This is a genomic window from Planotetraspora mira (genome assembly GCF_016863275.1).
In the GTDB taxonomy this organism is placed as follows: domain Bacteria; phylum Actinomycetota; class Actinomycetes; order Streptosporangiales; family Streptosporangiaceae; genus Planotetraspora; species Planotetraspora mira.
In genome coordinates, this window is record NZ_BOOO01000013.1 from 392,719 (window position 1) to 433,320 (window position 40,602).

Below are 40,602 nucleotides of genomic sequence, written 5' to 3' on the forward strand. Positions count from 1 at the left end.
GCCGGCGGGGAGCGCGACGAGGCGTTCCAGCGGCACTACGCGGCGTCGGCGGCCGACCCGGAGGCCTGGGCGGCGTTCGCCGACCGGTTCCTGTCCGGTGACGAGGCGGCCTACCAGGAGGCCGTACGGCGATGGCACGAGAGGGACCGCGTGGAAGGGGAGACGCGATGAGCACGGCGTCCGCGGCGACTCGCGCGGAGATCTGCGTGGTGGCCTGCGCCGAGGCGTGGCGCGGGGACGGCGAGGTGCTGGCCGCGGCGATGGGCACCTGCTCCGTCCTGGGGGCCAGGCTCGCCCGGCACACGTTCGAACCGGGACTGCTGACCACCGACGGCGGCGCGCTGCTCACCGCGGAGCCGGTGGCGCTCGGCGCCCCCGCGGACGCGGTCGAGGGATGGCTGCCGTTCCGCGAGCACCTGTGGCTCGTGCAGAACGGGCGGCGGCACGTGATGATGGGCGCCTCGCAGATCGACCGGCACGGCAACACCAACATCTCGGCCATCGGCGAATGGGCGCGGCCGAAGTCGCAGCTTCTCGGCGTGCGCGGCGCGCCGGGCAACACGATCGGCAACCCGACGAGCTACTGGATCCCGCGGCACTCGACGCGGGTCTTCGTCCCCGAGGTCGACATGGTGAGCGGCGTCGGCTTCGACCGGGCGGCCGGGCTCGGGCCCCGCGCCTCCCGGTTCCACGGTCTCCGCCGGGTGGTGACCGACCTCGGGGTCTTCGACTTCGGCACACCGGACGGCTCGATGCGGCTGGTCTCGGTGCATCCCGGGGTCGAGGTCGAGCGGGTCGTCGCCGCGACCGGCTTCGAGTTGGTGATCGAGGGCGAGGTGCCGGAGACGCGGCAGCCGACCGAGGAGGAGTCGCGGCTGATCCGCGAGGTGCTCGACCCGAAGGCCCTGCGTGATCAGGAGGTCAGGGCGTGAACCGGCCGGCGTGCGGCCGGCCGCGGTGGTACGGCGGGGAGGCCGGGCGGTGATCGCCCAGGTGCTGGACACTCCGCTGACCCGCCTCACCGGCGTCCGCCACCCGGTCGTGCAGACCGGGATGGGCTGGGTCGCCGGGCCGCGGCTGGTCTCCGCCGTGGCGAGGGCCGGAGGCCTCGGCATCCTCGGCTCGGCCACGATGACCCTCGACCGGCTCGCCGCCGCGATCGAGGAGGTCCGTGCCCGGACGGACGCGCCGTTCGGCGTGAACCTGCGCGCCGACGCCGCGGACGCGGGCGACCGTGTCGAACTGCTGATCAGGAACCGGGTGAAGGTCGCCTCGTTCGCCCTGGCCCCGAGCCGGGAGCTGATCGCGAAGCTGAAGGACGCCGGGGTCGTGGTGATCCCGTCGGTGGGCGCGCGACGGCACGCCGAGAAGGTCGCCGCCTGGGGAGCCGACGCCGTCATGGTCCAGGGCGGCGAAGGCGGCGGCCACACCGGTGCGGTCGCCACCACCCTGCTGTTGCCCCAGATCGTCGACGCGGTGGACATCCCGGTGATCGCCGCCGGGGGCTTCTTCGACGGGCGCGGCCTGGCGGCGGCCCTGGCGTACGGCGCGGCCGGGGTGGGCATGGGCACCCGCTTCCTGCTGACCGCCGACAGCCCGGTCCCCGACGCGGTCAAGCAGGCCTACCTCGGCACGTCGGAGACCGTCGTCACGCGGCAGGTCGACGGCATGCCGCACCGCGTCCTGCGCACCGCGCTCGTCGACGGGCTGGAACGGTCGGGCAGGGCGTCCGGGCTGGTCCGGGCCGTGCGCAGCGCAGCCCGGTTCAGGCGGATCTCCGGGATGTCGTGGGCCGCGATGATCCGCGACGGGCTGGCGATGAGGCGGGGCAGGGAGCTGACCTGGTCGCAGGTCCTCATGGCCGCCAACACGCCCATGCTGCTCAAGGCGGCCATGGTGGACGGCCGGCCCGACCTGGGCGTGATGGCGTCCGGCCAGGTGGTCGCGCTCATCGACGACCTGCCCACCTGCGAGGAGCTGATCGACCGGATCGTCACCCGGGCCGCCGGCGTCCTGCGCGGCCTCGGACCGCTGACCGTTCCGGGGGCCGGCCCAGGCCAGGAATCCTGACCCGGGCCGATCCCCAGAGGACGCGCGTCAGGACGGGCGGCGGACGGGGAGCATGTCGTCGTCGGGGACCGACGACACCGCGTTCCGCTGGAGCGCCGTCACGTCGGGCACCCCTGCCCACCGCCGTAACGTCGTGGTCGCCGCGAGGCGGTCGGCCTCCTCGAGGCGGGAGACGTTCGCCCCGTGGTTGGCGCCGGGCGCGACGTAGAGATAGGAGTCCTTCCTGGTGGGCGTGAACCGCTCGGCGCTCCACGGGTCGTTCTGGCCGTAGATGAACATCATCCGGCTCGACTGCCCGCGCACCCAGTGGTCCACGTCCAGCATCGGCCGGGGATCGTGCCGCGAGCGCAACTCGGCGGGGATGGAGGAGTTGGCCTGGTAGAGCCCGGGATAGCGGAGCAGTCCGCGCAGGTGCGCGAACTTCAGCTCAGGCCAGCCGAGCTGGGTGGCCGCCTGGTAGTAGTACGGCGTGTAGTACTCCAGGCCCTGATCGGTGTAGAAGGCGAAGGACGCCACCTGGTCGAGCCACTCGTAGATCTCGTCGTCGGACGCCGTGGCCGCCGGGACGGCCGGGCAGTCCGCCGCCGTCGAGTACTGCCAGAACGCCCACGGAGCGTCGAGCACGGTCATCTCGAACGACCGGTCGGCGGTGCCGAGCGTCTTGGTGAAGGTGTATCCGTTGTCCGCCGCGTACGCCTTAAGGCGAGGCACCAGCCTGTCGCGCCGCTTGAGCGCCTGGATCTGCACGTTCTTCAGCGCCGTGCGGCACGCGGCGTCGCCCACGGTGGCGAAGAAGTCGTCGTAGGCGCGGTCGGCGGGGTTGACCCTGTCGTTCGGTGCGACGTAGGCCACCACGCCGTCGACGTCGCCGGGGTAGAAGCGGCGGTGGTAGACCGAGGTCATGCCGCCCTTGCTCGCACCCGTCTGGATCCACTTCCCGGAGTAGACCGGCTTGAGCGCCTGGACGATGCGATGTTCGTCGCTCGCCTCCTGCCAGATGTCGAGGGTGCGCCAGTTCGCGGGGTCGGGCCGGGACGGGGTGAAGAAGCGGTGCTCGACCGAGACCTGGTTGCCGTCGAGGAGCCGGGTCGGCTCCGTCCGGGACGGGCTCGTCGACATCCCGTACCCGCTGGTGTACAACACGACGGGTGCGTCGGTGGTGCGGTGCAGCAGGCTCAGCCGCTGCTGGAACGTCCCCTTCTTCGGGTTGCGATGGTCGATCGGCTGCGTGTAGCTGAGGATGAAGTACCGGTATCCCGTCAGCTGTGACTCTGAGATCACCGTCAGGCCGGGAATGGCCTTGAGCGCGTCCAGCAGGGGATCCTCCGCCGCCGTGACGGTCGACTGGGCGGAGGTCGTCGCCGTCGCCGAGGCGGGCAGGGCGACGGGGCCGGTGGTGAGAAGCGCGAGCATGAGTGCGGGCACGAGGGCGGGGACGATCCGGGTTCGCACGATCGTGTCTCCTGGGGGGCGGAGCGCGTCACCAGAGGTCCGAGCCGTCCGGCCGGAGGACTCTCTCCGCCGTCACCACTCGTCGATCCGGCGACCACTACGGGGCAAAAGCGTGATCATCACCTTAACATCAGATGTTTACTGATTTAAGGATGTCTTGTCGCCTATGTCGCATCCGCAGGGTCGGAGAGCTCACGCGAGGGCGGACATCACCCGTGCCCGGTGGGCGGCGGGGGAGCCCCAGGCCGAGTGCAGCGCGCGGGCCTTGCGGATGAGCAGGCTGGGGTCGTATTCGTCGGTGTAGCCGATCGCACCGTGCACCTGCAGGGCGATCCTGGCCGCCGCGTACGCGGCCTCGGCCGCCGAGACCTTCGCCGCCGACACGTCTCTGGCGAAGTCCGGCGTGCCGTACGAGAGGGCGGCGCCGTGCACCAGCGGGCGGGCGTACTCCAGCCCTACGAGCGCGTTCGCCAGGTGATGCCGGACCGCCTGGAACTCGCCGATCGGCCGCCCGAACTGCCGCCGCGTCCGCACGTGGTCCACCGACACCTCCAGGAGCCTTCGTCCCAGCCCGACGAGCTGGGCGGCGCACACCAGTGCCCCCATGTCGTAACCCTCGGCGGCGGCGGCCGCCGCTTCCTCGGCGATCACCTCGCCCGGCGTGACCGCGAACAGCCGCCGGGCGGGGTCGAGGGAGGTCCGCGCCTCGCCGGGCACGGCCGCACGGAGCTCCTGCCCGTCCACCGTCAGGACCAGGCCGGCGACGTCCGCGTCCAGCGCGTACGGCACCGCGGGAGGGAGGGCGAGCGAGACGACCGCCGTGCCGTCCGCGATCGCGGGCAGCCACGCGGAGGCGGGCGAGCCCCCGGGGAGCCGGCCGAGCAGCACGGCGGTGGCGACGGTCTCGGCGTACGGCCCGGGCACGCCGTGCCTGCCGAGCTCGTGGAACGCGGTCACCAGCTCCACCGGGAGCGGGCCGGCGCCGCCCGCGGACTCGGGCACGGCGAGCGCGAGGACCCCGGCGCCGGCCAGCGAACGCCACAGGGCCAGGCCGGGCTCGTGTCTCCCGGCGGCCCAGTCGCGGGCCACGCCGAAGGGGGCCGCCTCGGTCAGCAGCTTGTCCAGGGTCTCGCCGAACAACCTCTGCTCCGCGTCGAGGACGAATCTCACCCGTCATCGCCCCGCTCTCGGCAGGCCGAGCACGCGCTCGGCGATCACGTCACGCTGGATCTCGTTGGTCCCGGCGTAGATCGGGCCGGCGAGGGAGAACACGTATCCCTCCAGCCATTCGCCCGCCAGCTCGCCGTCCGGGCCGAGCAGGTCGAGGGCCGTCTCGTGCAGCGCGACGTCGAGCTCCGACCAGAAGACCTTGTTGACGCTGGACTCGGCGCCGATGTCGTCGGTGCGTGAGATGGTCTCGAAGCCCTTCAACCGATAGGCCCGGGCCCTGATCCACGCGTCCGCCACCCGGTCGCGCAGCGCCGTGTCGGAGGCGTCGCCGCGCTCGCGCCAGAGCTCCACCAGCCGGTCGGCGGCGGCCAGGAACCGGCCGGGGCTGCGCAGCGTGAGCCCCCGCTCGTTGCCCGTGGTGCTCATCGCGACCCGCCAGCCCTCGCCCGGGTCGCCGATGACGTCCCGGTCGGGTACGAACACGTCGTCGAAGAAGAGCTCGGCGAACGCCGGCTTGCCGTCGATGCGGCCGATCGGGCGGCGGGTGACTCCGGGGGCGTCCAGCGGGAACATCAGGTAGGTCAGGCCGCGGTGCCGTTCCGCCTCCGGGTCGGAGCGGAAGGGGCCGAAGCCCCGATCGGCGAAGGCCGCCCGCGAGCTCCACGTCTTCTGGCCGTTCAGCAGCCAGCCGCCGTCGGCCCGGGTCGCGGTGGCACGCAGGGAGGCGAGATCGCTGCCCGCCCCCGGCTCGGACCAGGCCTGCGCCCAGATCACCTCACCCGAGGCCATCGGCGGAAGGACGCGGGCGAGCTGCTCGGGCGTGCCGTACCGGAACAGGGTCGGCGCGAGCAGGTTGACGCCGTTCTGGCCGACCCGGCCCGGCGCCCCCGCCGCGTAGTACTCCTCCTCGAACACGAGCCACTCCAGCGGCGTCGCGTTCCTGCCGCCGTACTCCTCAGGCCAGGAGACCACCGACAACCGCGCCGCGTGCAGTTCGCGCTCCCAGGCGCGGTGGGCGGCGAAGCCCTCCCCGGTCTCCAGGGAGGGCAGCGGTGTGGCGGGGACGTGGGCGCGCAGCCAGTGCCGGACCTCGGCGCGGAACGATTCCGCGGCCGACAGGTCAAGATCCATCGGCGGCCGCCTTCATGCTCTTGGGATCCATTCCGGCCAGGGAGTCCGCCGAGGTCTCGGCGTTGTGGGCGTGGGCGAGGTGGTGCAGCCCGAAGACCGCGTCCATCCCGGCGTGCATGCCCTGCAGGTCCTCGGCCTGGTTCACGGCCTTCTTCGCCAGGGCCAGGCCCATGCGCGGCATGGCCGCGACCCGCTCGGCCAGCGCGAGGGCCTGTGCCTCCAGTTCGTCGCGTGGTACGACCCGGTTGACCATCCCGACCTCGTACGCGCGGCGAGCCGGCATGCGGTCGCCGGTGAACAGGAACTCCTTGGCGATCCTCGGCGGCATGGCCCAGGGGTGGGCGAAATACTCCACGCCGGGGATGCCCATCCGCACCACGGGGTCGGCGAAGAACGCGTCCTCCGAGGCGACGATCAGATCGCAGACCCAGGCCAGCATGAGGCCGCCGGCGATGCACGCGCCCTGCACCATCGCGATCATGGGTTTGGGGATCTCCCGCCACCGCCGGCACATGCCGAGGTAGACCTCCGACTCGCGGGCGAAACGGCTCTCCGCCCCCTCCTTGCCCACGTGGTCCCACCACAGGCTCGCCCTGCGGTCGAAGGACAGATGCGCGTCCCGTTGCGGAGTGCCGATGTCGTGCCCCGCCGAGAAGTGCCCGCCCTCGCCGGCCAGCACGATCACCTTGACGTCGTCGTCGGCCACCGCCCGGTAGAAGGCCTCGTCCAGGGCGTACGTCATCGCCGAGTTCTGCGCGTTGCGGTACTCCGGGCGGTTCATGGTGACCACCGCCACGGGTCCGCGCCGCTCGTAGCGGACCACGGTCATGGCATCCTCGCATTCTTTCTAACAACTATTTGATAGAGTAAACCACGTAAGGCTCAGCGAGGAGGATCCCGGCCTGCCCGGGGAGTCCGTGAAGGGCGGGGCATGCAGCCGACCTACGTTCCCGGTCACGGCCTGCTGCGCGGCCGGGTCGCGACGGTGACCGCGGCCGCCGGCACCGGCATCGGGGGCGCCTGCGCCCGGCGCATGCTGGAGGAGGGCGCGCGGGTGGTGATCAGCGATGCCCACGAACGGCGACTCGGCGAGACCCTGGCTGAACTGCGCAAGGAGTTCGGCGACGACGTGGCGGCGGTGCCCTGCGACGTCACCTCCGAGGAGCAGGTGCGCAACCTGTTCGCGGTCGCCGAGGAGCGGTTCGGCCCCATGGACGTGGTGGTCAACAACGCCGGCCTCGGCGGCACGGCGAGGCTCGTCGAGATGACCGACGAGCAGTGGAGCCGGGTGCTCGACGTGACGTTGAACGGCACCATGCGCTGCACGCGGGCCGCGCTGTCGCGCATGCAGCCGAGGGGCCGCGGCGTGATCGTGAACAACGCCTCGGTGATCGGCTGGCGGGCCCAGGAGGGCCAGGCCCACTACGCGGCGGCCAAGGCGGGCGTCATGGCGCTGACCAGATGCGCCGCCGTCGAGGCCGCGCCCTACGGCGTGCGCGTCAACGCCGTCGCGCCCTCGCTGGCCATGCACCCGCACCTGGCCAAGGTGACGACGGAGGACGTGCTGGCGGAGCTCACCAGGAACGAGGCCTTCGGCCGCTGCGCGGAGCCCTGGGAAGTGGCCAACGTTATGGTCTTCCTCGCGAGCGACTACTCCTCCTACATGACCGGGGAGATCGTCTCGGTCTCCAGCCGGCACCCCTGAGAGGTCGACCTTCCATGAGCCCACGACGCCGAGACTCCGAGAGCACCGCGGCCGCCCGCGCCGAGCGCCGGGCCGAGTTGCTCGCGACCGCGGCCGAGGTGTTCGCGTCGCGGGGGTACGCGTCCACGACGGTCCGTGAGGTGGCCGACGCGGCGGGCATGCTCGGAGGCAGCCTCTACTACCACTTCGACTCCAAGGAGTCGATGGTCGACGAGATCCTGTCGGTCTTCCTCACCGACATGTGGGCGGCCTACGACGTCGTGATGGGGTCCGGCCTCGACGCGCGGGACACCTTCCGGGCACTGATCGCCGAGTCGTTCCGCACGATCGACAGGCATCGCCCCGCGGTCGTGATCTATCAGAACGAGTTGAAGCATCTGGCGACGAACCCGCGTTTCGCGTACCTCACCGACTCGCAGCGGCGGTTTCGCGCGCTGTGGTTGTCGGTGCTGGACCGGGGGGTCATGGAGGGCGTCTTCCGTGCCGACCTCGACACCGGTCTGATCTACCGCTTCACCCGCGACACCGTCTGGCTGGCCGCGAGTTGGTACCGCAGCGACGGCCGGCTGTCCGCGGACGAGATAGCCCGGCAGTACATGGCGATGGTCCTGGAAGGGATCGTGACGACCTGAGGAGTTCTCGATGGCGGAGGCCTACATCGTCGAAGCCGTGCGCGCCCCTGTGGGCAGGCGCGGCGGCGGACTGTCCGGCGTGCACCCGGCCGACCTGGGCGCGCATGTCCTGACCGAACTCATGTCGCGGTCCGGGGTCGACCCGGCGGCCGTCGACGACGTCGTCTTCGGCTGCCTCGACGCGGTCGGCCCGCAGGCGGGTGACATCGCCAGGACCGCCTGGCTGGCCGCGGGGCTGCCCCAGGAGGTGCCGGGCGTGACCGTCGACCGCCAGTGCGGCTCGTCCCAGCAGGCGGTGCACTTCGCGGCCCAGGCCGTGATGTCCGGCACGAGCGACCTCGTGGTCGCCGGCGGGGTGCAGAACATGTCCCAGATCCCGATCGCCTTCGCCTCGCGCGGAGCGGCGGACTCCCTCGGCCTCACCGAGGGGCCGTTCGCCGGCTCACGCGGCTGGCAGGCCAGGTACGGCGGGCGGGACGTGTCCCAGTTCCGCGGCGCCGAGATGATCGCCAGGGATTGGGACATCTCCCGGGAGGACATGGAGGTCTTCGCCTACGAGTCGCATCTGCGCGCGATCCGGGCGATCGACGAGGGGCGCTTCGATCGGGAGATCGCGCCGCTGGAGGGCGTCTCGGCCGACGAGGGCCCGCGCCGCGACACCTCCCTGGCGAAGATGGCGGGGCTGCGCACCCTGGAGGAGGGCGGACGGCTCACCGCCGCGGTGGCCTCGCAGATCTCGGACGGGGCCGCGGCGCTCCTCATCGCCTCGCAGGAGGCGGTGCGGACGCACGGCCTGCGGCCCAGGGCCCGTGTCCATCACCTGTCGGCGCGGGGCGAGGACCCGATCCGCATGTTGTCCGCGCCGATCCCGGCCACCGCGCACGCGCTGAAGAAGACCGGCATGTCCATCGGCGACATGGACGCCGTGGAGATCAACGAGGCGTTCGCCCCGGTGGTGCTGGCCTGGCTCAAGGAGACGGGGGCCGACCCGGCCCGGGTCAACCCCAACGGCGGCGCCATCGCGCTCGGCCACCCGCTCGGTGCCACAGGCGCCCGGCTGATGACCACCCTGCTGCACGAACTGGAGCGCACCGGCGGCCGGTACGGCCTGCAGACGATGTGCGAAGGCGGCGGCCAGGCCAACGTCACCATCCTCGAACGCCTGTAGTGAGGCGCTCGTCGGGGGCACTATACAGCAAAGCAAGCGCTTGTTAGGATCCGGCCATGATTCCCACGATTGTCTGGGGTACCGGCAACGTCGGCCGTGCGGCCATCCGTGCCGTCGAGGCCCACCCGGCCCTGAAACTGGCGGCCGTAATCGTCCACGACCCCGGCAAGGTCGGCCGCGACGCAGGTGATCTCGCCGGGCTCGGCCACGATCTGGGGGTCGCGGCGACCGACGACGTCGACGCGGTGCTGGCCGCCGGTCCGGGCGCCGTGGTGTACGCGGCATCCGGTGAGATCCGTCCCGACGAGGCCCTCGCCGACATCATCAGGGCGATCCGGGGCGGAGCCGTGGTCGTCACCCCCTCGCTGTACGCGCTCTACGACCAGCGCAACGCTCCGCGGGAACTGCGGGAACCGGTGCTCGCCGCCATCGCGGAGGGCGGCGGCTCGCTGTTCGTCTCCGGCGTCGACCCCGGCTGGGGCAACGACGTGCTGCCCCTGCTGATCAGCGGCCTCGGCACCACCGTCGACGTGATCCGCTGCCAGGAGATCTTCGACTACTCCACCTACGACCAGCCGGACTCGGTCCGCTACCTGGTCGGCATGGGCCAGCCGATGGACTACGAGCCGCCGATGACCGCCCCGACGATCCCGACCATGGTGTGGGGCGGGCAGATACGGCTGATGGCCAGGGCGCTCGGCGTCGAACTCGACGAGATCCGCGAGACCCTGGACCGGCGCCCGCTCGAGTCCACAGTGAGCACCAAGTCGATGGGCGACTTCGAGGCCGGCACCCAGGGCGCGATCAGGTTCGAGGTGCAGGGCATCGTCGCAGGCGAACCCCGCATCGTCATCGAGCACGTCACCCGCATCCACGCGTCCTGCGCGCCGGACTGGCCGACGCCGCCCGACGGCGACGGGGCGCACCGCGTCATCATCGAGGGCAGCCCGCGCATCGAGGTCACGGTGGAGGCCACCGACGAGGGCGGCAACCGGGCCGCGGGCGGGAACGCCACCGCGGTCGGCCGGCTGGTGGGCGCCATCGACTGGCTCGTGGACGCGGACCCCGGGCTCTACGACGCGCTCGACGTCCCCCTGCGTCCCGCGGCCGGCAGACTCGGATGGAGGCGACCGTGAACATCGACATCCCCGAGGACAAGGACGCGATCGAGTACGTGTGGGGCGAGATGGTCCCCGGCATCGGGATCGCCGCCTCGAAGTTCTCGATGTCGGTGTACGCCCACTCGACCCTCGGGCTGCGCGAGTTCGAGGCCGCGCGGCTGCGGATCGCGCAGATCAACGGGTGCGCCTTCTGCCTCGACTGGCGCACCGAGCGGGACGGCGAGAAGGTCGAGGTGGAGTTCCTCGACGCGGTCACCGAGTGGCGGACCACCGGCGCCTTCGACGACCGCACCCGGCTGGCCGCCGAGTACGCCGAGCGGTACGCCCTGGACCACCACGGCATCGACGAGGAGTTCTGGACGCGGATGACCGCGCACTACAGCCAGCTCGAGATCGTCGAGCTGAGCATGAGCATCGGCTCCTGGCTGGCCTTCGGCCGGCTCAACCACGTGCTGGGCCTGGACGCGGTGTGCATGCTGCCCTCGGCCCGTCGCCCCGCGCCGAACCGATAGACGCGCCACGACCTGGCGACCACCAGGCGGGCGATCCACCCACAGGCCACTCACGGAGAGGTAGCGGCGTCACGCACAGTAACGAGAACTTGTCTGAGAGTAGGGAAAGATCGAAATGGTCGACAACACCTCGGGCGGTACTGGTCACAAAGGATTCTCGCGCCGAAAATTCATCACTGGAACCGGTTCTCTTCTCGGAGCCGCGGCCCTCGCGGGCCGTACCGCCCCAGCTCAGGCGGCGGCCCTCCCCGCAGCCGCCCCGATCGCCTCTGGTGAGCATGTCCCGGTCCTGGTGATCGGCACCGGATACGGCGGTTCCGTCGCCGCCCTGCGTCTCGCCCAGGCGGGCGTCGACGTGCACATGATCGAGATGGGCATGGCCTGGGACACCCCCGGCTCGGACGGCAAGATCTTCTGCAGCACGCTCAATCCCGACCAGCGGTCCTACTGGCTGCGCACCAAGACCAAGCAGCCCCTCAACTACTTCCTCGGCTTCCCGATCGACAGGGACATCCCCCGCTACACCGGGATTCTGGACGCCGAGGAGTTCAGCGGCATCACCGTCTACCAGGGCCGCGGCGTCGGCGGCGGTTCGCTGGTCAACGGCGGCATGGCGGTCACGCCCAAGCGGGAGAACTTCAGCTTCGTCCTCCCGTCGGTGAACCCCGATGAGATGTACGACACCTACTACCCGCGCGCCAACGCCGGGCTCGGGGTCGGCCTCATCGACTCGGCCTGGTTCGAGTCCGCCTCCGCCTACCAGTACTCCCGGGTCGGGCGAAAGCACGCCGGACGCTCCGGGTTCCCGTGGGGCTTCGTGCCCAACGTGTACGACTGGAACTACATGAAGCAGGAGCAGGCCGGAACCGCCACCAAGTCGGCGCTGGCCGGGGAGATCCTCTACGGCAACAACTACGGCAAGAAATCACTGCAGAAGACCTACATCGCCCAGGCCAAGGCCACCGGCAGGGTCACCATCTCCCCGCTGCACCGGGTCACCTCCGTCGCTCCGGCGTCGGGCGGCGGCTACACCGTCTCCATCGACCAGCTCAACACCAACGGCGACGTCACGACCGTCAAGACCGTGCTCGCCGACAGGGTGTTCTTCGCCGCCGGCAGCGTCGGCACCAGCAAGTTGCTGGTCAAGCTGAAGGCCACCGGCGTGCTGCCCCTCCTGAACGACGAGATCGGCAAGGGCTGGGGCGACAACGGCAACGTCATGTGCGGCCGGGCCAACTGGCTGTGGGACCCGACCGGCAGTCTCCAGTCGACCATTCCCTGCTCCGGCATCGACAACTGGACCGCCGGTGGCGCGTTCGCCGAGGTCGCCCCGCTGCCGGTGGGGATCGAGACCTTCGCCTCGTTCTACCTGTCGATCACCAAGAACCCGAACCGCGCCCAGTTCTCCTGGAACGCCGCGACGGGCAAGGTCGATCTGAACTGGCAGACCGCCTGGAAGCAGCCGGGCATCGACATGGCCAAGACGATCTTCGACAAGATCAACGCGAAAGAGGGGACGATCTACCGGACCGACCTCTTCGGCGTCTACAAGATCTGGGGCGACCACCTCACCTACCACCCGCTCGGCGGCGCGGTGCTGAACAAGGCCACCGACAACTACGGCCGGCTCGCCGGCTACCCCGGCCTGTACGTCATCGACGGCTCGCTGATCCCCGGCAACACCAGCGTCAACCCGTTCGTCACCATCACGGCGCTCGCCGAACGGAACATCGAGAAGATCATCGCCACGGATCTGTGACGACGGCCCGATCCCGCACGCGCGTGCACGGCCACCTCAGGTGACCGTGCACCCGCATGTCCGGCCATCGGCCGCGGTCACGGCCGGCGGAGATCAGTCGGGGATCAGTCGGCGACCAGGCGTGCCCTCCGCCCTTCGAACTCGCGCTGCCGGCGGACGACGTAGGCGCCGGGCGTGCAGCCCGTGGCCCCGTGCTCGGGATGGAGCAGGTAGGCGACGGCCGAGGTCTCGAAGATGCCGATCGCCAACCAGTGGGAGTCCGACGTGTCGGTCGTCCACCTGCAGGTTCCCGGGTCGGCGACGAGCGTGTGCGGGTTGCCCCCGGCCGCGCCACGAAGCAGTTCGACCCCCTCGGGGGGCACGTCCCTCCACCGCGCGTCGGGCCGGACCCGAACGGATGACGCGATGACGGGAAGCGGGATGACGATGAGGTCGCCCTGGGCCTGAAGCCCGTCGACGACGGGGATGCTCACCGACTGCTCGAGGTGGTCGAGCACGGCGAGTCCGGTCTGCTGGGAGAGCGAGGCGAGAGTCACTGTCATGGAAGGCACCTCAGGTTCGGTGGACGAGGAGGGAGTACTGCTCGGCGGACAGCCCGTAGGTCCAGCCGGCGGCGGCGATCGGATCGTTGAAGGAGCCCGGCACGGTCAGCCCGTATTGGCGGCGGTGCCCGTCACGCTCGACCGACCCGTTGATCGCGAGCAGGACCCGGGTCTGTCTTCGCACGTCGTAGAGCCGCAGTTCGGAGCCGGGGTTGCCCGGGTCCGGCGCGGACGCGACCAGGCGCAGCCCGGCCCGATCGATGTAGGAGCCCCAGCCGATGCGCTCAATCGCGCACCGCCTGACCTCGACGTTGGCCTCCCGCGCGATCCTGTTGACGCTCGGATCCGTGACCACCCAGGACGGCACCCGCGTCCCGTGCCACGCGTACACGTCCCACCCGTCCGCGTAACGGATCGCGGGGCCGTCCGCACTGTGCAGCCGCACTTCGCCGTCATCGCCCCATACCTCCGTGTGTACGGCGACGGGCCGCTCGGAGATCACGCACACGGCTTGGCGAGGCCACCACCAGCCGCATGACCGGGCGGCCGCCGCCCACAGATCGAGTCGCCTGATCTGCTCGGAGGTGAAGACCGCCCCGGCCGCCCGGCGCAGGGCGTCATAGTGGGCGACCCATGAGACGCACTGCGTCTGATACCAGGCGCTCGTCGCGTGGTGCTCCACGTCGTGCGCCGCGCGGAGCGCCATGCGGAGAGAACTGTCGGAGGACCGCGTCAGCGGGTCGCGAACCTCCTGGCGAAACAGCCCGCTCACCGACGGATGAATGCGGGCGTCGAGGTCCAGGCACAGCCGTCTCATCGATGAGGAGAACCGCGGTGGCAGAGACCATTCCGGCATTCGCTCGACGGCTTCCGCCGGCCGTGGCGGCACGCCTGGCGGGACGGTCGTCAGGGCCGCGACCGGCGACGACACCCAGTGGAAGCGCGGGGGATCGAGCCCGATCAGGCGGTACAGGCCCGAGATGGCCGCTTCAGCGGCCGTACGGTCGGCGGGCAGCGTCGACAACGCCCGGCCCAGCCATTCTTCGCGGATTTCGGCAGCTTCCCGCTGCACAAGAGCGCTCACCAGATGAAGGTGACGTCGTCCTTTCCAATGATCATGCTGAAATGGTGGCAGATCATCGCATCTGTTGTCCATGGTCAGCATTCGCAACATGAATCACGTATTGCTCAGGTGGCCACTTGCTCTGCATAGTGAGATCACCGCGGCTGATCACTTGAGGTGCCGCCCCGAGCACATCCTGACGAAGGTGGAGCGGTCACGTGGAAGGCAGAGAAGGGATCAGGCTCCGCGTCCTCATGGAGCCCCGGCACGGAGCCCGTTACGAGGACATCCTGGCGCTGGCGCTGGCCACCGAGCGGGCCGGGTTCGACGGGTTCTTCCGCTCGGACCATCTGCTCGGCGTCGACCCGGACGACCCGGCCTATCGGCCCACCGACTGCTGGACGACGCTCGGCGGGCTGGCCAGGGACACCGAGCGGATACGGCTCGGCGCGCTGATGAGCGCGGCGACGTTCCGGGCCCCCGGCCTGCTGGCGACCGTCGTCGCGTCCGTCGACGAGATGAGCGGCGGCCGTGTCGAATTCGGCGTCGGCACCGGCTGGTTCGCCCGGGAGCACGCCGCGTTCGGGTTCCCGTTCCCGGACACGGGCGAACGGTTCGACCGGCTCGAGGAACAGTTGGAGATCATCACCGGGTTGTGGCGTACACCCTTGGGAGACGAGCAGGGATTCTCCTTCGAGGGAGTCCACTACCGCATCGAGGCCAACCGCACCCCGCCGCGGCCCTTCCAGTCGCCGCACCCGCCGATCCTGATCGGCGGCACCGGGCCGAAGCGGACTCCGGCCATCGCGGCCAGGTACGCGTCCGAGTTCAACGCGGGTCTGGGCGGCGACCTGCGTGAGCAGATGGCGACCTTCACCCGGGCCTGCGAGGAGATCGGCAGAGACCCGGGCGAGCCGCGGCGGTCGGCGTGTGTGCCCGTCGCCTGCGGGTCGACGCCCGCCGAGGTGGAGCGCCGGGCCGAGGGCATCGCGCCGTTCTTCCGCGGCGTCGCGGCGATCGGCTCTCCGGACCAGGTCGCCGAACACCTCGCGGGTCTGGGGGAGATCGGGTTCGACACGGTCTACCTGTTCATCTTCGACATCCACGACCTGGACCACATCGCCCAGATCGGCGCCGAGGTCCTGCCGCACCTCACGGCGACGAAGGTCGCGGGCCCGTGAGCCGCACCTGAGCCGAGGAACGCAGGCGGACGGGGCCGAACAGACCTGTCACCCGCTGGCCGGGGAAGACGAAGTGGGTGGGGCTCACGGCTGAGAGGTACGGCGCCAGCGTGCCGAGCACCAGGATCTCCACCTCGTTCTCCCCTTCGGCGAGATCGAGGTCGAAGACGTACGGCGAGCACACCCGGATCCCCGCCAGCCTCCCGTTGAGGATCACCTCCGCCGTGCCGCGCACCCGGCCGAGGTCGAGCACGGCGGGGCCGCCGGGCGTCCCCTCGACGGCGACACCGGTCCGGTAGCGGACGCCGCCGCTGTACTCCGCCAGCCCCTGCCCCTGCCAGTCGCCGAGCCGGATCGTCGCCGGACGGCAGGTGAAGCGGATCGGTCCCGTCAGCGCCGCGCCGCCCTGGAATCCGGGTTCGCCCACGACCCGGAGTTCCACGCGGGCCGCCGGGCCGTCCAGCGCGACGACCGGGCCCTCGCCCAGGATGACGTCGCCACTGTGCACGGTGACACGGCCGTGCGCGGGGACCTCCATCGCGACGGCGCCGGGAGGTACGTCCACCCAGAGCCGCTCGACCCGCTCCTCGTCGGCGCCGGGAACGGCGAGGACCGCGGGCAGCGCCGTCGCGCCGGATTCGATCCAGCCCGCTCCGGGAAGCGGATGCGGGCGCCTGTGCAGGTGCAGCGAGGCGGGATCGCCGTGTTGCCGCCGTCGCACCCGGGCCTTCCAGCCCGGCCCCGAGACCGCGAGGCCGTCGACCAGCACGGCTCCCTCCGATTCGACGGACACCGAGTTGGGGCCGGGGCGCAGCAGTTGGGCGACGTCGTAGCGGCGCACGCGGGGGATCTCCGCCTCGGCGTAGGGGTCGAAGCCGCCCTGCCGGCCGGCCTCCGCACCGTTGACCCGGACCACGCACGGAGCCATCGAGGCGACCTGGAGCGGCTCGTACGGAGGTTCCGCGACGTGGACGACGGTCTCCATCACCGAGCCGGTGATCCACTCGGGGCGTCGTGCCGCGGCGGCGTCCCGCACCAGGGAGACGTGCGCACGCAGCGTCAGGTCCTCCTCCGGGGCGAGCCTCAGCAGCAGCAGGTGGCGGCCGGGTTCCACCGGCGTCCGTCCGACGGCGAGATAGCCGGCGTCGTCGAGCGGCGTCTCCTCATCGTCGATCCAGGCCGTCTTCGCGGCGGCGGCGCCCACGACCAGCGTCCCCTCCTCCGGCACGTCCAGGAGGGTGCGAACCCACGTGACCTCGCCCGCGGCCACGGCGCCGAAGTCCAGGAACTCCTCCGGCACGTGACCCTTCGGCCCGAGGGTGTCCCGGTGGACGGGGTCGTGGTCGATGCCGCGCGCGGTGGAGTAGACGGCGGGCCGCCAGCCCTCGTGCACGGGCGGCGGCACGGACGCGGGGACCGTGCACCACAGGGCGTGCGGCCCGAATGTGGCCCGGACCGCCGCGCCGTCCGCGTCCTGCAGCGTCCAGCGTTCGAGCTCGGCGTCCTGACCGGCGCGGCCGAAGTCCCCCCAGGTGTCGTCGAGGGTGGGGACGAGCTCCATCTCCCAGACGTCGCCCAGATCGAGTTCACGCGGGTGCACCGGCGCCGGAGGGTCCGCGGGGACGTCGTCGCCGGTGAACAGCAGCAGCGCCGCAGGCCCGTCGTCGAACGGCACGACCACCTCGACGGCGTCGCCGGTCCTCGTGTACGGCAGAGCCCGCATCCGCCCGCTGAAGGGGCCCACCAGCATGGGCGTGCCGCGGACGCCCCTGACCGTGATCCGCATCTCGGGGACGTACCGGCCGGGGTCGAAGTCGTAGCCGACGTCCAGCCAGCCCAGCTCCACACCGCGTTCGCCGGGGCTGCCGACACTCACGTCGCTCGCCCTCGGGAAGGCCGCGGTGAGGAAGACCACCGTGGTGCCCTCCACCTCACGGACGAGGGGAGGCACAGGCGCCTCGACGCGCGGGACGTACCCGTCGAGAGCCTCGCCCAGGAGGTCGGGGGTGGGGACGAACCTCGCCTGACCGGCGGCGAACCGGTCGCGCAGGCGGGCGACCGGACCGTCCGGCGAGGTGGGCTCGGGAAGGGCGCCGACGGCGACGAGCCGGCCGCCGGCCTCCGCGAACGCGTCGAGACGTTCGGCGGTCCGCTCGTCCAGCACGGTGCAGGCGGGAAGGACGATCACCTGGTAGGCCTCGGTGGAGACCGTCAGCCTGCCGTCCACGACCGACGCGCGCCACACCGACTCGTCGTCGATCGCGTCGGCGTCGAGGCACAGCCGGTCGAGCGCTCCGGGCACGGTCTGGAACCATGCCATGTCGCCGACCAGCTCGCGGTACACCCGCTGGGCCCGCGCGGCGTCCTCCGACGCCGACAGCGAGCCCGGCGCGACCCCCGCCTGGGAGGTGCCGGTGGGGAACAACACCGCGATGTCGCAGAGGTGGCGGCCCAGGGAGAGCGCCGCGCAGAGCCGGGTGACGGCGTCGGCGAAGACGTGGTGGTGACGCCAGTACGGCTGGCGCCAGTCGGTCGACGGCGGAGCCCATTCCCACCAGCCGGCCTTGGTCGTGTAGTAGACGGCGTGCGGGTTGTAGAGCGTGGCTCCGGCGCGCAGCCACGGCAGCAGCCAGTCGAAGGTCTCCTCCAGCGTGCCGCCCCAGCCGCTGGAGTGGAACGACTCGATCCAGGTACGCGGCCGGCCGTACAGGTGGGCGAGCGAGGAGTGCAGACGAGCGTCGCCGTGGTGGTCGGAGCCCGGCGCGCCGAACCAGCGGTGCGTGCGGGTGTAGTCGGCGTAGAGCTGGACGCCCTCGACGGGGTGCCCGGCGCGCGCGGGGTCCTGCTGGTCGCAGCCGTGCAGCAGGCCATGCTTGTCGTGCCACTCGGCGAGCGGCCGGAAGAACGCCTCCTCCGCGAGCTCGGCCCGGGTGCGGTGGTAGTCGCGCCAGACGGGCGACCCTTCCCCGTGGCCCGCCGCGGCCCGGCCTTCCGGGAATCGGGGGAACTCGTAGCCCCTCCGGGTCGCGAACTCCTCGGCGAACGAGTCCGACCAGGTGGGCACCGAGGGCAGCTCGTCCTGGAAGGACCCCACGATGACGTCGCCGAACCAGTGGCCGAGGCGGCGCTCGAACTCGCCGTGGACCCGGTCGATGAGCGTGGCGCAGGCCTCCGGCGACAGGTAGTCGAAGCCGCGGCGGGACACTCCGCCGTCAGCGCCCAGCCACTGCCCGGCGAAGGAGGGGCTCTCCTGGACCAGCCGCGCCTGGATGTCGGCGCCGGAGAAGCCGAGCTGGTCGTAGAACCACAGCGAGACGCCGAGTTCGGCCGCGTCGGCGCAGACGCCGCCGAGCAACTCCCACCACTCCTCGGAGAAGAAGGGCGGGTCGTCGGCGTCCGAGCCGAACAGCGGCCCCGACGGCGCGAGGTTGAGGATGACCAGGTTGTGCACTCCGCCGGAGGTCAGCCGTTCCATCTGCCAGCGGAGCCGGTCACGCCGCAGCGGCTCCCCGCTCCACCACCAGATGGCGGCGGGGGAGTGGCTGCGCGGCGGGTGCCGCAACACGTCGAAGAGGTTCATCCCTTGAGTCCGCTCGAGAAGCCTTTGATCACGTAACGCTGGAGCAGCAGGAAGACCACCACGATCGGCAGCGCGGCGAGGACCAGGCCCGCGAAGACCAGGCCGTAGTCGGACACGTACTGGCCGACGAAGCTGAAGATGCTCACGGGCACGGTCTCGAACCCCGAGCCGCCGAGGTACAGCAGTGGCGTGAAGAAGTCGTTCCAGATGAACACGGCGTTGAGGATCAGGACGGTGCCGGTGATGGGGCGCAGCAGCGGGAAGACGACCTTGGTGAAGGCCGTCAGGTGCGAGGCGCCGTCGATCTGGGCGGCACTGGCGTACTCACGGGGCAGCGCCCGGATGAACCCGGTGTAGAGGAACACCGTGAAGGGCAGTTGCACGCCCGTGTAGAACACGATCATGCCGAGGTGGGTGCCGATCAGGCCGAGGTCGGTGATCAGCCGGTAGAGCGGGATCATGCCGAGCTGGAACGGCAGGACGATGCCCAGCAGGAACAGGATGTACAGCCCGTAGCCCAGGCGGGACCGGACTCGAGCCAGGAAGTAGGCGGCGAACGACCCGAGGGCGATCAGCGCCACCAGGCTGACGACGGTGATCACCGTGCTGTTGATCAGCGACGGGCCGAGCGCGGCCGACGACCACGCCGAGGCGAAGTTGTCCAGAGTCGGCGACGACGGGACCGCGAGCGGCGACTCGGCGATCTGGTCAGGGCTCTTCAGCGACAACGTGACCAGCGCGTAGACGGGGAAGAGGAACGCCACCGCCACCGCGATCATGACGATCTCCAGGAGGAAGGTCCGTGCCTTCACTGGGACACCTCCCGGGAACGCAGGTAGTAGATCTGGACGAACGACACCGCGGCCACGAACAGGGCGAGCACGAGGGCGATCGCCGTGCTGTAGCCGAACTTGCCGTAGACGAAGGCCTGCTTGTACAGGACCGTCGAGAGGGTCTCGGTGGCGTAGCCGGGGCCGCCGTTGGTCGCCGCGAAGACCTGGTCGAACAGCTTCAGCCCGCCGATGGTCGACAACATCAGGTTGATGGTCACCGCCGGGGCGAGCAGGGGCCAGGTGACGTACCTGAAGCGCTGCAAGGTGCCCGCTCCGTCGATCATCGCGGCCTCGTGCAGTTCCCTGGGCACGCCTTCCAGCCCGGCCAGGAAGATGACCATGGAATATCCGGCGTACTGCCACACGACCATGCCGGCGATGGACCACAACGCGACCGACGGGTCGCCGAGCCAGTCCACATGCAGGCCGAACAGGCCGTTGAGCCCGGCGGAGGGGTCGGGGTTGTAGATGTACTTCCACAGGAAGGCCACCATGACCGGGCTCACGACCACGGGCGAGAAGAAGACCACCCGGAGCAGCGCCCTGCTCTTGATCTTGGTGTTGACGCCCAGCGCGAGGAGCAGGCCCACGACGTTCTGCACGACGACGACGGCCACGGTGAGCAACAGGGTGTTGCCGAGCGAGCCGAGCGCCTGGTCGTCGTGCAGGATCGCGCTGAAGTTCGACAGGCCGACGAACGACATGTCCCCGCCGATGCCGCTCCAGTCGGTGAAGGCGTAGACGACCCCGGCGATGCTCGGGTAGAGCACCACGACCGCGTAGACGAGCAGTGCCGGGGCGGCGAACAGCCATGGCGGGGTCATTGCGCCGAAACGGCGCCTTCCGGGCTTCGCCGCCGGGGCGGCGGACGTCCCGGCCTGTTTGGTGATGACGCTCACCGCTCCTCCTCGCCCGGCGCCCCGGCCGCCCGCGGGGGGCGGCCGGGGCGGGCATCGCCCTCGCCGTGCCTGATCGCTCGTTCACTCACTTGGCGTAGGCCTCGTCCATCTTCTTCAGTGCGCCGTCGATGTCGATCTTTCCGGCGAGCAGGTCCTGGATCACCGCGAAGTGGGTGGGCTGCACCTCGGCGTTGGGCCACCGCTGGTCCATGAACGGCACCGCCCGGTCCTTGGTGAGCGGCAGGAACGACTCGAGCGCCGGGTCGATGGTGGAGCCGGCGTCCTGGGTCAGCGGGATCGCCGCGATGGCCTTGGCCCACCGGTTGATGTTCTCCTGCTTGCCGAGGAAGTCGATGAAGGCCTTGGCCTCCTCGACGTTCTTCGACTTCGCGCTGGCGCCGAGGCCGACCACCACACCGGCGGGGATCCAGACCTGGGCGGGGTCGTCCGCGCCGGGCAGGGGGAACATCGACAGGTCGTCGGGCGTCGTGGCCGCGTCGCGGAAGGCCTGCAGCACGGCCGACACCTGGATGGCCATGCCCGCCTTGCCGGTCGCCACCATGGATGTCTGCTGCTCGTAGGTCGTCCCGTTCGGCTTGTCGTTGAAATACCCCCGCTTCTGCAGTTCCAGGTACATCTCCATGGCGTCGCGCCAGCCCGACTGGGCGAAGCTGGTCTGCCCGGCCGCCTGCTTGTCGTCGAAGGTCGGGTCCTTGGCGTACACGGTGGAGGGCACGAGCGCATAGGTGATCAACTGGGTGACCCAGGGGGTCTGCGCGCCGAGCGCGATCGGGGTCACGCCCGACTTCTTGATCTTCTCGCAGACGTCGAGGAACTCGGTCCACGTGGTGGGCGGCTGGTCGACCCCCGCCTTCTCGAAGACCTTCTTGTTGTAGATGGCGCCGATGACCGAGGATCCGGCCGAGTAGATGTAGGTCTTGCCCTGGAGCTGGAAAGCGGGCTTGAATCCGGTCGGGATGGTGGTCGTCCACGCCTGGGAGGACAGGTCGGCCAGCAGGCCGGCTCCGGCGATCTGCGCCATGGACATCGCGCTGCCGTTGCCGGGATACACCACATGCAGGTCGGGGGCGTTGCCCGCGCCGAGCTGGGTGCGGAGCGAGGTCTGCACCTGGTCGGTCGGCGCGTACGACGTCGCGATCGACACCCCCGCCTTGGCCTGCCGGTACGCGGCGACCAGGTCCTCCATGGGGACCTTCTCGTCGGCCACGCCCACGAACTTCAGATCGACGGACGCACCGGCACCGGCGCCCGACGTGCCTCCCGTCGACGGCCGGGTCGAGCAGGCCGTCAGCAGCGCGGCCGTCGCCGCGCCGCCCATCAGGCGGAAGAACTGGGAACGGCTGATCCTGGCTTCGATCAGCCGGTCGGTCTCACGGGTCATGCTGTCTCTCCTCGGACTAGCGTGAAACTGTGGTCCCCCGAGGTCACCCTGCGCGTGGTCCCACCGGGCAGGTGCACGGTGGCGGTGGCGCCGGGCGGGATGGTCGCGTCGAGCCGGAAGCCCTCAGGCGAGCGCTCCCAGCGGACGCCGACCGTGCCGCGCACCGACTCGTAGCTCGCCTCGGCCCAGTCCAGGTCCCCGGGACTCGGCCTGACGACCAGCTCGCGGTACGCGGTCGAGGTGGGCGCCTGGCCTATCCCGGCGACCCCGCTGTACAACCACTCGCCCACCGAACCGAGCGCGTAGTGGTTGAACGAGTTCATCGACGGCGCTCCGACGCCGTCCCACCGTTCCCACACGGTGGTCGCGCCGCTCCTGACCTGGTGCAGCCAGGACGGCGGCCCCGTACGGCCCAGCAGCGCGTGGGCCAGGTCGTCGTGGCCGTGCGCGGACAGCACCGGGCACAGCAGGCTGACGCCGAGGAACCCGGTCTGGAGGCCGGAGGCCGCCACCAGTTCCGCGAGCCGGTCCGCCGCGGGCGCGACCGCCTCCTCCGGCAGCAGGTCGAAGGCGAGCGCCAGCAGGTATCCCGTCTGGGTGTCGCCCGCGACCCGTCCCCCCGCGTCGACGAACTCCTTGACGAAGGCCTGCCGGATCCCGGCGGCCAGCGCGTCGAGGTGGTCGGCGTCGCCGTCCCTGCCGACGACCCGTGCGGCACGCGCGGTGAGGGCGGCACTGCGCTGGAAGTAGGCGGTGCCGATCAGCGGCCGGGGGGTGGGCGGCCCGGGGGACAGCCAGTCGGCGAAGTGGGGCCCGACGCGGTGCCGCCAGATCAGGTCGGGGTTGTTCCTGTGCACGAAGCCCACCCAGCGGGCCATCGCCTCCACGTCGAGGAAGGCCGGGTCGCCGTAGACGCGGTAGAGGTGCCACGGCACCAGCACCCCGGCGTCCGCCCAGCCGGGCGCGCCCTCGTCGGCCACTCCGGTGAGAAGCGGCGCGACGTTGGAGAAGCCCCCCTCGGGTGACTGCGCGTCGGACACGTCGTCCAGCCATTTCGCGAAGAAGGCCGCGACGTCGGCGTTCAGGCAGGCGGTCGGCAGGAAGACCTGGGCGTCGGCGAGCCAGCCCAGCCGCTCGTCCCGCTGCGGGCAGTCGGTCGGGACGCTCACGAAGTTGCCGCGCTGGCCCCAGCCGATGTTGGCGTGCAGCCGGGTGATGTCCGGATCCGAGCACGCGAAGCGGCCCGCCCACGGGATGTCGCTGTGCAGGACCACGGCGTGGACGTCGCCGAGCTCGTCCAGACCGGTCACCTCGGCGTAGCGGAAGCCGTGGTAGGTGAAGCGGGGTTCGAAGACCTCGGCGCGCCCGGCGGAGATGAAGACGTCGGTCGCGTCGGCCGTCCTGAGGTTGGCGATGTGGAGGCGATCGCCGATACGGGGGTCCCCGTGCGGCGTCGGCCCCTCCAGCGTCTCGCCGTGCCGGACGCTCACGCGCCGGCCCTCGGGCAGGGCCGGTACGGCCAGGCGCACCCGGCCCGCGATGTTCTGCCCGAAGTCCACCAGATGGACGCCGGGGGCGAGCCGGGTGACCGATCGCGGGGCGAGCCGCTCGAACGCCCGCACCGGTTCGTCGCGGGAGGCGACGAGCGACGAGTGGTCGTCGCCGGCGACCGTCGCCGGAAGCCAGGCGGAGTCGTCGAAACCCGGCCGGTCCCAGCCGGGCGTCTCCAGGCGGGCGTCGTGGCACTCGCCCTTGAGCAGGTCGGCGTACCGGATCGGGCCGCGGGCGGTGCGCCACGCGGGGCCGGTGGCGACCACGCGGGTGGACCCGTCGTCGTAGGAGAGGTGGAGTTCGGCGACGAACTCGGGGAACGGGCCGTAGTGCTGCCCGGCGCGGCGGGGGGCGAATCCGACGAAGCCGCTCCACCACCCGTCGGCGACGGTCGCCGCGAGCACGTTCTCCCCGTCGCGGACCAGTGCGGTGACGTCGTACACCTGGTATTGGATCCGGCTGCGATAGTCGGTCCATCCTGGAGCGAGCTCGGCGTCGCCGACCCGCTCGCCGTTGAGCCGGGCCTCGTACAGCCCCCTGGCGCTGACGTAGAGCCGGGCGCGGGCCGGGACGGGCGCGGAGAACGCGTGCCGCAGCCGGGGACAGGCCAGCAGGCCGTGGTCGTCGAGGGCCTGTTCGCCCCGTGTGGGCGGGTCGACGGGCTCGACCCGGGAGGGATCGTGCGTTATCCAGGAGGCCGTCCACGTGTCGTGTCCCGTCTCGAACCACGATTCGGCGCTGCCGCGCGTTCCGTCCTGCGCCCAGACGGTGACGTGCCATCCGTACCGCGTGCGCGGGCGCAGGGCCGGCCCCGCGTACCGGACGCCGACGGACGCGGCGTCCTCGACCCGCCCGGTGGACCAGACGGAGGTGCCCGGCCGGGTGAGATCGGTGACGTCGACCTGGTAGGCCACCGGGTCGTCGCCCGCCTGCCGCGAGGCGAGACGCCAGGACAGCAGAGGCGCGGGAGCCCCGAGGCCCATCGGCTCGGTCCGGTGCTCGCAGCGGAGCCCGTACGGCGCGAGCCTGGCCGGTCGATCGGGTACGGCGGGGACGGGGATCGGCGCGCCGGGGACGGAGGCGCCCGTCGCAGGGACACCGGGGCCGGGCACGTCACCGAGCATGTACTCGCTCCTCGCTACGCTTTTGTTAAATATCACGGACTATGGTGTGATTTTGTGATCGGTGGGTGGAGACTATGAGCCACCCCTTCGGGTGTCAAGAGCATGAGAGGACCGCCATCACACATGGGTTCTGAGAACTTCGCAGGCGATCCTGCGTGGGTTGGTATCGACATCGGCACCCAGGGGGTGCGGGTGACGATCGTCGACTCCGATGGTGTGCCGCTCGCCACGGGGTCGGCCCCGCTGGAGAGCCGGCGCGGCCCCGGCCGCAGTCACGAGCAGGATCCGGAGGAGTGGTGGGCCGCCACCGTCGCGGCGTGCGCCGAGGCGACGGCCTCCGTCGACGCCGGGCGGATCAGGGCGCTCGCGGTGTGCAGCACGTCCGGGACGGTCCTGCTGGCCGACGGCGACCTGCGCCCCATGTCTCCCGCGCTCATGTACGACGACAGCAGGGGCGGTCCCTACGTCGACCGGGTGACCGAGGCGGGCGCGGCGGTCTGGGACGAACTGAGCGTGCGCATCCAGGCGTCGTGGCCGCTGCCCAAGCTGCTCTGGCTGGCCGACCACCACGGATTGCCGTCCGGATCCCGGTTGCTTCATTCCGCGGACTTCGTGGTCTCGCGGCTGGCGGGAGAGCTCCTCGCCACCGACTCCAGCCACGCGCTGAAAAGCGGATACGACACCCTGGCGGAGCGCTGGCCCGAGGAGGTGCTGCTGCGCCTCGGCCTGCCGCCCTCCATGTTCGGGCCCGTCGTCCGGCCGGGCAGCCCGATCGGGCGGGTCGGGGCGGCGGCGGCCGCGCGGACCGGGCTGCCGGCCGGATGCCTGATCGTCGCCGGCATGACGGACGGCTGCGCGGGGCAGATCGCGGCGGGCGCGCTCGCTCCCGGTCAGGGAGTGTCCGTGCTGGGCACCACGCTGGTGCTCAAGGCGGTCAGCGAGCGGTTGCTGCACGACTCGGCGGGCGCCGTGTACAGCCACCGGCACCCCGACGGCGGCTGGTTGCCCGGCGGGGCCTCCAACGTCGGCGCCGGAGCGCTCACCGCCGCCTTCCCCGGACGTGACCTGGCGGACCTCGACGCCCGTGCCGCCGCGTACGAGCCCGCGGCCGAGATCGTCTACCCCCTCACCGCGAGAGGCGAGCGGTTCCCCTTCTACCGGCCGGACGCCGACCCGGTCGCCGTGGGAAAGGCGCGCGACGAGGTGGAGCACTACGCGGCGCTCCTGCAGGGCGTCGCCTACGGCGAGCGCCTCGGTCTCGCCGCGCTCGCGCTGCTCGGTGCACCGGTCACGGGCACGCTGGCGCTCACCGGAGGCGCCACGCGCAGCCGCTACTGGTGCCAGCTCCGCGCCGACGTCCTCGGGATGGCCGTGGAGATCCCCCGATACCCGCAGGCGTCGGTCGGCATGGCGGTGCTCGCCGCCTCGTCGGGCGGTTCGCTGAGCAGTACGGCGGGCCGGATGGTGCCGCCGGGGGAGCGGATGGACCCGCGTCCCGACCGCGTCGAGCGGTTCGACAAGAGCTTCCGCCGCCTCGTCGAGGCACTGGCGGAGCGCAGGTACCTCACCTCGGAACTCGCGGAGAAGGCGGTCGCATGACCACGATCTATCTCGCCCGGCACGGCCGTACGGCCTGGAGCGTGCAGGGGCTGTACACCGGAGTGAGCGACATCGGGCTCGACGACGAGGGGGCCCGCCAGGCCGGAGCGCTGGCCTCCTGGGCGGCGAGGGCCGAGCCGGACGAGGTGGTCTCCTCGCCGCTCGTGCGCGCCGTGCGCACCGCCTCGGGGGCGGCCGCGGCGGCGGGGGTGGAGCTGCGCACCGATCCCCGGCTGCGCGAGCTCGACTTCGGGATCGCGGAGGGACGGCGCCGTTCGGAGCTGGACCCCGAGGTGGTCCGCGATTTCGAGGCCGATCCCGCGGCCTGCCCGTTCCCCGGCGGCGAGGATCCGGCGGCGGGGGCGGACCGGTTCACCGCGTGCCTGGCGGAGCTCGGGCCGGGCCGGATCCTGGTGGTCGCGCACAACACGATCCTGCGGCTCGCACTGTGCCGACTGCTCGGCATCCCCCTCGCGGACTACCGCAGGCGGCTGCCGCGGATCGATCACGGGTCGGTCACCGAGGTGGGCTTCGGGCCGGAGGGAGCGGCGCTCCGTAGCTTCAATGTGCCCCTGGGTGGTTAATATGCCTGATCTACAACGTCTTGGAGCGCGACAGGTGAACTCCCGTCAGCACGCCGCCACAGGTGCCGCCCGTCGTCAGGCGATGGCCGAACACGTGATGCGGCAGGGTTCGTCCTCGGTGACAGAGCTGGCCGAGACCTTCTCCGTCAGCGTGATGACGGTGCACCGCGACCTGGACGAACTCGAGCGCCAGGGGATGGTGCGCAAGTTCCGCGGAGGCGCGACCGCGCAGGCGTCGTCGGTCTTCGAAAGCAACATCGTCTATCGGCTGACCGCCCACCAGGAGGAGAAGGAGGCGATCGCCCGCTACGTCGCCGGGCTCGTCGAGCCGGGGAACTCCATCATGCTCGACGACTCCACCACGGCGCTGGCGGTGGCCCGCCACCTGGGGGACGTCACCCCGCTGACGGTCGTGACCAACTTCCTGGAAGCCATCAAACTCCTCACCGGCGTGCCCGGCATCCGGCTGATCGCCCTGGGCGGGGAGTACCACCCGACGCACGACTCCTTCCTCGGCGTGGCCTGTGTGGACGCGGTGGAGGCGATGAACACCGACCTCGTGATCGTGTCGACCTCGGCCGTCTCCGACCGCTACGCCTTCCACCAGGAGCAGGAGATCGTCCTGGTGAAGAGGGCGATGCTGCAGTCGGGAACGCGGCGGATCCTGGCGATCGACCACAGCAAGCTCGGCCGGGTGGCCCTGCACAGGGTGGCGCCGTTGGACGTGTTCGACACCATCGTCGTCGACTCGCTCGCGCCCGGCGAGGCGATCGACCGACTGCGTGAACGGCATCTCAACGTCGAGATTGCGGAGATTTAACACCCGTTCTGTTATTTATCACATCACTCCGGTAGCGTCTGTGGACATGTCAGGACTTAATGTGCTTGTGGCTGGAGATCACTTCATCCGGCCGCGTGCCGTCTCCGGGGCGCTCAGGGAGGCTCTGGGCGACCATATTGCGGTCACCGAGTTGGTCGGCCCCTGGCCCATCGAGCCGTTCGGCACGGTGGCCGAGGTGAGTGAGGCCTCGGGAGACGAGGACGAGCTGATCTCCAACCTGCCGGGCGTCGAGATCGCGATCACCCAGATGGCCCCCTTCACCGCGCGGGTTCTGGCCGGTGCCCCCGACCTGCGGCTGCTCGTCGTCACCCGAGGCGGGCCCGTCAACGTCAACCTGGAGGAGGCGGCGGCCCGCGGCATCGCGGTCTCCTGCACGCCCGGACGCAACGCCCCCGCGGCCGCCGAGCTCGCCGTCGCGCTGACGCTCGCCGTGCTGCGCCGCCTGAAGGACGTGCACGCGACCATGGCCGCGGGCGAGTGGCGCTCGGACCTCTACGCGTACGACCGGTGCGGAGGCGAGCTGGACGGGACCGAGGTCGGGATCGTCGGGTTCGGCGCCATCGGCCGGCGCGTGGCGGCGGTGTTCGACGCGCTCGGCGCCAGGGTGCTGGTCGCCGACCCGTTCGCGGACTCCGTCCCCGAGGGCATGACCCTGGTCGGGCCGGCGGAGCTGCTCGACCGCTCGCAGGTGGTCAGCCTGCACGCGAGGCTCACCCCCGAGACCCACGGCATGATCGGCGGGGCGGAGCTGGCCCGGATGCCGGAGGGCGCCGTGCTGGTCAACACCGCACGCGGCGCGCTGGTGGACACCGACGCGCTCACCTCGGCGCTGAAGTCCGGGCACCTCGGCGGCGCGGGCCTGGACGTCTACGATCCCGAGCCGCTCCCTGCCGACCACCCGCTGCGGGCCCTGCCGAACGTCCTGCTCGTCCCCCATCTCGCGGGGGCCACCCGGCAGACGGCGGACCGGGCGATCCGCATGGCCGTCGAGGAGGTGGCCCGGTGGACCGCCGGGGAGCCGCTCGCCTACGGGGTCTCCGGCCCCCGGAGGAGGTCCCGTTGATCGTCGGAGTCGATGTCGGCACATCCGTCACCAAGGCGGTCGCCTTCACGATGGACGGCGAGGTCGCCGCCGTGGAGGCGCACCCCACTGCGCTCGGTCATCCCGCGCCTGGACAGGTCGAGCAGGACGCCGAACAGGTGGTCACCTCGGTCGGGAACGTCCTCGCGGGGCTCGGCGTGCAGCGGCCACGGGCCGTCGGGATCACCGGGCAGGGAGACGGGCTGTGGCCGCTCGACGCCGCCGGCTCGCCCACGGCGCCGGCCGTCTCGTGGATGGACGGCCGCGCGGGCGAGGTCGTGGACGCCTGGATGGCGGACGGCACCTTCGAGACGTTGTTCCGGCGTACCGGCAACGCGCCCTTCCCCGGCGCGGGAGCGCCGCTGCTCGCCTGGCTCGACCGGTTCCGGCCCGGCGTGCTCGACCGTACGGCGACCGCCGCCCACTGCAAGGACATGGTCATGCAGCGGCTCACCGGAGTCCGCTGCACCGACCCGTCCGACGCCTCCAACCTGTTCACCGATCCCCGCACGGGCTTGCGGGACCACACGCTCGTGGACCTGTGCGATCTCGGGCACCGGGCCGATCTGCTGCCTCCTGTCGCGGACATGCCGGTCGGGGAGTTGCAGGCCGCCGTCGGTGGCCTGCCCGCGGGCCTGCCCGTCTCCGCGGGGCCGTACGACCTGCCCGCCTGCGCGGTCGGCGCGGGTGTCGCGAGACCGGGCGACGGCCTGCTCATCATCGGCACGACCCTGGCCTGCGAGGTCCAGGTGGACCGGCTCGACCTCTCCGGGGAACCGGCAGGTCAGACGCTGCTCTACGGCGGGCCGGGGGGAGCGGGCGGATGGCTGCGCGCCATGCCGGCGATGACCGGCACGGCGGCGCTCGACTGGGTGCTCCGCCTGGTCGGCGCCCGGCACGACGAGCTGGACGGCCTGCTGGCGCAGAGCCCGCCCGGCGCGAACGGCGTGAGATTCCTGCCGTACCTCTCCCCGGGAGGCGAGCGCGCGCCGTTCGTCGACCCTGGCGTACGCGGACGTCTCGACGGGCTCGAGCTGGCCAGAACGCGCGCGGACGTCGTCAGGGCCGCGTGTGAGGGCCTGGCCTTCGCGGCGAGGCACTGCTTCGAGGCCGCGGGGCTCACCGGTGAGGTGGCCGCGTGCGGCGGGGGCACCGGGTCGGAGGCGTGGCTCCAGGTCTTCGCCGACGTGCTCGGCCGTCCGCTGCGGGTGGCCAGAGGTCCGGAAGTGGGCGCCAGAGGTGCGGCGCTGGTCGCCGCCCGCCGGTTCGGCATCGAGTTGGACGAGTCCGAATGGACCCGGAGCACGCGATGGTACGAGCCGGGTCACGACTACGAGGACGGCTACCGGCGCTACCAGGCGGACGTCACCGCTCTCCGCTCGTCCATGTGATCCCCCGGTATTCGGGGCGGCCGATCGCCTCGTCCGTGCCCGCTTGCGGAGATTTCCGGGCCGGTACTGCGGAACATCACATACCGGAACCGTGACGGTGCGACGATGCTCCGTACCCGTGAGTCACCCCAGCGTCTGGTGAGAGGGGATTTCCATGGGCAGTCCCACCAAGAGCGCCGCCGAACACGACGACGGGGCGGTCGGCCGGCGCCGGTTCCTGACCTTCCTGGTCGCCGCCCCGACGTTGACGCTCGCGACGACGAACCTGGCCCCGGACGGGATCGGCACGGCGGCCGCCGAGGCGGGAGTGCCCGGCCTGCCGCAACCCGCGGACATCATGGACCTCGGCGACGTCCTCATCCTCGCTGGAACGCCGACGGCGCACCTGCTGGTGCTGGAGGTGACCGAGGACGGCGAGGCCCACTTCGAGTTGCCGCGCGCCGAGGTCGGCCAGGGCATCACCACGGCGGTGGCGATGCTGGTCGCCGAGGAGCTGGACCTCCCGCTGTCGAAGGTACGGGTACGGCTCGCCGACGCGCGGCCCGAACTGCTGATGAACCAGCTCACCGGTGGTTCCAACACGATCCGCTCGGTCTACGGTCCCGTGCGCCGGACCGCCGCGGCCGCGCGGGCACGTCTGGTCGCCGCGGCGAGCACGCGATGGGACCTGTCACCCGACCGACTCGTCACCCGTGACGGCGCGGTCGTCGCACCGGACGGGCGGACGGCCTCCTACGGCTCCCTCACGGGCCTCGCGGCGACGCTGCCGCTGCCGGGCCTGACCGTCAAACCGAAGCCGGAGTCCGAGCACACCCTGGTGGGCACCCCGACCTCGCGGATCGACGCCCGCGCGATGGTCACCGGCACCATGCGGTACACCCTGGACCTCGACGTGGCGGGCGCCAAGCCCACGATGGTGCGGCGGCCGCCGACGATCAACGGCACCGTGCGATCGGTGAACAACGAGACCGCGGTGCGGGCCATGCCCGGCGTGATCGACCTCGCCGTCGTCCCGACCGGCGTCGCGGTCATGGCCGAGACGTTCGGGCAGGCGCTGGACGCCAAGGACGCGCTGGACGTCAGCTGGAACGACGGGACCGTCGACGCCCTGTCCGACGCCGACATCCGCAAGCGGCTCCGTGCGGCCGCCCTGCCGTTCGTCGTGCCGCCGCTCCTGACCCGGCACGTCGACGCGGAGTTCGACTTCGCCTTCGTCAGCCACGCGCCGCTGGAGACCAACTCCGCGATCGCCGACGTGCGCGACGACCGGGCCGAGATCTGGGCCGGGCTGAAGTCCGCGATCGTCGCCAAGCAGACCATCGCCGCCGCGATCGGCCTGCCGGAGGATCGTGTCACCGTACATGTGAGGCAGAGCGGCGGCTCGTTCGGCCGCAGGCTGTTCTTCGATGGTGCGCTCGAAGCGGCGCAGATCTCCAAGGCCATGGCCAGGCCGGTCAAGCTGATGTGGTCGCGGATCGACGACATGCGGCACGGACGGGCCCGTCCGGCGACGCATCACAAGATCCGCGCCACCTACGCGCTCGGGCAGGTGCTCACCTACGAACATCGGGTGGCCGCCGTGGAGACCGATTTCCGGCACGGTCTCGGCGAGATCCTCACGGCCACCGCGGCCCGGCTCCCCGTCGCCGGAAACCTGAGCTTCGCGCAGACGGTGTTCCTCACCACCGTGAAGGTGCCCTACGACTTCGGCGTCGTGACCGAACTGCTCAACGAGGTGCCGCTGAAGATGCACACCGCGAGCTGGCGGTCGGTGTATTCGGCCAACACCCGCGGCGCCGAGGAGATCCTCGTTGACGAGCTGGCGAAGCGAATGGGCAAGGATCCCGTCGCGTTCCGCCGCGCGTTCCTCAAGACCGACCGGCAGCGGAGGGTCCTGGACAAGGTCGCCGCCGCGGGGAACTGGGGACGCACCATGCCGGCGGGGTTCGCCCAGGGAGTGGGCTTCCACGACGAGTACAAGTCGTGCACCGCGTGCCTGGTCGAGATCGACGCGCGCGACCCGGGGAAGCCGCGGGTGGTCCGAGCGGTGATCGCGGCGGACGTCGGCCGCCCGATCAACCCGCGCGGGCTGGAGGCGCAACTGCTCGGCGGCCTCACGGACGCGATCTCCACGACCCTGCGGGCGGGCCTGCACATCGACAGGGGCCTGCCGCTGGAGGGCAGCTACTCGCAGTTCCACTACGCGCGGCAGAAGGACTCGCCGACCGACGTGCGGATCTTCATCATGCCCGCCGACGGTGAGCCGGGCGGCGCGGGCGAGCTGGGGGTTCCCGCCGCGGTCGGTGCGATCGCCAACGCCTACGCGCGGGCCACCGGGACCAGCCCGCGCAGCTTCCCGATCAACTTCGACGTCGACTTCACCCCGTTCCCCCGCTGAGGAGGCAGACCGTGCCGACCTACACCTTCGCCGTGAACGGGAAGACCGTCACCGTCGACGCGCCCGCCGACATGCCCCTGCTGTGGGTGTTGCGCGACAAGCTCGGCGTGACGGGTCCGAAGTACGGCTGCGGCATCGACGTCTGCAAGGCCTGCACCAGCCACCTCGACGGGGAGGCGGTCAACCCGTGCGTCGTCCCGGTGTCCGAGGCGGCGGGCAGGAAGGTGACCACGATCGAGGGGCTCGCCGACGGCGACACGCTGCACCCCGTGCAGGAGGCCTGGCTCGAGGAGGACGTGGCCCAGTGCGGCTACTGCCAGCCCGGGCAGATCATGGCCGCCGTGGCGTTGCTCAGGAAGAACAAGAACCCCACCGATGCCGAGATCGACGCGATCCAGAATGTCTGCCGCTGCGGCACGTACTTCCGCATCCGGGAGGCGATCAAGCGGGCGGCGGCGAAGATGTAGCGCGTTCCGCGTTCCGCGTGCCATCACGACAGGTGTCATCACTGCAGGTGCCATCGCAATCGGTTGCATGACATGACCCGGAACACCGGTGGCAGGGTGTCGAAGGTTCACCTGCTGCGGCTCGTGCGGATCACGGCATCTTGGCGTGCAACCGATTGCGATGGCCGTTCACCTGAAAGACGAGGCCCGGCGTCTCACTGGGCCTCGTCGTCAGAGGCGATTACGCACGCGCCTCCTCCATCAGCGCGGCCAGGGCCGGCTCCGGCTCGAGCACGAACAGCCCGCCATGGGTTCGGTCGGTCACCCAGATGAGCCCGCCCTCGTCGACGAACAGGTCGTTGGCCTGCGGCGCCTGCTGACCGGGCGGCGTCTCGGAGACCCAGTGTGCGATCTCACGGGGTTCATCCGGATCCTCCAGGTCGTAGACGCGCACGCCCGCGTTGAAGTACGTCGCGAAGATGAGGCGTTCGCTCCGGTAGGACCCCTGTCGGTTCTCGTGCAGGTTGTGCGGTCCGAAGCGCATCGGCAGGTCGTCGTACGGACCCTCCGGATGCGGGACGGCGCCGCGGTACGACGGCTCGGCCGGATCGGCGACGTCCACGAGGTGGATCCGCCGCTCGGGAGCGCTTGGGCCGTCGTGCTGCTGCTCGTCGGTGACCACGAGGAGGTCGCGGCCGGGCAGCGGCAGGCACGTGTGCGTCGCACCGCCGCCCCACTGGCACCGGCCGATCATCTTCGGTGAGGCCATGTCGGAGACGTCGAGCACGACCAGATTGGCATCGTCGAAGCCGAGATAGGCGACGTCGCCGGAGGTGAGGGCATGGTGAGCGGCGTAGCGCCGGCCGGCCGGCCAGTCCGGACGCTCGCCGCCCGCCTCCCACTGGCCCGGCCACCACCAGCGCCCGGCCTCGACGGGACGCGCCGGATCGGAAAGGTCGACGGCGACCCAGATGCGGTCCCTGAAGCCGTCGGGCACCGCCGACATGTGGGCGTACCTGCCGCCTTCCCACACGATGCGGTGGACGCCCTTGCCTCCCGACTCCCAGAACGCGATCTGCTCCGGGGCGAAGGGGTCCTTCAGGTCGTACACCGCGAGGCCCGCCGAGTGTGGACCGAGCGGCCCGGTCGGCCGGTACGGAAAGCGCTCGTGGTTGACGAGCAGCAGTCCGCCGGCCACCTGGACCTTGTGCGTGTGGGTGTTGTCAGGAGCGGGCCACTGGTCCACCAACCGGGGACGCAGGGGGTCCGCCACGTCGAGGATCGAGGTGCCCATCCGGGACGTTCCGCTGTGGCCGACGTAGAGGGCGTCGCCTTCGCGCATCACCTGCATGCCGTCGCCGCTGCCGGCGAGGTCGTGGTGGGCGAGAAGCCGGAGTCCCTTGGCGGCAGCCGTTCCCACGCTCATGGCTCACACGTTCCCGAGAGCGGGCCTGAACGGCAGGCCCAGGATCTTCTGGGCGCGCCAGAGCGGGACGAGGTAGGTGTACGCGCGCCAGTCCGTGCCCTCGGGGACCGACTTGAACCCGATCTGGTCCGCGATGAACTTGTCCATGTCGGCGGGGTCGAATCCGCCGTCGGCCACGTGGTAGTCCGTGGCGTTCTCCGCCGAGTACGCGTCGGCGAACTCCGGCGGAACGTCGAAGCCCTTCTTCACCATCAGCGCCAGGACCTCGTCCTTGTTCGCCTGGTTCGTGATGAACTGCCGTGCCTTCAGCGTGGCCGTGAGGAACGCCGTGACGGTCTCCGGGCTCTCCGTCAGCAGCTTGTTGGCCGCCCACCCGTTCTGCGGCACCTTGCGCGTCTCCTCGAACAGGAACTTGCCGCCCTCCTTCTCCAGCACCTTGCGGTGGCGGAGTTGCAGGCTGGCGCCGTCGACCACGCCGGCGATCACGGACTGGAGCCGCTCGTTGGACTGGCCGCCGGTGCTGACGATCTTGACGTCCTTGTCCGGGACGACACCGTTCTTGGTCAGCAGTTCCCGCAGGATCGCGTCGTTGCGGCTGTTGAACTGGCCGCCCGTGATCGTCTTGCCCTTCAGGTCCGCGGCCGTGTTGATGCCCTTGTGGACGCCCAGGATGTTGGCCTCGCCGCCCAGGTAGACCGACAGGAAGCGGACTCCCGTGTTGCTCTTCTTGGCAGCGGCGATCGTCGTGTCGGAGTCGTAGAGCGACATGTCGAGCGAGCCGCCGATGAGGGCGGGCAGCGGGTCCTCGATGGTCTTGATCTCGACGTTGTCGATGCCGACCTCCTTGAAGTACCCCTTCTCCTGTGCCACCAGGATGTCCTCGTGGAACAGGTAGTACGGGTTGTCGACGCCGACCACGAGGTTGTGCTTGACCTTGGTCGTGTCGATCGTCGCGTCGATGTCGTCGGCGCTCGCCGGGGCGCTCTGGTTCGCGGCGTTCGGGGCCTTGTCGCCTCCGCCCGCGCCTCCGCAGGCCGCGACGAGGACGGTGAGGCTGAATACGGTGAGTAACTGCTTGGATCTGTGCATCGTGACTCCTGGGCGTCGTCCCACGGAAGCGGCTGTGGGAAGTGGGGGATGGCGAACCGCGCCGGCCCTGGGGGGTGAGGAAATCCGAGAGATGCGGGTGGAGAGATCTATGCGCGTGAGATGTCGCGCCACGGCGCCGCGTGCTGTTCGAGCCAGCGCATCGCCTGTACCAATCCGACGGACATGACCGCGAGAAGAATCAAGGTCGCGTACAACATCGGGGCGTCGAACTGCTCGCCCGCCTTGTCCAGCAGGAAGCCGAGTCCGTTCCCTCCGCCACCGAGCAGTTCACCGATGAGCATGCCGACGAGTCCGCGGGCGATGCCCTGGTTGACGCCGGAGATCACGAACGGGAGCGTGTACGGAAGGATCACCTTGAGGTAGATCTGCGGTCTGCTGGCCCCGAACACCTCGCCCGCTCGAACCAGTGAAGGTTCGACCGTCTTCACACCCGCCATGCAGTTGACCATGATCGGGAACACGGCGGACAGAACGATGATCGTCAGCTGCATGGAATTGCCGAATCCCATGATCAGGATCAGCAGGGGGATCAGGGCGACGCGGGGGAGCGAGGTCATCGCCCATACGTAGGGACTCAGGATCAGGTCGGCGACCTTGCTCGCACCCATGAGCAGGCCGACGGGGATGCCGATCACCGCGGAGATCGCCAGACCGATGAGGAAGTTCGACAGGCTGTGGCTGAGCTGCGGCCAGATCGTGCCGTCGGCGAACCCGTTGAAGAGGGCGGCGAACATCTCGGTCGCCCGCGGGAAGAACAACGCGTTGATCACTTCGGCGCGGGCGACGAGCTCCCAGATCACGAAGAAGATGGTCAGGTTGACCACGGTGATCGCGACGTTCTTGAGCCGCGCGAACCGGCTGACGTGAATGCTCTCGATCTGCTGATCGTTCGTGCGCGTGGCGCCCTGGATCGTCTCGGTCATCGTGATGCGCCCTCCTGCTTCGCGCCCAGGGCCTCGTCCGCCAGAAGCGACCACAGGTGACTGCGTATCTCTCCGAACCTGGGCGACCGCTGGACGTCGGCCTGTTCGTCGAATCGCGGACGTGGGAGGTCGACGTCGATGACTTCCCTGATGGTGCCGGGCCGCTTGCTGATGACCACGATGCGATCGGCCAGCAGGATGGCCTCGTCGATCGAGTGCGTGATGAAGACGACCGTCTGCCGGGTCTCGGCGATGATCTTCTCCAGTTCCGCCTGCATGGCCTCACGCGTCATCGCGTCCACCGCGCCGAACGGCTCGTCCATGAGCAGGATCTCGGGCTCGGTCACCAGGGCGCGTGCGATTCCGACTCGCTGCCGCATGCCTCCGGACAGCTCATGCGGGTAGGACTTCTCGAACCCCGTCAGCCCGACGAGTTCGAGTGCCTGCGCGACGCGTCCGGCCTGCTCGGACTTCGGCACGTGCCCGCGACGGTTCTCCATGGCGAACCGGATGTTCCGTTCGACCGTTCGCCAGGGTAGGAGCGCGTAGTCCTGGAAGACCATCGCCCGGTCGGCGCCCGGGCCGGTCACCTCACTGCCGCGTACTCGTACGGAACCTTCGATCGGCTTGACGAAACCCGCGATCAGATTGATGAAGGTCGTCTTCCCGCAACCGGACGGTCCGACGATGGCGAGGAATTCGCCCGGCCGTACTTGGAGTGAGACGTCGCGTAATGCGATGAGTCGTGTGTGTTCTCGCCTGTTGTCATAACCCGCGGTCACATGTGCCGCCTCGATGAGCGCCGGTTCCGGCGCCTTGTCATCCGCGGCGCGCTGTGCGCCGGGCGCACTGTGGGCCTCTACTTGCCCCATCCCAGCTCCCTGCTCAGATCAGCGTGTTTTCCTGCGTCTGGCGTTGACCGCTGCAATCGGTTGCGCCGACGGTACCCAACGGGTCCATTAGCGTCAAGAAGGTGTATACGCATTATTTGGGCTGCAGGAAGCTCACCTCGGCCTTCAGAAAATGAATGGCTCGCAATCGATTGCGAAATGAGATGTGGTCCAAGGGGGACCGCCGGCCGCGGCGTGTCCACGTGTGCCGATAGCGCTCCCGTGCCGACGGTCCGCCGCCGATCGCGTGCGGGGCGGATCGGCCGACGGGAAAGAAATTTGCTTACTACGCATATTTGCTGAGTCCGCATATTTGCTGGGCGCGCAACTTCGGTTAGTGTGTGTGACATGAGCACTGAGGACGGCGCGCGGGTCGGACTGCGAGAGCGCAAGAAGCGCGAGACCAGGGCGACGCTCAGCTGGGCGGCCGTCACGCTCACGGTCGAGCGCGGGTTCGACCGCGTAAGGGTGGAGGACATCGCCGAGGCGGCGGGGGTGTCACCGCGCACGTTCAACAACTACTTCTCCAGCAAGGCCGAGGCGATCGTCGCCCGCCACCTCGACCGGTCCCTTCGGGGGGCGGAGATACTGCGGGGCCGCCCAGCCTCCGAGCCGCTCTGGGAGTCCATCGCCCACGCGGTGCGCGCGCAGTTCGAGCCGCCGCCGGAGACGGTCGCGCGCCAGGTGACCGACCCTCAGCAGTGGATCGCCGGAGTGCGGGTGATGGTCGCCGAGCCGGCGTTGCAGGGAGAGTTCCTGCGGGCCGGAGCGCTCGCCGAGGCCGGGATCGCCGCCGCGGTGGCCGAGCGCACCGGCACCGACGTCAACCGTGACCTCTATCCGAACCTGGTGGCCGCCGCCGTCACGGCCGCCGTCAACGTGACCATGCAGCACTGGCTGCGCACCGATCCGCCCGTGGAGATGCAGCGGTTGTTGTCCGAGGCTCTGGCGCAGTTCGCCGCGGGTCTGCCCACGCCGTAGCACGGGCCCGTCCTCCAGTACGCGGCTAGTACGTCAACCCGGCGCCGCCGGGTCGATTCACCGTGCGCGCGTCGCGCACCCGTACTCAAAGGATCTTGTCATGCCCATCGACGTCGTCATCGCCGGTGCCGGTCCGAACGGCCTCATGCTGGCCTGCGAGCTGGCCCTGGCCGGTGTCCGGCCCATCGTCCTCGAGCGACTGTCCGGCCCGTCCGGCGAACAGCGGGCCAACGGGCTCGTCGGCCAGGTCGTGCGGATGCTCGACCGCCGCGGCCTGCACGAACGGCTCAGCGGCACCTCCGCGCCGCCGCGCCCGGCGCCGGCCTTCATGTTCGGCGCGTTCTCGCTGGACCTGGCCGCCCTGCCCGACAACCCCGTCTACCTGCTGATGGTGCCTCAGCGCCGCATCGAGGAGATGCTGGCCGAGCGCGCCGCCGAGCTCGGGGTCGAGATCCGGCGGGGTCACGCGGTGACCGGGCTGACCCAGGACTCGGGCGTGGCCACGGTCGAGGTGACGGGTCCCGAGGGGCCGTACCGGATCGAGGCGCGCTTCCTGGTGGGAGCCGACGGCGGGCACAGCGTGGTCCGCAAGCTCGCCGGGATCGGCTTCCCCGGCGTGACCACCGATCGCAGGATCTCTCGCAGCGCCCACGTCACCATGCCGGCCGAGCTGATCGATCCGGTCGGCGGCGGGCTGGTCATCCCCGGCTACGGTACTGTCCCGCCCTTCATGCACCACCGCACCGAGCGGGGGCTGCTCACGTTCGCGCCGTTCCCCAGCGGCCCGTCGATGGTGAGCACGACGGAATTTCTGCCGTCCGGCGACGACGCCGCGTTCGAGGAACCGCTCACGATCTCCGAACTGCGCGACAGCGTCCGGCGGGTGCTCGGCGTCGATCTGCCGATCGGTCCGCCGGAAGGGCCCGGGCCGCACATGCTGCGGCGGCTGACCGGTGGCAACACCCGGCTGGCCGACCGATTCCGTGCCGGACGGGTCCTGCTGGTCGGAGACGCCGCCCACGTCCATTCGGCGATGGGCGGCCCCGGGCTCAACCTGGGCCTGCAGGACGCGATCAACCTGGGCTGGAAGCTCGCCGCCGAGGTGCGCGGGTGGGCGCCCCCGGGGCTGCTGGACAGCTACGAGGCCGAGCGCCGCCCGGCCGGCCAGCGGGTGACCATGCACACCCAGGCGCAGGGCGTGCTGGTCGGCCCCGGCAGTGAGATCACCGCGCTCCGTGAGCTGTTCGGCGAACTGCTGGAGGACCGGCACACCGTGCAGCGCCTCGCGGACCTGATAGCCGGCGCGGGCATCCGCTACGACATGGGCGCGGTCCCCGCCGACCCCGCCGCGGCCTCCCTGACCGGCCGCTGGGCGCCTGACCTGCTGCTGCACACCGAGACCGGTACGGTACGACTCGCCGAGCTGACCCGCGACGCCCGGCCCCTGCTGCTGGACCTCACCGACGGCGGGACGCTCGCCGACTCGGTGGCACCGTGGCGTGACCGGGTCGACGTCGTGACCGCGCGATGCGAAGACCCGAACGTCACCGCGTTGCTCCTGCGGCCGGACTGCTACGTCGCCTGGGCGTCGGCGGCACCCGGTCCGGACGGCCGGCAGCGGGAGGAACTCCGGTCGGCGCTCACCCGTTGGTTCGGGCACCCCGCAGGGGCCGGGGACGAGGCCGTCGGCCAGCCGTCCGCCGACGCCAGGATCTGACGCTGCCTGCCCGGAGATCGAGGAGATCACGCGTCGTCTACCCGTCAGCCCGTCTACTCGTGCGCCGTTCACCCGTCCCCTTCGTAGGTCCGCTTCTCGCGGCGCACGCTCTCTCTGGCCCCCGCATCTCTCCGGCACGCGCTTCTCTCTGGCACGCGCCGGCGGCTGTGCGCGTCTGGTGTTGCTACTCAGGGTGGTTGGTCTGACGGGTCGTCGCCCGCAGCGGTTGGGGCAGGTCGTCCGCGTGCCGTGTATCTGGGTCGTCCGGTGTATCCGGGTCGTCCGGGTGGTGTGTATCCGGGTCGCCTGGTGTAGGTGAA

General features: G+C 70.8%; 34 protein-coding genes (1 of these 34 only partly in view). 19 read left to right on the plus strand and 15 right to left on the minus strand.

What is annotated here, in order from left to right; translation table 11 throughout:
* The 3 genes in view from Pmi06nite_RS13000 to Pmi06nite_RS13010 are tightly spaced (at most 52 nt apart) and all read left to right on the plus strand, a layout consistent with a single transcriptional unit that may run on beyond the window.
* A protein-coding gene (locus Pmi06nite_RS13000; protein WP_203953184.1) for a CoA transferase subunit A crosses the window boundary here: on the plus strand, positions 1 to 171 show its 3' end. The gene continues 702 nt to the left of window position 1, outside the view; the window shows 171 of its 873 coding nt (coding positions 703–873); its start codon lies off the left edge, out of view; the stop codon is at positions 169 to 171.
* Positions 168 to 932, plus strand: coding sequence for a CoA-transferase subunit beta (locus Pmi06nite_RS13005; protein WP_203953185.1), 765 nt, complete (start codon positions 168 to 170; stop codon positions 930 to 932). Before Pmi06nite_RS13000 ends, Pmi06nite_RS13005 begins: the two co-directional genes overlap by 4 nt.
* Before the next feature lie 52 nt (positions 933 to 984).
* Positions 985 to 2,070, plus strand: coding sequence for an NAD(P)H-dependent flavin oxidoreductase (locus Pmi06nite_RS13010; RefSeq protein ID WP_239113868.1), 1,086 nt, complete (start codon positions 985 to 987; stop codon positions 2,068 to 2,070).
* A gap of 27 nt (positions 2,071 to 2,097) precedes the next feature.
* On the opposite strand, the gene Pmi06nite_RS13015 is transcribed toward Pmi06nite_RS13010, so the two are convergent.
* From Pmi06nite_RS13015 to Pmi06nite_RS13030, 4 genes are all read right to left on the minus strand, one after another.
* On the minus strand, positions 2,098 to 3,522 hold the full coding sequence (locus Pmi06nite_RS13015; RefSeq protein ID WP_239113862.1) for a S28 family serine protease: 1,425 nt from the start codon (positions 3,520 to 3,522) through the stop codon (positions 2,098 to 2,100).
* Positions 3,523 to 3,714: 192 nt separating this feature from the next.
* On the minus strand, positions 3,715 to 4,692 hold the full coding sequence (locus Pmi06nite_RS13020; protein ID WP_203953186.1) for an acyl-CoA dehydrogenase family protein: 978 nt from the start codon (positions 4,690 to 4,692) through the stop codon (positions 3,715 to 3,717).
* A 3-nt stretch (positions 4,693 to 4,695) separates the two neighbouring features.
* A complete protein-coding gene (locus tag Pmi06nite_RS13025) occupies positions 4,696 to 5,823 on the minus strand; it encodes an acyl-CoA dehydrogenase family protein (RefSeq protein WP_203953187.1) in 1,128 nt (375 codons plus the stop codon).
* Positions 5,813 to 6,652, minus strand: a complete 840-nt coding sequence (locus Pmi06nite_RS13030) for an enoyl-CoA hydratase (protein WP_203953188.1) — start codon at positions 6,650 to 6,652, stop codon at positions 5,813 to 5,815. Before Pmi06nite_RS13030 ends, Pmi06nite_RS13025 begins: the two co-directional genes overlap by 11 nt.
* Positions 6,653 to 6,754: 102 nt before the next feature.
* On the opposite strand from Pmi06nite_RS13030, the gene Pmi06nite_RS13035 reads away from it, so the two are divergent.
* The 6 genes from Pmi06nite_RS13035 to Pmi06nite_RS13060 all read left to right on the plus strand — a co-directional run bounded on the left by Pmi06nite_RS13035 (position 6,755) and on the right by Pmi06nite_RS13060 (position 12,720).
* Positions 6,755 to 7,528, plus strand: a complete 774-nt coding sequence (locus tag Pmi06nite_RS13035; RefSeq protein WP_203953189.1) for an SDR family oxidoreductase — start codon at positions 6,755 to 6,757, stop codon at positions 7,526 to 7,528.
* A 14-nt stretch (positions 7,529 to 7,542) separates the two neighbouring features.
* A complete protein-coding gene (locus Pmi06nite_RS13040; protein WP_203953190.1) occupies positions 7,543 to 8,160 on the plus strand; it encodes a TetR/AcrR family transcriptional regulator in 618 nt (205 codons plus the stop codon).
* A gap of 10 nt (positions 8,161 to 8,170) precedes the next feature.
* Positions 8,171 to 9,328 carry an acetyl-CoA C-acetyltransferase gene (locus Pmi06nite_RS13045; RefSeq protein ID WP_203953191.1) on the plus strand — a complete coding sequence of 386 codons (1,158 nt, stop codon included), beginning with the start codon at positions 8,171 to 8,173 and terminating at the stop codon, positions 9,326 to 9,328.
* A 56-nt stretch (positions 9,329 to 9,384) separates the two neighbouring features.
* Positions 9,385 to 10,464: an NAD(P)H-dependent amine dehydrogenase family protein gene (locus Pmi06nite_RS13050; protein ID WP_203953192.1), complete on the plus strand. Its 1,080-nt coding sequence runs from the start codon at positions 9,385 to 9,387 to the stop codon at positions 10,462 to 10,464.
* Positions 10,461 to 10,961, plus strand: coding sequence for a carboxymuconolactone decarboxylase family protein (locus Pmi06nite_RS13055; RefSeq protein WP_203953193.1), 501 nt, complete (start codon positions 10,461 to 10,463; stop codon positions 10,959 to 10,961). Before Pmi06nite_RS13050 ends, Pmi06nite_RS13055 begins: the two co-directional genes overlap by 4 nt.
* Positions 10,962 to 11,076: 115 nt before the next feature.
* The gene (locus Pmi06nite_RS13060; RefSeq protein ID WP_203953194.1) at positions 11,077 to 12,720 is read left to right on the plus strand and encodes a GMC oxidoreductase; all 1,644 of its coding nucleotides are present in this window, start codon (positions 11,077 to 11,079) and stop codon (positions 12,718 to 12,720) included.
* Between the two features lie 104 nt (positions 12,721 to 12,824).
* On the opposite strand, the gene Pmi06nite_RS13065 is transcribed toward Pmi06nite_RS13060, so the two are convergent.
* Entirely contained in the window at positions 12,825 to 13,262 is a 438-nt protein-coding gene (locus Pmi06nite_RS13065; protein WP_203953195.1) for a DUF8820 family protein, read from the minus strand.
* A gap of 10 nt (positions 13,263 to 13,272) precedes the next feature.
* Entirely contained in the window at positions 13,273 to 14,346 is a 1,074-nt protein-coding gene (locus Pmi06nite_RS13070) for a DUF6745 domain-containing protein (RefSeq protein WP_203953196.1), read from the minus strand.
* A gap of 197 nt (positions 14,347 to 14,543) precedes the next feature.
* On the opposite strand from Pmi06nite_RS13070, the gene Pmi06nite_RS13075 reads away from it, so the two are divergent.
* Positions 14,544 to 15,506, plus strand: coding sequence for a TIGR03560 family F420-dependent LLM class oxidoreductase (locus Pmi06nite_RS13075; protein ID WP_239113863.1), 963 nt, complete (start codon positions 14,544 to 14,546; stop codon positions 15,504 to 15,506).
* Here Pmi06nite_RS13075 and Pmi06nite_RS13080 read toward each other — a convergent pair.
* The 5 genes from Pmi06nite_RS13080 to Pmi06nite_RS13100 all read right to left on the minus strand — a co-directional run bounded on the left by Pmi06nite_RS13080 (position 15,478) and on the right by Pmi06nite_RS13100 (position 24,895).
* Positions 15,478 to 19,086: a glycosyl hydrolase family 2 protein gene (locus Pmi06nite_RS13080; protein ID WP_203953197.1), complete on the minus strand. Its 3,609-nt coding sequence runs from the start codon at positions 19,084 to 19,086 to the stop codon at positions 15,478 to 15,480. The genes Pmi06nite_RS13075 and Pmi06nite_RS13080 overlap by 29 nt on opposite strands.
* The gene (locus tag Pmi06nite_RS13085) at positions 19,083 to 19,898 is read right to left on the minus strand and encodes a carbohydrate ABC transporter permease (protein ID WP_203953198.1); all 816 of its coding nucleotides are present in this window, start codon (positions 19,896 to 19,898) and stop codon (positions 19,083 to 19,085) included. The genes Pmi06nite_RS13080 and Pmi06nite_RS13085 overlap by 4 nt, the downstream gene beginning before the upstream one ends.
* Positions 19,895 to 20,818, minus strand: a complete 924-nt coding sequence (locus tag Pmi06nite_RS13090; RefSeq protein ID WP_239113864.1) for a carbohydrate ABC transporter permease — start codon at positions 20,816 to 20,818, stop codon at positions 19,895 to 19,897. The genes Pmi06nite_RS13085 and Pmi06nite_RS13090 overlap by 4 nt, the downstream gene beginning before the upstream one ends.
* A gap of 85 nt (positions 20,819 to 20,903) precedes the next feature.
* Entirely contained in the window at positions 20,904 to 22,220 is a 1,317-nt protein-coding gene (locus tag Pmi06nite_RS13095; RefSeq protein ID WP_203953199.1) for an extracellular solute-binding protein, read from the minus strand.
* Positions 22,217 to 24,895 carry an alpha-L-rhamnosidase gene (locus Pmi06nite_RS13100; protein ID WP_203953200.1) on the minus strand — a complete coding sequence of 893 codons (2,679 nt, stop codon included), beginning with the start codon at positions 24,893 to 24,895 and terminating at the stop codon, positions 22,217 to 22,219. Before Pmi06nite_RS13100 ends, Pmi06nite_RS13095 begins: the two co-directional genes overlap by 4 nt.
* Before the next feature lie 123 nt (positions 24,896 to 25,018).
* Between Pmi06nite_RS13100 and Pmi06nite_RS13105 the strand changes: the two genes are divergently transcribed.
* The 7 genes from Pmi06nite_RS13105 (at position 25,019) to Pmi06nite_RS13135 (ending at position 33,256) form a co-directional block, all read left to right on the plus strand.
* Positions 25,019 to 26,494: an FGGY-family carbohydrate kinase gene (locus tag Pmi06nite_RS13105; protein ID WP_203953201.1), complete on the plus strand. Its 1,476-nt coding sequence runs from the start codon at positions 25,019 to 25,021 to the stop codon at positions 26,492 to 26,494.
* Complete coding sequence (locus tag Pmi06nite_RS13110) at positions 26,491 to 27,078, plus strand: histidine phosphatase family protein (RefSeq protein ID WP_203953202.1); 588 nt, start codon at positions 26,491 to 26,493, stop codon at positions 27,076 to 27,078. Before Pmi06nite_RS13105 ends, Pmi06nite_RS13110 begins: the two co-directional genes overlap by 4 nt.
* 34 nt (positions 27,079 to 27,112) lie before the next feature.
* A complete protein-coding gene (locus Pmi06nite_RS13115; RefSeq protein WP_203953203.1) occupies positions 27,113 to 27,898 on the plus strand; it encodes a DeoR/GlpR family DNA-binding transcription regulator in 786 nt (261 codons plus the stop codon).
* A 61-nt stretch (positions 27,899 to 27,959) separates the two neighbouring features.
* Positions 27,960 to 28,982: a 2-hydroxyacid dehydrogenase gene (locus Pmi06nite_RS13120; protein ID WP_308442496.1), complete on the plus strand. Its 1,023-nt coding sequence runs from the start codon at positions 27,960 to 27,962 to the stop codon at positions 28,980 to 28,982.
* On the plus strand, positions 28,979 to 30,391 hold the full coding sequence (locus tag Pmi06nite_RS13125) for an FGGY-family carbohydrate kinase (protein WP_203953205.1): 1,413 nt from the start codon (positions 28,979 to 28,981) through the stop codon (positions 30,389 to 30,391). Before Pmi06nite_RS13120 ends, Pmi06nite_RS13125 begins: the two co-directional genes overlap by 4 nt.
* Before the next feature lie 154 nt (positions 30,392 to 30,545).
* A complete protein-coding gene (locus tag Pmi06nite_RS13130) occupies positions 30,546 to 32,789 on the plus strand; it encodes a xanthine dehydrogenase family protein molybdopterin-binding subunit (protein ID WP_203953206.1) in 2,244 nt (747 codons plus the stop codon).
* Positions 32,790 to 32,800: 11 nt separating this feature from the next.
* The gene (locus Pmi06nite_RS13135) at positions 32,801 to 33,256 is read left to right on the plus strand and encodes a (2Fe-2S)-binding protein (protein ID WP_203953207.1); all 456 of its coding nucleotides are present in this window, start codon (positions 32,801 to 32,803) and stop codon (positions 33,254 to 33,256) included.
* A 220-nt stretch (positions 33,257 to 33,476) separates the two neighbouring features.
* Here Pmi06nite_RS13135 and Pmi06nite_RS13140 read toward each other — a convergent pair whose 3' ends face one another.
* The 4 genes from Pmi06nite_RS13140 to Pmi06nite_RS13155 form a co-directional block, all read right to left on the minus strand.
* Positions 33,477 to 34,661 carry an LVIVD repeat-containing protein gene (locus tag Pmi06nite_RS13140; protein WP_203953208.1) on the minus strand — a complete coding sequence of 395 codons (1,185 nt, stop codon included), beginning with the start codon at positions 34,659 to 34,661 and terminating at the stop codon, positions 33,477 to 33,479.
* A 3-nt stretch (positions 34,662 to 34,664) separates the two neighbouring features.
* On the minus strand, positions 34,665 to 35,750 hold the full coding sequence (locus Pmi06nite_RS13145) for an ABC transporter substrate-binding protein (protein WP_203953209.1): 1,086 nt from the start codon (positions 35,748 to 35,750) through the stop codon (positions 34,665 to 34,667).
* Between the two features lie 107 nt (positions 35,751 to 35,857).
* Entirely contained in the window at positions 35,858 to 36,694 is an 837-nt protein-coding gene (locus Pmi06nite_RS13150; RefSeq protein WP_203953210.1) for an ABC transporter permease, read from the minus strand.
* On the minus strand, positions 36,691 to 37,566 hold the full coding sequence (locus tag Pmi06nite_RS13155) for an ABC transporter ATP-binding protein (RefSeq protein ID WP_203953211.1): 876 nt from the start codon (positions 37,564 to 37,566) through the stop codon (positions 36,691 to 36,693). Before Pmi06nite_RS13155 ends, Pmi06nite_RS13150 begins: the two co-directional genes overlap by 4 nt.
* A 366-nt stretch (positions 37,567 to 37,932) precedes the next feature.
* On the opposite strand from Pmi06nite_RS13155, the gene Pmi06nite_RS13160 reads away from it, so the two are divergent.
* Together Pmi06nite_RS13160 and Pmi06nite_RS13165 are read left to right on the plus strand one after the other, a co-directional pair.
* On the plus strand, positions 37,933 to 38,565 hold the full coding sequence (locus tag Pmi06nite_RS13160) for an acyl-CoA-like ligand-binding transcription factor (protein WP_203953212.1): 633 nt from the start codon (positions 37,933 to 37,935) through the stop codon (positions 38,563 to 38,565).
* 100 nt (positions 38,566 to 38,665) lie between these two features.
* Positions 38,666 to 40,282 (plus strand): FAD-dependent monooxygenase, encoded by a 1,617-nt coding sequence (locus Pmi06nite_RS13165; protein WP_203953213.1) that lies wholly within the window; start codon positions 38,666 to 38,668, stop codon positions 40,280 to 40,282.
* The last annotated feature ends 320 nt before the right edge of the window (positions 40,283 to 40,602 follow it).

Bases quoted from the DNA above. Each gene is read 5' to 3' on its own strand.
- Pmi06nite_RS13105 (WP_203953201.1), top strand. From the start codon at position 25,019: ATGGGTTCTGAGAACTTCGCAGGCGATCCTGCGTGGGTTGGTATCGAC.
- Pmi06nite_RS13095 (WP_203953199.1), bottom strand. From the start codon at position 22,220: ATGACCCGTGAGACCGACCGGCTGATCGAAGCCAGGATCAGCCGTTCC.
- Pmi06nite_RS13080 (WP_203953197.1), bottom strand. From the start codon at position 19,086: ATGAACCTCTTCGACGTGTTGCGGCACCCGCCGCGCAGCCACTCCCCC.
- Pmi06nite_RS13130 (WP_203953206.1), top strand. From the start codon at position 30,546: ATGGGCAGTCCCACCAAGAGCGCCGCCGAACACGACGACGGGGCGGTC.
- Pmi06nite_RS13065 (WP_203953195.1), bottom strand. From the start codon at position 13,262: ATGACAGTGACTCTCGCCTCGCTCTCCCAGCAGACCGGACTCGCCGTG.
- Pmi06nite_RS13005 (WP_203953185.1), top strand. From the start codon at position 168: ATGAGCACGGCGTCCGCGGCGACTCGCGCGGAGATCTGCGTGGTGGCC.
- Pmi06nite_RS13145 (WP_203953209.1), bottom strand. From the start codon at position 35,750: ATGCACAGATCCAAGCAGTTACTCACCGTATTCAGCCTCACCGTCCTC.
- Pmi06nite_RS13040 (WP_203953190.1), top strand. From the start codon at position 7,543: ATGAGCCCACGACGCCGAGACTCCGAGAGCACCGCGGCCGCCCGCGCC.
- Pmi06nite_RS13100 (WP_203953200.1), bottom strand. From the start codon at position 24,895: ATGCTCGGTGACGTGCCCGGCCCCGGTGTCCCTGCGACGGGCGCCTCC.
- Pmi06nite_RS13165 (WP_203953213.1), top strand. From the start codon at position 38,666: ATGCCCATCGACGTCGTCATCGCCGGTGCCGGTCCGAACGGCCTCATG.
- Pmi06nite_RS13050 (WP_203953192.1), top strand. From the start codon at position 9,385: ATGATTCCCACGATTGTCTGGGGTACCGGCAACGTCGGCCGTGCGGCC.
- Pmi06nite_RS13035 (WP_203953189.1), top strand. From the start codon at position 6,755: ATGCAGCCGACCTACGTTCCCGGTCACGGCCTGCTGCGCGGCCGGGTC.
- Pmi06nite_RS13025 (WP_203953187.1), bottom strand. From the start codon at position 5,823: ATGGATCTTGACCTGTCGGCCGCGGAATCGTTCCGCGCCGAGGTCCGG.
- Pmi06nite_RS13060 (WP_203953194.1), top strand. From the start codon at position 11,077: ATGGTCGACAACACCTCGGGCGGTACTGGTCACAAAGGATTCTCGCGC.
- Pmi06nite_RS13155 (WP_203953211.1), bottom strand. From the start codon at position 37,566: ATGGGGCAAGTAGAGGCCCACAGTGCGCCCGGCGCACAGCGCGCCGCG.
- Pmi06nite_RS13045 (WP_203953191.1), top strand. From the start codon at position 8,171: ATGGCGGAGGCCTACATCGTCGAAGCCGTGCGCGCCCCTGTGGGCAGG.
- Pmi06nite_RS13030 (WP_203953188.1), bottom strand. From the start codon at position 6,652: ATGACCGTGGTCCGCTACGAGCGGCGCGGACCCGTGGCGGTGGTCACC.
- Pmi06nite_RS13140 (WP_203953208.1), bottom strand. From the start codon at position 34,661: ATGAGCGTGGGAACGGCTGCCGCCAAGGGACTCCGGCTTCTCGCCCAC.
- Pmi06nite_RS13110 (WP_203953202.1), top strand. From the start codon at position 26,491: ATGACCACGATCTATCTCGCCCGGCACGGCCGTACGGCCTGGAGCGTG.
- Pmi06nite_RS13160 (WP_203953212.1), top strand. From the start codon at position 37,933: ATGAGCACTGAGGACGGCGCGCGGGTCGGACTGCGAGAGCGCAAGAAG.
- Pmi06nite_RS13150 (WP_203953210.1), bottom strand. From the start codon at position 36,694: ATGACCGAGACGATCCAGGGCGCCACGCGCACGAACGATCAGCAGATC.